Annotated in this window: 55 protein-coding genes and 2 pseudogenes; 26 read left to right on the top strand and 31 right to left on the bottom strand. The window is 64.6% G+C overall.

From position 1 onward, the window contains the following. Positions 1–566: 566 nt before the first annotated feature. From G9Q80_RS01345 to G9Q80_RS01330, 4 genes are all read left to right on the top strand, one after another. The gene (locus G9Q80_RS01345; protein ID WP_088716315.1) at positions 567–1550 is read left to right on the top strand and encodes an ABC transporter substrate-binding protein; all 984 of its coding nucleotides are present in this window, start codon (positions 567–569) and stop codon (positions 1548–1550) included. A gap of 2 nt (positions 1551–1552) precedes the next feature. Then, on the top strand, positions 1553–2344 hold the full coding sequence (locus G9Q80_RS01340) for an ABC transporter ATP-binding protein (protein ID WP_043144674.1): 792 nt from the start codon (positions 1553–1555) through the stop codon (positions 2342–2344). Between the two features lies 1 nt (position 2345). Further along, entirely contained in the window at positions 2346–3128 is a 783-nt protein-coding gene (locus G9Q80_RS01335) for an ABC transporter permease (RefSeq protein WP_069208065.1), read from the top strand. Positions 3129–3247: 119 nt separating this feature from the next. Then, entirely contained in the window at positions 3248–4159 is a 912-nt protein-coding gene (locus tag G9Q80_RS01330; RefSeq protein WP_088716314.1) for a DMT family transporter, read from the top strand. Here the strand turns inward: G9Q80_RS01330 and G9Q80_RS01325 are convergent. The 14 genes from G9Q80_RS01325 to G9Q80_RS01260 form a co-directional block, all read right to left on the bottom strand. Further along, entirely contained in the window at positions 4156–4740 is a 585-nt protein-coding gene (locus G9Q80_RS01325; protein ID WP_043144677.1) for a UbiX family flavin prenyltransferase, read from the bottom strand. The two genes, G9Q80_RS01330 and G9Q80_RS01325, sit on opposite strands and share 4 nt — an antisense overlap. Before the next feature lie 28 nt (positions 4741–4768). Next, a complete protein-coding gene (locus tag G9Q80_RS01320; protein ID WP_052244692.1) occupies positions 4769–6154 on the bottom strand; it encodes a UbiD family decarboxylase in 1386 nt (461 codons plus the stop codon). Between the two features lie 93 nt (positions 6155–6247). Next, positions 6248–7192: an amidohydrolase family protein gene (locus tag G9Q80_RS01315; RefSeq protein ID WP_043144679.1), complete on the bottom strand. Its 945-nt coding sequence runs from the start codon at positions 7190–7192 to the stop codon at positions 6248–6250. 31 nt (positions 7193–7223) lie between these two features. Further along, complete coding sequence (locus tag G9Q80_RS01310) at positions 7224–8153, bottom strand: amidohydrolase family protein (protein WP_069208062.1); 930 nt, start codon at positions 8151–8153, stop codon at positions 7224–7226. A gap of 326 nt (positions 8154–8479) precedes the next feature. Then, a complete protein-coding gene (locus G9Q80_RS01305) occupies positions 8480–9526 on the bottom strand; it encodes a CobW family GTP-binding protein (protein WP_223306262.1) in 1047 nt (348 codons plus the stop codon). After that, on the bottom strand, positions 9523–11835 hold the full coding sequence (locus G9Q80_RS01300; protein WP_088716313.1) for a xanthine dehydrogenase family protein molybdopterin-binding subunit: 2313 nt from the start codon (positions 11833–11835) through the stop codon (positions 9523–9525). The genes G9Q80_RS01305 and G9Q80_RS01300 overlap by 4 nt, the downstream gene beginning before the upstream one ends. Beyond that, complete coding sequence (locus G9Q80_RS01295; protein ID WP_088716312.1) at positions 11832–12329, bottom strand: (2Fe-2S)-binding protein; 498 nt, start codon at positions 12327–12329, stop codon at positions 11832–11834. The genes G9Q80_RS01300 and G9Q80_RS01295 overlap by 4 nt, the downstream gene beginning before the upstream one ends. After that, positions 12326–13189: an FAD binding domain-containing protein gene (locus tag G9Q80_RS01290; RefSeq protein WP_088716311.1), complete on the bottom strand. Its 864-nt coding sequence runs from the start codon at positions 13187–13189 to the stop codon at positions 12326–12328. Before G9Q80_RS01290 ends, G9Q80_RS01295 begins: the two co-directional genes overlap by 4 nt. A gap of 94 nt (positions 13190–13283) precedes the next feature. Beyond that, positions 13284–14000 (bottom strand): GntR family transcriptional regulator, encoded by a 717-nt coding sequence (locus G9Q80_RS01285; RefSeq protein WP_074622417.1) that lies wholly within the window; start codon positions 13998–14000, stop codon positions 13284–13286. Between the two features lie 50 nt (positions 14001–14050). After that, a complete protein-coding gene (locus G9Q80_RS01280) occupies positions 14051–14509 on the bottom strand; it encodes an ABC transporter permease (protein ID WP_088716310.1) in 459 nt (152 codons plus the stop codon). Then, positions 14506–14700 (bottom strand): hypothetical protein, encoded by a 195-nt coding sequence (locus G9Q80_RS01275; RefSeq protein ID WP_133066444.1) that lies wholly within the window; start codon positions 14698–14700, stop codon positions 14506–14508. The genes G9Q80_RS01280 and G9Q80_RS01275 overlap by 4 nt, the downstream gene beginning before the upstream one ends. Continuing rightward, complete coding sequence (locus tag G9Q80_RS01270) at positions 14673–15014, bottom strand: ABC transporter substrate-binding protein (RefSeq protein ID WP_198550019.1); 342 nt, start codon at positions 15012–15014, stop codon at positions 14673–14675. The genes G9Q80_RS01275 and G9Q80_RS01270 overlap by 28 nt, the downstream gene beginning before the upstream one ends. A 137-nt stretch (positions 15015–15151) precedes the next feature. Beyond that, positions 15152–16075, bottom strand: coding sequence for a LysR family transcriptional regulator (locus G9Q80_RS01265; protein WP_088716309.1), 924 nt, complete (start codon positions 16073–16075; stop codon positions 15152–15154). Positions 16076–16098: 23 nt separating this feature from the next. Then, on the bottom strand, positions 16099–17397 hold the full coding sequence (locus G9Q80_RS01260; protein ID WP_088716308.1) for an amidohydrolase family protein: 1299 nt from the start codon (positions 17395–17397) through the stop codon (positions 16099–16101). A gap of 202 nt (positions 17398–17599) precedes the next feature. On the opposite strand from G9Q80_RS01260, the gene G9Q80_RS01255 reads away from it, so the two are divergent. Further along, positions 17600–18214 carry a LysR family transcriptional regulator gene (locus G9Q80_RS01255; RefSeq protein ID WP_088716307.1) on the top strand — a complete coding sequence of 205 codons (615 nt, stop codon included), beginning with the start codon at positions 17600–17602 and terminating at the stop codon, positions 18212–18214. On the opposite strand, the gene G9Q80_RS28645 is transcribed toward G9Q80_RS01255, so the two are convergent. Then, positions 18122–18433, bottom strand: coding sequence for an amidohydrolase family protein (locus G9Q80_RS28645; RefSeq protein WP_416045629.1), 312 nt, complete (start codon positions 18431–18433; stop codon positions 18122–18124). The two genes, G9Q80_RS01255 and G9Q80_RS28645, sit on opposite strands and share 93 nt — an antisense overlap. Positions 18434–18499: 66 nt before the next feature. Beyond that, the gene (locus tag G9Q80_RS28640) at positions 18500–18928 is read right to left on the bottom strand and encodes a hypothetical protein (RefSeq protein ID WP_210426124.1); all 429 of its coding nucleotides are present in this window, start codon (positions 18926–18928) and stop codon (positions 18500–18502) included. A 386-nt stretch (positions 18929–19314) separates the two neighbouring features. On the opposite strand from G9Q80_RS28640, the gene G9Q80_RS01245 reads away from it, so the two are divergent. Next, positions 19315–20034: an IclR family transcriptional regulator gene (locus tag G9Q80_RS01245; RefSeq protein WP_232788283.1), complete on the top strand. Its 720-nt coding sequence runs from the start codon at positions 19315–19317 to the stop codon at positions 20032–20034. 131 nt (positions 20035–20165) lie between these two features. On the opposite strand, the pseudogene G9Q80_RS27955 reads toward G9Q80_RS01245, so the two are convergent. Continuing rightward, positions 20166–20853 (bottom strand): annotated as a pseudogene (locus G9Q80_RS27955) (SDR family oxidoreductase). Between the two features lie 338 nt (positions 20854–21191). Between G9Q80_RS27955 and G9Q80_RS01235 the strand changes: the two are divergent. Next, complete coding sequence (locus tag G9Q80_RS01235) at positions 21192–21623, top strand: DUF1489 family protein (RefSeq protein WP_088716380.1); 432 nt, start codon at positions 21192–21194, stop codon at positions 21621–21623. An 83-nt stretch (positions 21624–21706) separates the two neighbouring features. Continuing rightward, on the top strand, positions 21707–22096 hold the full coding sequence (locus tag G9Q80_RS01230; RefSeq protein ID WP_043144694.1) for a hypothetical protein: 390 nt from the start codon (positions 21707–21709) through the stop codon (positions 22094–22096). 15 nt (positions 22097–22111) lie between these two features. Here the strand turns inward: G9Q80_RS01230 and G9Q80_RS01225 are convergent, their stop codons facing one another. Next, on the bottom strand, positions 22112–22582 hold the full coding sequence (locus tag G9Q80_RS01225) for a YdcF family protein (RefSeq protein ID WP_088716305.1): 471 nt from the start codon (positions 22580–22582) through the stop codon (positions 22112–22114). A 100-nt stretch (positions 22583–22682) separates the two neighbouring features. Here G9Q80_RS01225 and yghU point away from each other — a divergent pair, with 100 nt between their 5' ends. Then, entirely contained in the window at positions 22683–23528 is an 846-nt protein-coding gene (gene yghU, locus G9Q80_RS01220) for a glutathione-dependent disulfide-bond oxidoreductase (protein ID WP_088716304.1), read from the top strand. A gap of 53 nt (positions 23529–23581) precedes the next feature. Here yghU and hisG read toward each other — a convergent pair whose 3' ends face one another. The 3 genes from hisG to hisS are packed head-to-tail and all read right to left on the bottom strand — an operon-like array spanning position 23582 to position 26822. Next, the gene (hisG, locus tag G9Q80_RS01215) at positions 23582–24274 is read right to left on the bottom strand and encodes an ATP phosphoribosyltransferase (RefSeq protein WP_088716303.1); all 693 of its coding nucleotides are present in this window, start codon (positions 24272–24274) and stop codon (positions 23582–23584) included. After that, positions 24271–25353: an ATP phosphoribosyltransferase regulatory subunit gene (locus G9Q80_RS01210; protein WP_043144700.1), complete on the bottom strand. Its 1083-nt coding sequence runs from the start codon at positions 25351–25353 to the stop codon at positions 24271–24273. Before G9Q80_RS01210 ends, hisG begins: the two co-directional genes overlap by 4 nt. After that, positions 25350–26822, bottom strand: a complete 1473-nt coding sequence (hisS, locus tag G9Q80_RS01205; protein ID WP_069208046.1) for a histidine--tRNA ligase — start codon at positions 26820–26822, stop codon at positions 25350–25352. The genes G9Q80_RS01210 and hisS overlap by 4 nt, the downstream gene beginning before the upstream one ends. A gap of 128 nt (positions 26823–26950) precedes the next feature. On the opposite strand from hisS, the gene G9Q80_RS01200 reads away from it, so the two are divergent. Then, a complete protein-coding gene (locus G9Q80_RS01200) occupies positions 26951–27157 on the top strand; it encodes a SlyX family protein (protein WP_043144703.1) in 207 nt (68 codons plus the stop codon). 77 nt (positions 27158–27234) lie between these two features. Here the strand turns inward: G9Q80_RS01200 and G9Q80_RS01195 are convergent, their stop codons facing one another. Together G9Q80_RS01195 and dnaE are read right to left on the bottom strand one after the other, a co-directional pair. Beyond that, entirely contained in the window at positions 27235–28014 is a 780-nt protein-coding gene (locus G9Q80_RS01195) for a hypothetical protein (protein ID WP_133066443.1), read from the bottom strand. 136 nt (positions 28015–28150) lie between these two features. Continuing rightward, positions 28151–31687: a DNA polymerase III subunit alpha gene (gene dnaE, locus G9Q80_RS01190; RefSeq protein ID WP_088716301.1), complete on the bottom strand. Its 3537-nt coding sequence runs from the start codon at positions 31685–31687 to the stop codon at positions 28151–28153. A 189-nt stretch (positions 31688–31876) separates the two neighbouring features. On the opposite strand from dnaE, the gene G9Q80_RS01185 reads away from it, so the two are divergent. After that, the gene (locus G9Q80_RS01185; RefSeq protein ID WP_088716300.1) at positions 31877–32806 is read left to right on the top strand and encodes an alpha/beta hydrolase; all 930 of its coding nucleotides are present in this window, start codon (positions 31877–31879) and stop codon (positions 32804–32806) included. A gap of 4 nt (positions 32807–32810) precedes the next feature. Here G9Q80_RS01185 and G9Q80_RS01180 read toward each other — a convergent pair whose 3' ends face one another. After that, positions 32811–34319 carry an MDR family MFS transporter gene (locus tag G9Q80_RS01180; protein ID WP_088716299.1) on the bottom strand — a complete coding sequence of 503 codons (1509 nt, stop codon included), beginning with the start codon at positions 34317–34319 and terminating at the stop codon, positions 32811–32813. A 164-nt stretch (positions 34320–34483) separates the two neighbouring features. Between G9Q80_RS01180 and G9Q80_RS01175 the strand changes: the two genes are divergently transcribed. The 10 genes from G9Q80_RS01175 (at position 34484) to G9Q80_RS01130 (ending at position 45448) form a co-directional block, all read left to right on the top strand. Further along, entirely contained in the window at positions 34484–35083 is a 600-nt protein-coding gene (locus tag G9Q80_RS01175; RefSeq protein WP_069208158.1) for a MarR family winged helix-turn-helix transcriptional regulator, read from the top strand. A gap of 54 nt (positions 35084–35137) precedes the next feature. Continuing rightward, the gene (locus G9Q80_RS01170) at positions 35138–35473 is read left to right on the top strand and encodes an ArsR/SmtB family transcription factor (protein WP_043144709.1); all 336 of its coding nucleotides are present in this window, start codon (positions 35138–35140) and stop codon (positions 35471–35473) included. A 3-nt stretch (positions 35474–35476) separates the two neighbouring features. Next, entirely contained in the window at positions 35477–35956 is a 480-nt protein-coding gene (locus tag G9Q80_RS01165; protein WP_043144710.1) for an SRPBCC family protein, read from the top strand. A gap of 203 nt (positions 35957–36159) precedes the next feature. Further along, positions 36160–37542: a xanthine dehydrogenase small subunit gene (gene xdhA / locus G9Q80_RS01160; protein ID WP_088716298.1), complete on the top strand. Its 1383-nt coding sequence runs from the start codon at positions 36160–36162 to the stop codon at positions 37540–37542. Beyond that, positions 37539–39881 (top strand): xanthine dehydrogenase molybdopterin binding subunit, encoded by a 2343-nt coding sequence (gene xdhB, locus G9Q80_RS01155; RefSeq protein WP_088716297.1) that lies wholly within the window; start codon positions 37539–37541, stop codon positions 39879–39881. Before xdhA ends, xdhB begins: the two co-directional genes overlap by 4 nt. Further along, on the top strand, positions 39878–40816 hold the full coding sequence (xdhC, locus tag G9Q80_RS01150; RefSeq protein WP_088716296.1) for a xanthine dehydrogenase accessory protein XdhC: 939 nt from the start codon (positions 39878–39880) through the stop codon (positions 40814–40816). Before xdhB ends, xdhC begins: the two co-directional genes overlap by 4 nt. Beyond that, the gene (locus G9Q80_RS01145) at positions 40783–42306 is read left to right on the top strand and encodes an ABC transporter ATP-binding protein (RefSeq protein WP_088716295.1); all 1524 of its coding nucleotides are present in this window, start codon (positions 40783–40785) and stop codon (positions 42304–42306) included. The genes xdhC and G9Q80_RS01145 overlap by 34 nt, the downstream gene beginning before the upstream one ends. Before the next feature lie 27 nt (positions 42307–42333). Next, positions 42334–43419 (top strand): ABC transporter permease, encoded by a 1086-nt coding sequence (locus tag G9Q80_RS01140; protein WP_069208037.1) that lies wholly within the window; start codon positions 42334–42336, stop codon positions 43417–43419. Further along, positions 43419–44342, top strand: a complete 924-nt coding sequence (locus G9Q80_RS01135; RefSeq protein WP_172431375.1) for an ABC transporter permease — start codon at positions 43419–43421, stop codon at positions 44340–44342. Before G9Q80_RS01140 ends, G9Q80_RS01135 begins: the two co-directional genes overlap by 1 nt. 29 nt (positions 44343–44371) lie before the next feature. Continuing rightward, entirely contained in the window at positions 44372–45448 is a 1077-nt protein-coding gene (locus G9Q80_RS01130; protein WP_043144719.1) for a BMP family ABC transporter substrate-binding protein, read from the top strand. Positions 45449–45513: 65 nt separating this feature from the next. Here the strand turns inward: G9Q80_RS01130 and G9Q80_RS01125 are convergent, their stop codons facing one another. Both G9Q80_RS01125 and G9Q80_RS01120 read right to left on the bottom strand, forming a co-directional pair. After that, positions 45514–46020 (bottom strand): pilus assembly protein N-terminal domain-containing protein, encoded by a 507-nt coding sequence (locus G9Q80_RS01125; protein WP_069208036.1) that lies wholly within the window; start codon positions 46018–46020, stop codon positions 45514–45516. Positions 46021–46132: 112 nt separating this feature from the next. Then, positions 46133–46858 carry a vWA domain-containing protein gene (locus G9Q80_RS01120; protein ID WP_223306264.1) on the bottom strand — a complete coding sequence of 242 codons (726 nt, stop codon included), beginning with the start codon at positions 46856–46858 and terminating at the stop codon, positions 46133–46135. A gap of 157 nt (positions 46859–47015) precedes the next feature. Here G9Q80_RS01120 and G9Q80_RS01115 point away from each other — a divergent pair, with 157 nt between their 5' ends. Beyond that, on the top strand, positions 47016–47948 hold the full coding sequence (locus tag G9Q80_RS01115; RefSeq protein WP_088716293.1) for an aldo/keto reductase: 933 nt from the start codon (positions 47016–47018) through the stop codon (positions 47946–47948). Here the strand turns inward: G9Q80_RS01115 and G9Q80_RS01110 are convergent. Genes G9Q80_RS01110 through G9Q80_RS01100 form a run of 3 tightly spaced genes read right to left on the bottom strand, consistent with a single transcriptional unit; the run spans position 47945 to position 50737 of the window. Then, complete coding sequence (locus G9Q80_RS01110; protein WP_088716292.1) at positions 47945–48973, bottom strand: trans-3-hydroxy-L-proline dehydratase; 1029 nt, start codon at positions 48971–48973, stop codon at positions 47945–47947. The genes G9Q80_RS01115 and G9Q80_RS01110 overlap by 4 nt on opposite strands. 22 nt (positions 48974–48995) lie before the next feature. Then, positions 48996–49664 carry a nitroreductase gene (locus G9Q80_RS01105; protein ID WP_074622395.1) on the bottom strand — a complete coding sequence of 223 codons (669 nt, stop codon included), beginning with the start codon at positions 49662–49664 and terminating at the stop codon, positions 48996–48998. Then, entirely contained in the window at positions 49661–50737 is a 1077-nt protein-coding gene (locus G9Q80_RS01100; protein WP_088716291.1) for a CaiB/BaiF CoA transferase family protein, read from the bottom strand. The genes G9Q80_RS01105 and G9Q80_RS01100 overlap by 4 nt, the downstream gene beginning before the upstream one ends. A gap of 111 nt (positions 50738–50848) precedes the next feature. Here G9Q80_RS01100 and G9Q80_RS01095 point away from each other — a divergent pair, with 111 nt between their 5' ends. The 4 genes from G9Q80_RS01095 to G9Q80_RS01080 all read left to right on the top strand — a co-directional run bounded on the left by G9Q80_RS01095 (position 50849) and on the right by G9Q80_RS01080 (position 55046). Continuing rightward, on the top strand, positions 50849–53287 hold the full coding sequence (locus G9Q80_RS01095; RefSeq protein ID WP_088716379.1) for a ligase-associated DNA damage response DEXH box helicase: 2439 nt from the start codon (positions 50849–50851) through the stop codon (positions 53285–53287). Positions 53288–53460: 173 nt separating this feature from the next. After that, complete coding sequence (locus G9Q80_RS01090) at positions 53461–53856, top strand: hypothetical protein (RefSeq protein WP_088716290.1); 396 nt, start codon at positions 53461–53463, stop codon at positions 53854–53856. Positions 53857–53904: 48 nt separating this feature from the next. Beyond that, positions 53905–54582 carry a ligase-associated DNA damage response endonuclease PdeM gene (pdeM, locus tag G9Q80_RS01085; protein ID WP_088716289.1) on the top strand — a complete coding sequence of 226 codons (678 nt, stop codon included), beginning with the start codon at positions 53905–53907 and terminating at the stop codon, positions 54580–54582. A 41-nt stretch (positions 54583–54623) separates the two neighbouring features. Beyond that, a complete protein-coding gene (locus G9Q80_RS01080) occupies positions 54624–55046 on the top strand; it encodes a PaaI family thioesterase (RefSeq protein ID WP_088716288.1) in 423 nt (140 codons plus the stop codon). A 3-nt stretch (positions 55047–55049) separates the two neighbouring features. Here the strand turns inward: G9Q80_RS01080 and G9Q80_RS01075 are convergent, their stop codons facing one another. Both G9Q80_RS01075 and G9Q80_RS01070 read right to left on the bottom strand, forming a co-directional pair. Next, positions 55050–55937: an NAD-dependent epimerase/dehydratase family protein gene (locus tag G9Q80_RS01075; RefSeq protein ID WP_088716287.1), complete on the bottom strand. Its 888-nt coding sequence runs from the start codon at positions 55935–55937 to the stop codon at positions 55050–55052. 146 nt (positions 55938–56083) lie between these two features. Further along, positions 56084–56358, bottom strand: a pseudogene (locus G9Q80_RS01070) (bifunctional methylenetetrahydrofolate dehydrogenase/methenyltetrahydrofolate cyclohydrolase); the annotation flags it as partial.

The raw sequence follows: 56358 nt of genomic DNA, 5'->3' as shown, positions 1-56358 counted from the left end.
GGTTCCGGTGTGGTCGGAGGCTGGACCGTCGGCAGGCCTCGCGGCTGACCAAGGAACGAAACATCTTCCCCAAGGATCTCGGGAAAGAGTCGCAAGGTACCGGGTGGCGGCGGAGTGATTCCTCTGCGGGTCGCGATCCCTGCGCGGCGGCGACGAGGACATTGCCTCTTGCCCCCCTCCCCCGCTGTTCTTGCGGGATTTGGACCATCTTTGGCCGGATTTCGCGATGGTCAAAGGCCACCGTGAATTTCTCAACATTTGCGTCGACTTATGCGCAGCGCGCTGGAAGCATCCCCTGCCCCTCAGTGGAACTATTGTTGACAATGCTAAAACTTTCCTTCCTGAATTGAACATTACGTGCTAGTCTCCGTCCCAGAGTAGAAGCGAACTTGGCCCCCTGGGACTTTGGTAATTGCTCAGTATTCGTGCAGTTCACCCGGGGCAGACGTGTTGAATAGGGTAACCATCGCTACTGCTCGGCAATCCCTCTGGGCGAACTGTTTCAAATCGGCTCAAGGAGATCGCCGGTTCGTACTCGCTGCGGACCGCGACAGGGAGGAAGACTCATGAAGGTAATAACAACAGCCACCGCGTTCATTTTGGGAAGTGCGGCGTTTGCCCAAGCCGCCGACAAGGTCACGTTTCAGATGGACTGGTTGCCCGGCGGCGACAAGGCAGCCATCTTCGTCTGCCTTGAACGTGGTTTTTGCGAAAAGGCCGGGTTGGAACTGTCACTGGAAACTGGGCGCGGTTCGTCGGAGTCGCTGACCAAGCTTGCCACCGGCAGTTCGGACATCGGCAATGCGGACATCGGTGCCCTGATGGCGGCCCGCGTTACCGAAAAACTGCCGGTGACCGCAGTCATGTCCTACTACAACGAAGGACCGCATGCCTTCTTCACCTTGAAAGGCAATGGCATCGAAAGCTTCGCGGACGTGAAGGGCAAGGATGTCGTGACCTCGCCCTTTACCTCGTCGAACGTCTACCTGCCGCTGGTGCTGCACGACAACGATCTGACGATGGATGACATCACGCTGACCAAATCGGATCCCGGCGCGCTGAACCCGATGCTTGTCACCGGCAGGACAGATGCGGTGATTTCCTGGATCACCGATGTGACCCGGTATTCGCAACAGGCCCAGGATGCCGGCCGCGAGATGATCGTCCTGCCCTGGGCCGATGCCGGCCTGGTGATGTATTCGGGCGCGATCGTCGCATCGGACAAGTTCCTGGAAGAACGCCCTGACGTGGCCCGGCGTTTTGTCGGCGCCCTGCTGGAATCCGTGGAATACATGCGGGCCAATCCCGATGACGCCGCGAAGGCCGTGACCGATGCAGTTCCGGAACTGGACCACGCAACTGCGCTTGGCTCGCTGCAAGACGCGCTTGGGCTGATCTTCAACGATGTGACCGAACGGGACGGTCTGGGTGCCTTTGACCCCGTCCGCCTGAAAGCCACCTGGGAGCGCGTCGCCGCAGCCCAGGGAATGGATCTGGACGCGCTTGATCCCGAAGACATCGTCGACCGCAGCTTCATGCCGGGGAACTGATCATGGCCGTGAATACAAATGTCACTCCGGCCATCCAGTTTACCGATGTCGAAATGACCTTCGACACCCGGGCTGGTGAGCTGATTGCTCTGCAACACGTCAACCTGGCCATCAACGATCACGAGTTCATCGCCGTGCTCGGACCGTCTGGCTGTGGCAAGTCAACGCTGATGCGCATCGTGGCGGGCCTTCTCAAACCAAGCGCCGGCACAGTCTCTGTCCACGGGGAAAACGTGGTCGAGCCGCGCGACGACATCGGCATCGTGTTCCAGAAGCCGACCCTGCTGCCCTGGGCGACGCTCGAGGACAACGTGGTTTTCCCGATGAAGCACAAGTTCGGCCGCGTTACGCAGGAACAGCGAGAGCGAGCACATGAACTGCTGAAGCTGGTCGGCCTGGCCTCCTTGGAAAACCGCCGTCCGGGACGATTGTCGGGCGGCATGCAGCAGCGGGTCGGGATTGCGCGGGCCCTGCTGCACAACCCCGATATCCTGCTGATGGACGAACCGTTCTCGGCCCTCGATGCCCTGACCCGCGAGGAAATGGGCTACGAGTTGCAGAACATCTGGCAGGAACATCGCAAGACCGTGATGTTCATCACCCATTCCATCGTCGAAGCCGTCCTGCTGGCCGACCGGATCATCGTGATGAGCCACGGCCCCGGCGCCCATGTCGCAGAGGACCTGAGGGTCCCTGCGCCACGACCACGCACCGGAGACTCGATGCGACTGAGCGAGATGCAGGACCTTGTATCCCACCTGCGCGACATCCTGATGACCAAAAAGGTGGCCTGACATGACTGCAACACTGACACGCGTAAACCGTGTTCCCGGGCTGCTGCCCGGGCTGACTTTCCTGATCATCCTCGTGCTGTGGGAAACCTCGACCCGGGTCTTTACCATCCCGACCTTCCTGCTGCCGGCGCCCAGCCGTATCCTTGAAGGGTTCGATGCGGTGACCGTTTCGCGCTGGCTCGCCCATGCCTGGGCGACCCTGCGGGTCGCCATGCTGGGCTTCCTGACGGCCATCGTCGTGTCATTGCCGCTGGCAATAGCGCTGACGCGGTTCAAGCTGGTCTCCAGCGGTATCTATCCGCTGCTGGTTGTGATCCAGTCGACGCCGATCGTCGCGGTGGCGCCCATCATCATCGTCACGATGGGGTCGGGCGACGTGTCGCGGGTGCTGATCACCTTCATGATCTCGTTCTTTCCGCTGGTCGTGTCGATGACCACCGGGATGAAGGCGACACCGGATGAACTGATCGAACTCAGCCATTCGCTGAAGGCCCCGGCCATCCGCGAGTTCACCCAGATCCGCATTCCCTATGCGATCCCCTACATCTTCTCGGGGCTGAAGATCTCGGTGACGCTCTCGGTGATCGGCGCGGTGGTGGCAGAGTTCGTGGCCGCGGAGAAGGGAATTGGCTATTTCATCCAGTTCTCGACCTCGCTGTTCAAGATCCCGCAGGCCTGGGCCGGGCTGGGCATCCTGGTGCTGATGTCTCTGACACTGTTCCAGATCATCGCCCAGACGCAACGCTACTTCTTCCCGTGGAGCTTGCCGCGCGAATCCAAGTAACGCGCAATCCAGCCAACCCAGAGTCCCGGCCGGATCACCGGCCGGGACTTTCGTTTCCCCCGCCAGCACCTGCGAAACCGAGAAGCCCCACCCTGGGCCCAGCAAACGAACGACGACCCATGCCACGACTGACACGCCTCATTCCCTTCATTTTCGTGCTGATCTGGAGCACGGGTTTCATCGGCGCGAAATTCGGCCTGCCCTATATGGAGCCTTTCTTCCTGCTGGTCGTTCGCTACGCGCTCGTGCTTGTGCTCTTCTCGTTCGGATTGCTGCTTTGGCGCAAACGTCTGCTGGCAGTCCATGACATCCCGTCCCAACTGCTGATCGGTGTGCTGATCCACGGCGCCTACCTCGCCGGCGTGTTCTACGCCATCTCCCAGGGGATACCCGCCGGTCTGGTCGCGATCATCGTCGGGATGCAACCGATCCTCACCGCGCTGCTGGGGTGGTTCTGGCTGGGCGAAGGCTTGGAACGCTCAGCACTCACCGGACTTGTCCTGGGGTTCGCGGGGATCCTGCTGGTCATCTCCGGCGCCGGGGCCTTGCCAGGGCACGGCGGACTGGACAGCATCGGGCTGGCCGCAACCGTCCTGGCCCTGCTTGGCATCTCGCTGGGGACCGTGCTGCAAAAGCGTCTGGGCGGCGATGTGCCGGTCCTGGCTGGAACGACGGTGCAGTACATCGGTGCGCTGCTGGCCACGCTGCCGCTCATGCTGTTGTTCGAGACCCGGCACGTCACACTGACATGGCCACTGGTATTGACGATGACCTGGCTGGTCCTTGGGATATCGGTCCTCGCGATCAGCCTGTTGATGGTGATGATCCGCCGGGACCAGGTTGCACGCGTCACCAGCTATTTCTACCTGGTGCCGCCGCTGGCGATGTTGCAGGCGTGGCTGTTCTTTGGCGAGACGATTTCCGCCCTCTCCGGGCTGGGTTCGATCCTGGTCATTGCCGGCGTTTACCTCGTGATCCGGCGGAACCAGGCAAACGCAGGGCTCGGACGGCCCCAGCCCGCGCGCGGTTAGGCGCTGGCCGGCTTGGTGCCCGTCCAGCGCTTGACCGTACCGGCATCCAGATCAAACAGGTCCAGAACCCGCCCGACCGTGTGATCGACCATCTCCTCCAGGCTCTGCGGCCGGGTGTAGAAGGCCGGCACCGGCGGATAGATGATCGCCCCCATCTCTGTCACCGCCGACATGTTGCGGAGGTGACCCAGGTGCAAAGGCGTCTCGCGCAGCATCAGGACCAGCCGGCGCCGTTCCTTCAGCACCACGTCCGCCGCACGCGACAAGAGGTTCGATGTTGTGCCATTGGCGATTTCGGCCATCGTCTTGACCGAACAGGGCGCGACGATCATTCCCATCGTTCGAAAGGACCCCGAGGAGCACCCGGCGCCGATGTCCTTGTTGGAATGGGTGTGATCGGCCAGCGCCTCTAGATCCGCGGCAGTGAAATCGCATTCCTGCGCCATCGTGATGCGCGCGGCGTTGGACATGACCAGGTGCGTTTCGATTTCCAGCGCGCGCAGCACCTCGAGCATCCGCTTGCCGTAGATCACCCCGGAGGCCCCGGAGATTCCGACGATCATCCGCCTTGGCTGTGTCATGTCCGGTTCCCTTTCCTGCCCTGGCGGATTACGCGCCCAGTTCCTGCAAAAGTGCAGCGGCGCGCGCTTGCGCCTCGGCGCTGATCCGGGCGCGGGTGCCGTGGAAATCGGGGCCGCGCGTCGCGTCCAGCCCCATGCGCGAGGTGGTTCCGATGCCGCTTGCCGACGGGTCCAGCGCGTTGCCCGGCAGGCCCTCCACGATCACCACGTCCCGGTGCGGCTGGAAATGGCTGGACACCGCCCACAACACTTCCTCGTCGCGGGTGATGTCCACGTCCGCATCCACCACGATCACGTTCTTCAGGTACTGGTCCCAGCCCAAGAGCCCCAGCATGACCTGCCGGGCCTCGCCTTCGCGGCTCTGGTTCATTGCCACGTAAGCGTGAAAATGCGTCCCCGAAGCGGGGTAATGCACCGCCGTCACCGAGGGGAAACGGGCCTTCAGCTTTTCGACCATCTCCGCCTCGCGCGGGATGCGGCCCAGATTCAGGTGCTCGGCGGAATTGCCGCCCGCCACGCTGACCAGGATCGGCGACTCGCGGCGCAGGATTGTTTCGACGGTGAAGAGGTTATTGGTCGACCGGTCCGAGGAATAGCCGGTGAATTCACCGAACGGCCCTTCCTCGACCGTGGCCTCGTGGTCGATCACACCTTCCAGAACGATTTCGGCATGGGCCGGAACCCGGATACCGTATTTCGGTGTTTCCACCACCTCGAGGGGGGCGCCCATTAGACCGCCGGCGATGTCGCGCTCATCCTCTTCGAAAGCCAGGCGGGCAGAAGCCGCCAGCATGAACAGGGGATGGCCGCCGATGATCATCGCCACCGGCATGGGTTTGCCAAGTTCCTTCGACATGTTCAGCAGCCGCCACAGGTGGCCACGCGAATGCAGCGAGGTCGCGAGCTGATTTTTCGAATGGATCATCGCGCGGTGATAGGACAGATTGCCGATCCCGCTATCCGGGTCCTCGCCCAGGATGATGCCCGACGTGATGTATTTGGTCCGGTCGGTCTCGAAGTGCTTCAGCATCGGCAGCAGGTTCAGGTCCACGTCCGCGCCAGAGATGACCCGCTCCAGCACCGGCCCGTCATCGACCGTTTTCGACGGCATAGCGGCGCGGGAGCGTTTCTGGTAGGCCGCGTGCAACCCGGGTTCGTCCGTGTCGAACAGACGGGCAATCCGCTGCCGCGACCCGAAGACATTGCACAGCACCGGCGCATCCAGATGTGCCACCTTGTTGAGCCGCAAGAGCGGCTGCCGCCCCTGCCCCGCCAGCGCCCAGATCAGCGCCGTGGCGTCCTGGTCGTCCGAGACCGGGCTGTCGATCTCTATCACGTCCCCGGGATGTTCGGCGCAGTAGCCGGCCAGGAAATGACGCACATCCTGCGGGTGATGGCTTTCGGTTTTGGTCATGAGCATGGCGAACGTCCCCCGGGTCGGCAAGATCGTGAAATAGGGTGAAAGTGTCCAAGACGGCGCCGGACACCCGGCGCCGTCAGGTCAGGATCAGACCGGTTCCAGCAATTTGCCGGTCGCGCGGTCGACGCCCGCATAGGTATCCGTCAGGCGGGCCTGTGCGTCCTTCGCATCGCGCGGCGGCGGCGTGGTGTCGATCCCCACCAGCTTGGCGATATTGTTGCCAAGGTAGCCTTCGAGATCGTCCTCGGACAGGTTCATCCCGTGCGGCGGCTCGTGGCACAGCACCTCAAGCTCACGCAGCCACATGCCCGGATCGTTGGGCGGGCTGTCAGTGCCGAAGACGATCTTGTCCTTGGGCAACTGCTGGGCGAACTCGACGATCCGCGACTGGAAACACCACCCGCTTTCGCAATAGACATTGGGCGTGTCCATCGCCATCCAGAACGCCTCGAAGCTGTAGTTGCCGCCGGTCTGGATGCCGAAATGGCCGATGATGAAGTTGACCATCGGGAATTCACGGATGATCGGGTAGAACATCGTCGGGATCGTGTAGGGTCCGTCGCCGGTATGGATCAGCACCACGATGTTGTACTTGGCGCACATCTCCATCGCCGGACGCAGCCATTCCAGCGCCCGGTCAGGCCGGTAACCGTGCATGTTGGCGTGCAGCTTGATCATCTTGAAACCGTATTCCTTGTGGTGGAATTCGATCTCCTTGGCGCCGTTCTCCGGGCCCCAGCGCGGGTTGTAGTTGAAATTCCCGATAAAGCGGTCCGGGTATTTCTGGCACAGCTCCGCGCAATAGGCCATGTAGTCGCGAATGCCTTCGCGGCCCATGCGGTTGCCATCGCGATAGCCGGTATTGCCCGGCGGCGGCTGGATGAACCCCATGTCGATCCGGCGCGGCTTGCCGTTGATCATGTAGGGGCCGTCCATCATTTTCAGCATCCGCTCGCCGGTGAAGGGTTCGCCCGTATGGCGCCACGCCTCGTCCACCAGGTTGGTCGGATGAAGATGGGTGTCGATAATCATCTTGGTCTCCTTCGGAAAGTCTTTGGGCGGCTTATTCTGCCGGTTCCAGCACGACGCCGTTGTCCCGCAGATAGGCCTCTGCCTCGGCCACGGTTTTCGGCGGCGCGGTCGGCTCCAGCCCGATCATCCGAGCGGTGTTGTTGCCCAGGTAATCCTCGAGCGTGTCCTCATCGAGGTTCAGGCCCTGCGGCGGCTCGTGGCACAGCACCTCCAGCAGGTTGATCCACATGCCCGGTTCGTTGGGCGGCGTGTCGGTGCCGAACAGGATCTTGTGCTTGGGCAGTTCCTTGGCGAATTCGACGATCCGCGACTGCAGACACCAGCCGCTTTCGGCGTAGACATTGGGTTCGTCCATCGCCATCTGGAACGGCTCGAACGTGTAGACACCACCGGTCTGCACACCGAAATGCGCCAGGATAAAGTTCACCTCCGGGAATTCCCGGATAATCGGGATGAATTCCGTCGGGATCGAATAGGGCCCGTCGCCGGTGTGCACCTTGACCATGATGCCGAGGTCCGCGCAGACGCGCATCGCCGGGCGCAGCCAGTCCAGCGCCCGGTCAGGGCGATAGGCATGCATGTTGGCCTGCAGCTGCACCATCTTGAAATCGAACTCCTTGACGTAGCGTTCGATTTCCTCGGCGCCGTTCTGGGTGCCGTAGCGCGGGTTGTACACGAAGCAGCCGATGAAACGGTCCGGATGTTCACAGACCATCTTTTCGGTATAGCCCATGTATTCCCGGATCGCGGCCTTGCCTTCCTTTTCGTGGATGCCGTGCGTGTAGATCGTGTTGCCCTGCGGCGGCTGGATGAATGCCTTGTCGACGCGACGGGGTTTGCCGTTCACATAGAACGGGCCGTCCATCATCTTCAGCAGCCGCTCTCCGGTGAAGGGCTCGCCGTCGTGGCGCCAGGCCAGATCGACGAGATCCGTCGGATAGCAACTCAGGTCGATAATCATGAGGAACCTCCTGGAACGAGGTGCCTGGATGCAATGCCAGTCCCGCCCGCGAACGGCCCGAAGGACGCTGTGCGGGGGATGGTCCCCTTGGGGCCAATCCGGATCGGGAAAGTGGGGAGTTTCGACATCGCAGCCTCACCTCTCAATGGGTTGGTGAGCAATTGGCTGCGCTTCTACTCTTGTCCCAGACTACGCCCGCGACCATCCAAGGTCAACAGGAAAATTTAGATAAGTAATTGTTTTTATTATCTATAATGAAATGCCAAAGCGGCCCGCGCGCGGATCGCGCGGGCCGCTTCCCTACCCGGGACCAAGAGGAGGAGGGGTTAGTCTACCAGGCAGGAAGAGAGTTTTCGTTCGATCTCGTCACGGTCCAGATCGCGCCCGATGAACACGATCTTGGAGCGGCGCTGGTCATCTTGCCAGGGGTGATCCGGGCGCAGGTCAAAGAGCTGGTGCACCGCCTGCAAGACATAGAAACGGTCGTCACCAGCCATCGACAGGATACCCTTGGTGCGAAAGATAGCCGGCCCTTTTTCATCGAGGTAGGCGGTCAGCACCGCATGCAGCTTGTCCAGGACAAAAGGTTGCTCGAAGGTCAGGCTGATAGAGGACACCGTTTCATCGTGGAGGTGGCCGTGATGATGGTGATGGTGGTGTTCATGGTCACTCTCGGCCGTCATGTCGATCTGCAGGATCTCCGCCCGTTCCTTGACGTAGGACGGCTGGAACCCGTTGACGTTCAGGATGTTGTCCAGGTCCACCACCCCGAACTCCGAGCGCAGGATCTCGGCTGTCTGGTTCAGCCCGCGCAGGTCGCCTTCCAGCTTGGCCAGTCCGGTCTCGTTGGCCAGGTCCACCTTGTTGACGATGATCCGGTCCGCCGCCACGATCTGATCCACCGCCTGGTTGTCGCGCCCGTCCAGCACCGGATCGTACAGGTGCTGGTCGATGTGCTTGGCATCCACCAGAGTCACAATTGCATCGAGATTGACCTCGTCCGCGACGCTGCGATCGGCGAAAAAGGCGGTCGCCACCGGCGTCGGGTCGGCCAGGCCAGAGGTTTCGACGATGATGTGATCGAACTTGTCCTTCTGGGCCAGCAGCTTTTTCATCACGTCGATCAGGTCGTTTCGGACGTCGACAAAACAGCAGATGCAGCCGTTCTGCATCTGGTAGATCTCTTCGTCCGAGGCCAGCACCAGGTCGCTGTCCACATCGACCTCGCCGAATTCGTTCTCGATCACGGCGATGCGATAGCCATGTTTCTCGGTCAGGATGTAGTTGAGCAGCGTCGTCTTGCCCGATCCCAGAAAGCCGGTGAGAATGGTGATCGGCAGCTTGTCCTTGGGGATTTCGTGAACGTTCATCATGATTGGCGCTCCTTCTCGTTGAGGGCATTCAGAATGTCTTCGGGGGTGATCGGGTAGTGATGGAACCGCACCCCGATCGCGTCGTGAATCGCGTTGGCGATGGCCGGTCCGATGGCGATGATCGGGTCTTCGCCGACCCCCTTGGCGCCCCAGGGGCCGCCGGGATCGGGGGCCGCCTCCAGGATCACGGTGTCGATATCGGGCATGTCCATCGACAGCGGCATCTTGTAATCCACCAGCCCCGCATTCAGGGATCGACCGGTTTGCGTGTCGATGATGTAATCCTCGGTCAGGGTGTGACCGATGCCCTGCTGGATGCCGCCCTCGATCTGGCCGGCAGCAGCGATCGGGTGGATCACCTTGCCGACGTCGTGAACCGGGACCACCCTGTCCACCGTCACCAGGCCGGTTTCCGTGTCCACCGTCACCTCGACGAAATGCGCTGCAAAGGAATAGGACTTGGTCGGTTCATACGTCCCCCGCCCCAGGATATTGGCGGATGGGATCCCTGGGGTCGGCCCCATAGCCTCGGCCACGGTGAGGCCGCTGTCAGGACTGGCACGCAGGAAGATCCGGCCGTCGACCATGTCCAGCGCATCGGCCGTGGTCTGAAGCTTTTCAGCGGCACGTCTCAGGATACCGGCGCGCGCCTCGGCGGCGGCCATCCGAGTGGCGCTGCCCACCAGGTAAGTGGTGTGGCTGGCAAAGGCACCGATGTCCCAGGGCACGGCGTCGGTATCGCCATGCACGACCGAGACGCTTTCAAAGGGCATGTTCAGCTCTTCCGCCGCGATCTGCGCAAGCGCGGTATGGGCGCCCGTGCCCAGGCCCGCCGCGCCGGTCATCAACGTCACCGAGCCGTCTTCGTTCACCTTGATGAGGGCATTGCCCTGTTCCTTGATGCCGGGATAGGCAGAGGAGCCGTGCATTTCACAGCCCAGACCCCAGCCCTTGCGGACATGCGACGCCGCCGGGTCGGGGCAGCGCGCCCCTTGCCGCAACCCCTTCCAGTCAAAGACCCGCGTGCCATGCTCGATGCAGGCCTCCAACCCATGCCCGACGATCGCGTGGCCAGAAGGCGCTATATCGCCCTCGCGCACAGCGTTTTTCAGTTTCAGGTCCGCCGGGTCCATCCCCAGCCGCTCTGCCGCCTCGTCCATCTGGATGTCGAGGGCGTAGTAGGTCTGCACCACGCCATAACCGCGAAATGCGCCCGCTATCGGGGTGTTGGTATAGACCGCGCGCCCATCCAGCCGCACGTTTTCGCAACGATAGAGCGAGGTGGCCGAATTGGTGCCCACCGTCGTGACCCCCGGGCTGTGAGACCCATAGGCCCCGGAGTCGAACACGATCCGCATGTCGCGCGCGGTGATCGTGCCGTCCTTGCGAAACCCCTGTTTCAGCCACAGCTTGAACGGGTGGCGCGACCGTCCGGCGAGGAAGGTCTCACGCCGCGTGAATTCCATCCGCACCGGCTTGCGCGTCTCCCGCGCCAGCAAGGCGCAGAGGAACTCATGCTGGAAGCAATCCTGCTTGGCGCCAAAGCCGCCCCCCATGTGATCAACCAGCACCCGCACTTTGGTTCTGGGCAGCCCCAGAACCTCGGCCAGGATGCCACGCACCATGAAAGAGCTTTGGGTCGAGGTCCAGAAAGTCAGCTTGCCCGACCCGTCCCAATCGGCCAGGCAAACATTGGGCTCCATGTAGCCGGGCATGGGCCGACCACCGGAGAATTCGCCCTCAAGCACAAAATCCGCCTCGGCGAACCCCTTGTCGACATCGCCGCGTTCCACGTGCACCGGGTCCAGCACAAGGTTGCCGCCCGGCCCCACCTCGTGGATCTGCGGCGCGCCCGGTTTCATCGCCTCTTCGGGGGTGAAAACACCGGGCAGTTCCTCGTATTCGACCTCGATCAGGTCCAGCGCCTCGTCGGCGATCTCTTCGCTGATCGCGGCCACCGCGGCCACGCCCTCGCCCCAGTACCGAACCTTGTCGTCCAGGATATACTGATCCTTGGTGCAAGAGACGGAACGCGGATGCGGTGAGCCGTAGTGCAGCACACGCGGCACGTCCTCATGGGTCAGAACCGCCTTCACGCCCGGGTAGGCCAGCGCCTTGCTCACGTCGATGCGTTTGATCCGGGCATGGGCCACGTCCGAGCGTTTCATCTTGCCATAGAGCATCCCGACCGGCTTCAGGTCGGCGACATAGGCCCCTTCGCCCGTGACCTTCTCGATCACATCCTCGCGCTTGACGCTCTTGCCGATCGTGCTGAATGCATTTCTCAGGTTGTTCGCGGGTTTGTTCATACCGTTTCCTCCTGCGCGCGCACCGCGCGGATCTCGGCGGCCGCGCTGCGGACCGCGTCGAAAATCTTGGTGTAGCCGGTGCAGCGGCAGATATTGCCGCTGAGACCAAAGCGGATCTCGTCATCGCTGGGATCGGGGTTTTCCTCGATCAGCTTGCGCGCCATCATCAGGATGCCCGGCGTGCAGAACCCGCATTGCGATGCGCCGTGGCGCATGAAGGCATCCTGAAGCGGATGCAGGATGTCGATGCTCTGCTGCATTCCCTCGACGGTCTCGACATTGCGGCCCTGCGCCTCGACCGCCAGCATCAGGCAGGCATTGACCGGTTCGCCGTCGACGATCACCGTACAGGCGCCGCAATCGCCCACGTCGCAGCCCTTTTTCGTTCCGGTCAGTCCCGCCTCTTCGCGCAGCGTGTCCAGCAGCGAACGGTGCCCTTCCACGGCCAGGCTTTGGGGATCCCCGTTGATGGTCAGTTCCACGATCTGTTTCATTGGGTCGCCTCCATTGCAGTCTTCACGGCACGGCGCGTCAGGACACCCACCATGCTGCGCCGGTACTCGGCGCTGGCGCGCACGTTGCTGATAGGGGTGCATTCGGCCATCGCCTGCGCGCCCACCTGCGCGATGAGCTCATCCGTTATCTTCCGGCCTTTCAGCAGCGCCTCGGCCGCCGATGCGCGCAGGACCGTCGGCCCCACCGCGCCAAGCGCGATCCGCGCATCGGTGCAGGTGTCGCCATCGCGGTCCAGGCTGACCGCCACACCCACCGTGGCCAGTTCCATCGCCTTGCGGCGGCCATGCTTGAGATAGATGCGCCCGCTGTCGGGAGCCGGGGCCGGAATCACGATCCCGGTGGCGATATCGCCGCGTTCCAGCCGGGTGCGCCCGGGACCGGTAAAGAACTCGGCCAGCGGCATCCGGCGCATCCCCTTCGGCGTGTAGATATGGATGATCGCGCCATCGGCGATCAGCGGCGGGATGGTATCGGCCGAGGGCGACGCGCGGCAGAGATTGCCGACCACGGTCGCCCGGTTGCGCACCTGGATCGAGGCCAGCAGGCGCAGCGCCTCGGCGAAATTCGGATAGGTGCGCTGAACACCCGGCAGGGTTTCCAGCTGCCGCGCCGTGACCAGCGCACCAAAGGTGAGCCCGACATTGGGATCCCAGGTGATGTCATTCATGCCGGGGATATTCTTGATGTTCACCACATCGGAAACATCTCGCAGCCTTTCGCGGATCTCGACGAAAAGATCGGTTCCACCGGCCAGCACATGGGCATTTTCGCCCAGGTCGACCAAGAGGCGCGAGGCCTCTTCAAGGGTCTTGGGTTCATGATAGGCAAAGCGTCGCATCTGGCCTCCTTCAGATCGCAGCGGACGGAACGTGCCGCTGGCGTTTCATGGGTGGCCGCTAATCCTGGTGAGGGGCTTCGCCGGGTATTTGGTGTCAGGCCGAGGGTGGCCCGTCGTCATCTTCGCTCGCCTTGATATCGAGCAGCATTTCCGATTTGACCGCACTCAGAAGCTGGTTGTTGTAGTGAACCGCCCCTTCGCTGTCGCCACGGGCCAAGGCTGCCAGCGTCTTGATATGCAGGTTGTGACCCGAAAACTCCGAGGGCCGTCCGCGTCGATGCGACATCAGCAACGGCTGGCAATTGATCAGGTCGTTCAGCAACCGCGACAGGTGCCTGTTTCCGGCCAGGCGCCCCATCTCCATGTGGAACAGCCGCGAATGATGCCGCGCCTCGACGACATTGCCCTCGTCATAGGCGGCCCCTTCGGCGCGTAGGATCTCCTGCAACCGAACACCTGCCTCGTCGGTATAGGTCCGGGCCAGTCGTTGCAGCAGCCCGGTTTCGACCACCAGGCGGGCTTCGAAAACCTGTTCGGCCTCTGCCGCGCTGAGCCGGACGATGCGGGCCCCCTTGTTGCGGCTGGTCTCGACCAGCCCGGCATTGACCAGTCGCAGCAGCCCGTTGCGGATCGCCTGCCGGTTGGCACCGGCCGCCTCTGCGAGTTCGCGTTCGACCAGCCTGTCACCCGCCTTGAGTCTCTGGTCCTGCACCGCCTCGACCACAAGGGAGAACACGCGCTCTTCTGCGTCCTGGCCGCTTTTCAGTTCGGCTTTTGCAGCCGCCTTTCTGCGGAATTGGGGCTTTGTCACGGCAACCTCGTCATTGGTGCAAGAACGCTAGACCGGACCACTATTCATTGTCAACAATAAGATTTTTTCTGTTTAAAATCATTACTTTGAAATATCCCCCTCATCTCAGACAGACCGTTCAAAGGACGTCTCCGAAGGGGCCACGCATCGAATCGACCCGCGGTCCGGCGCACTCCGACAGGTGCACCCGGCCCCGGAATGTTCGCGTAGGGAAACAGGCAGGCCTCGAACAGCCGGCTCTCGTTGAACACGAAGGCGATCAGCGTGCCCGTCACCACGGCCAGCACGAAAGCTCGCAGCGTGATCGACAGCGTGACCCACATCGCCCCCAGAAGGTCGGCGCCGTTGGCCAGGATGCTGTGCCAGACATCGCTGGGCTTGGGGAACAGGTAGACCGGCACGTCGAACGCACTGCACAGCACCTCCCAAAGGATCAGCACGGCCAGGCCGACAAGGATCGGGCCAAAGACCTCGATCGAGGCAGCCGCGTTTGCAAAAGATCGTTTCATCGCGGTTCTCCCATCTCGCCAGATTGCCCGGATGCGTCGCGCAGCGCCTCGGACAACTCGCTGCACAGCGCCGCGAAACGAGGGCTGCCACGGAAGGTTTCGTCCCGGAGTCCGGCATGGTCGATATCGATGATGCGCGAGATCCGCCCGGGCCGTGCCGCCATCACCGCGACGCGGGTCGACAGGAACACCGCCTCCTAGATCGAATGGGGCACGAAGACCAATCGTCCAGCCCGGCGACATCCTCATGGGTCAGGATACCGTTCAAGTCATGCTGGAAGGTCGCTGCCACGGCACGCACCGGCAGCCCCTTTTCGACTCCGCTCAGCACCTGGAAGTCGTAGCCGGTATAAACATCGGCTTCACCCGCCAGCAAAAGCTGCATGCCGTTCACCTGCGGCCCGCGCATGCGCAGCGCGACGTCCAGCCCGCGGCCTCGTACAGACCCGGCGTCTTGGCCTGGTAGAAGCCGCCGTGCTGCGCCTCGGCATAAAAAAAACGTCATTGATGCGCTCTCTAGAAAAACAATATTTGACGCGGAACGATTTTTTTTCGCACGCACTTTCGCTGGTGCACGAAACCCGAAACGCGCCCCGCCAGGATGGGGGAACGCAGGATTGCGGCTGGCTCTAAGGGGGCTGGCTAAGGATCGGACGCGGGTCGGGACGCGGCAGCGGCCTCGGGAAATGCCGCGAGGATGATCTCTTTCAACCGTTCGGCGGGCGGCGACAGGCTTCGCCATTTGTGTTGCATGACGCAGATATCTCGGGTGATGACCGGATCGCTCAGCGCCACGCTGCACACCCCAGCGGCCGAGGTCAGTTCCATCGAGTTCTCCGGCAGCACCGACACCCCCAGGCCCGCCGCGACCATGCCGATGGCAGTGGTGGAAAAGCGCACATCGTAGGCCGGAAGGAAGTCCGGCGCGACGCCGATCATGGTCCGTTCGACGATCTGGCGCAGCGGGTTGTCCCGCGCCAGCACGATCAGCTTCTGATCCGACAGGTCGGTCCAGCCGATGGCCTGCCGCGCGGCCAGCGGGTGATCGGCGCGACAGATCAGCATCAACCGGTCCTGGCTGACAGGCTGCGACCTGATCTCGGGGTCGTCGTCCAGCAGGGTCCCCAAAGCGATATCCGCCTCGTTGCGGAGCAAGGCAGGGCGGATTTCCTCCTCGGGCATGTCGCGCAACCCGACCGAAATGCCCGGGTACTGGTCCAGAAAACGGGCGATCAGCGCAGGAATCGTGGTTGAGGAAAAGATGATCGAACTGGCGACAACCACCTTGCCCTTCTTGAGCTGCGCGCGTTCGCGGACACTGCGCGTGGCAAGGTCCAGGTCCTCCATCGCCTTGCGCGCCTGGGGCAGGAACTCGATGCCGATATCGGTCAGGTTCACCTTGCGGGTGTGGCGGTCGAACAGCCGGACGCCCAGCTCCTGTTCCAGATCCTTGATCAGCAGGCTGACCGCCGCCTGGGTCAGCCCCAGCGCGCCGGCCGCAAGGTTGAAACGCCCAAGCTCGGCCACCGCAAGGAAGGCGCGGATCTGGCGCAGCGTGACATTCATGACCCGCCCCTCTCCCGGCCCGGTCAGGCCGTTTCGGCCATCGCCTGCGGCAGCACCGTCGCGGTTTCCGACACCAGCCGCCCGCGCGCCAGCACCCGCGACTGGACCGGCCCGCCGGCCACCAGCGTATCGGTGTCCTCGCAATCGGTCAGCACCAGATCGGCCCAGGCGCCCGGGCGGATGCCGTAATCCGCCCCCAGCCCCATAAGTCGGGCGGGGATGTCGGTGATCATCCGGTGCACGTCGCGCAGCTCGTCCGCCATCAGGTTCCCCGCCAGCAGCGTCCAGCGCGCGATTTCCAGCATGTCGCCCGACCCCGTCGGCACAAACGGATCTTGGATATTGTCCGAGGCGGTGGCGATCTTGGCGCCGCCGCGCAGCAGTTCGGCCACCCGGGTCAGCCCGCGTGGCGGCAGCTTTGTGCGGTCGCGGGCCTGAAGATAGAGATTGGCCGCCGGAAGCGTCACCGCCCCCACGTCGAGGTCGATCATCCGCTCCATGATCGCCCTTGCGGCGTCAGGCTCCAGCGCGCTGAGCACCGAAATATGGCTGAACACCGTGCGCCCCTGCATCCCGAAACGCTCTACCCGGTCAAGCGCCGCATGCATATGCAGGTTGTCCGGGTCGAGATGTTCGTCCAGATGCAGATCCACAGGCTTGCCAGCGCGGGCCGCGGCCTCGAACAGGATGTCCATATAGCGTTCCGGGTGCTCGCTGACCGCCGGAGTGCCGCCCACCGCATCGGCGAAACGTACCGCCGGGTCGATGTTCCCGGCCAGCCATTCCAGGTCCTGCCCGGGATGCGGGGTCATGAAGGCCACCAGTTGCAGTGTCATCCGATCGGACCAAGCCTCCCGCTGCCGGGCCAGTGCCTCAATCCCGTTGAAACCCGCATCCTTGTCGACATTGATGTGACTGCGGATCGCGGTGGTGCCGCGCGACAGGCACCGTGCCATTGTCCGCGAGGCGCGTCGGGTGATGTCCTCGGGGCCGGCGGTCCGGGCATAGGCCGCGAAAGCCTCGCGCGCGCCCTGCAACGTACCCGAGGGATTTGGCGTGAAGCGCAGCACACCGGTCTTGTCCAGATGCTGATGCATGTCGACAAAACCGGGCGAAATCAGGTTCCCGGAGACATCGACGCGCACCGTATCGGGCTGCGACGCAAGGCCTGGCCCCACAGCCGCGATGCGGCCATCGGTGCCGATCAGAATATCGGCCTGTTCGGCCTGTGCGCTCGCGCCGGTGATGCGGCCTCCGGCCAGCAGGATCGGCCGCTCGCGGTTGGCTGCAAAGAAAGAAAGCTGATCGCCGACGGTGCCCATGACCTTGCCCTTTTGTTGGAAACTCCCGGGGACACTAAGCAAGCCACACTCTTTTCACAAATTAAATAATCTTTTTTACTGATAAGTAATCCGTAATAATTGATCCGACCTCTGCCGTAGCCCGAAATCGTTTCTGGACGCCCCCCCCCGTCCCGCTCGGGCATACCGGCTCCGCCAGAACGGCGATGAACCGAGACGCCTCATGCTGCATTCCCGTGTCTTGCGCTATCTCGACGAGGTGGCACGCTCCGGCTCGATCCGCGCGGCGGGGGAGCGGCTTAACGTTGCCTCTTCCTCGATCAACAAGCACGTGCTGCAGGCGGTGCTGGATGGCGAGGCCGATCTGGGCTTTGCCTACAACCTGCCGCCCACGCCGACTATCGAAGTCATGTCCCGGATGAACGCGCAACTCGGCACGGTGGTGTCGACGGCACATCCGATCGCACATATGAACATGGTGCCGCTAAGCGAATGCCTCACCTATCCGCTGATTTTCGCGGAAAAATCCATGCCGATACGACAGATCGTGGCCGAGGCGTTCGACGCCTCCGGGCAGGACGCAAACCCCGCCTTCGAGACCAATTCCATTGAGGCGATGAAGAGTATCGCCACAGGCGGCGGCGGGATCGCCTTTCTCAGCCGGTTCGACATCCTCGAGGAACGCCGCGAGGGCAAGCTGACCTATATCCCGATCCGCGACGGCGCCTTTGGCAGGAATACCCTGTCACTGGTCCGGCGACAGAAACGCGCACATGGGCTGGCCTCGTCGATGTTCACCGAAGAGATGCGCCGCACACTTGGCGCGTCGTTCGACTGAAACGGCGACGCACGGCGGGTCGCCCCCCTTGAAAACGAAGCGTGGGTTGATGCTCGACAGGCTGTCGGTCAGCACGATATCGGCGTAACGCCCGGGCATCAGTGAACCAAGCCTGTCGTCCATGTGGAAGGACCGTGCGGAGTTCAGCGTCGCCATCTTGATCGCATGGATCAGGTTGATGCCCCCCCTTTTCGCGGACCCAGGTGGCCTTGCGGAAATCGTCTTCGCTGCCGGAGCTGTAGGTGAAATGCTCGAACTCGCCCAGCCCGATCACCGGTTCCATGTTCAGCACCGCCTCGGTGACCGTGGCTGCGGTCTTCTTTCCCGGGGCAAAGGCGAACAGGCGATAAGGAAGCTTGCCATGGTCCGAAACAGGTTCTGCGCCGCCTCGATGCCCTCATCCGCGGCCGCGCTCAGCAAGTCGAGGCATTCCGAATAGATCGGCGACGTGCCGCAGGGCACCATTGCCTCGGCCAACGCGGTCGGATGGGTCAGTTGCGCCTCGAAATGGATTGCGTAAGAAAAGCGTTTAATAACGCCCGCAACGAACGCTTTTAGAGATCTCTTCAGTTGATCGAGGGGCTCTGTTGACCGAAATCCCTTCGATGCAGTGCCGGACGCCGCATGGCAGGTTTTCAGCTTGGACGCGTCGATCATGACGGTCTTTTCTTCGCTGCGTTCGGACGCCATGCCCGCAATGATCCGAGCGAACACGCCCCCGTCACTCCAGCGCTTTCAACGGTTGTAAAGCGTCTTGGAGTACCCGCAGTCTTTTCGCGTATCTCCTCATGAACAAGGCACAGCAAGAACCGCCTTCACCACAAAACTGACGCACGTGAGAATGGGCGCGCGGGGGGGCAGTTCGTCCCAGAACGCTCGGATACCTTTGCACGGCCGACCCGCCGGGTAGCAGTGTGGCCGACCTCCCTGCACGGTCCACTGGCCTTCGTTTTCGCACATCCGTGATTTTCCCGTTAAAGGGGGACTCCGCGACAGAGTTTTGGCCGTTCGCGTGGTGGCTTCACGACCAAGATCCACCTCCTCGTCAATGGCGAGGTATTGATCCGCCATTGACGAGGACAATGCCGAGCGGACTGCCCATGGCAGAAGAAATCGAACCGATGATGCTCAAGTATCTTGCACAGGTCGCTGGCTTCGCCCCCGCTCAGGCACATGCCCACCTCGTCAGCTATCGCAAGATCGGCCTGATCGAACAGGACGAGGAAACGGGCCACTATCGCCGTGGACGCTTCGCGCTTGATCTAGGCGTGACCAGCATGCGCACCATTGACCCGATGAGCCTGGCCAACGACGCGGTTGCGGAACTTGCCGACCGCACGGCCCTGCACGTTGCCCTGGTGGTCTGGGGATCCTTCGGGCCAACCGTGGTCTCGGTCAAGGAAAGCGGCAGCCAGCTGAACATGAACACGCGCCCCGGCACGGTCTATTCGATGTCCGGCACTGCCAGTGGCCGGGTCTTTTCCGCCTTCCTACCCAAAGCGACGGTCAAGGCCGCGATCAACCTTGAGAAACGGGAAAAGACCGACAACGGGCGGGTTGGCGTCCACCGCGTCATGTCCCGCAAGGAACTCGACCATATCCGAGAGGTCGGTTACACAACGGTCGTTGTCCCACCAGTGCCCGGCATTTCGGCCTATGCGGCGCCGGTCTTTGATCATGCAGGGCAGATGGTCATGGCCATCACCATTTTCGGACAGGACCACTACCTCAAGGGCCGGGCAGAGGAAGGGTTCATTCCCGCCCTGATCGAAGCCGCCGGCGACCTGTCATCAGAACTGGAGTACGTGCCGGCCCATTGAGGCAGAACACGCCAAGCGCGACGGCCGATCCGGCTGGCGGACAGTTCATGCATTACAATTATCCATAGATTATCGAATTCGCGGAATACGTTTGAAATAGGGCGACGCTGTGAGGCGCTACCCGTATGGCATCAGAACAAAGTGGGCATACCGCTGGTCTCGCCGCCATCCGCCACGAACTCGGCCCCGGTCGAGAACGAGCTGTCGTCACCGGCCAGAAACATCACCAGCTTGCTGATCTCCTCAGGTTCGCCCAGGCGGTTCATCGGGACGTGGTTGAAATTGGGATAGAGGTCGTCGACTTTATCCGTATTGATATTCCCCGGATGAACAGAGTTGACCCGGATGTTCAACGGCGCAAGCTCGACAGCAGCGGCCTTTGTCAGCCCCCGGATTCCGAACTTGGAGGAAATATAGACCAGCACACCGGCGAAGCCCTTCAATCCCGACGTCGACGAGATATTGACGATCGAGCCTCCACCCGCATCTTTCATCGCAGGGGTGACGGCGCAAATCCCTTTGAAAACGCCCCAAGATTGATCCCGATCACCTGCTCCCATTGCTCGTCCGTACAGGTCTCGATGCCCGAGAACCGCAGGATACCGGCATTGTTGACCACCACGTCGATCCAGCCGAAACGCGCTACCGCCACGGCGACGGCAGCCTCCCAATCTTCGCCCTAGTCACATCCAGATGCACCGCGAGGGCCGCCTCATCGTCAAGCTCCGCAGCAAGCGCCTGCACCTCGTCGTCGAGAACATCGCCCAGCACCAGCTTTGCACCCGCGGCGGCAAAGCTCCGCGCCCCGTTTGCGCCCATCCCCCTGGCTGCACCGCTGATCAAAACGACCTCATCCGACACACACATCGCCGCTCCTCCACAAGATTACCACTGCGCCCCAAGACTGGAGCGACCTACAGAAATCGGCACTCTCACCGACAGGACCGCCAGCCCGAGCACATAGGCACAAGCCTATCATTAATTATAACCGACTATTTTTGTGGTTGAATAAATCCAAAGACAGCAAGCCGACCACCCGCAACCACAAGGCCACGATCACGATCCGGATCAACTTTGAGGCAAGAATCAACACGCGCCTCGCCCAGCTTGAACCCGAGACAGGCACCGCTATGATCCTTGGCAGCCAAGGGGATGACATGGCCAAGACAACTCACCTGATAAAACTCAGCGCGGGCACGGAGAACGTCGACAGCCTGATGGACTGGCAAGGCATGCGACGCGCCCAGACCGAAGATGGTCTGCCGCGACACATCACCCGCATGTGGCCCCGGCGCGAGGAAGAGGTGTTGAACGGCGGCTCGATCTACTGGGTGATCAAGGGGCTGATCCAGTGCCGCCAACGTATCCTGCGGCTTGACCCGGTCACGGGCGCGGACGGGATCAACCGCTGCGCCCTTGTGCTGGACCCGGAGATTACCCGCACCGCTGCCGCGCCCAAGCGCGCGTTCCAGGGCTGGCGCTACCTCGCCGTCGCCGACGCCCCGCCCGACCTGCCGGGAAGCCGGGCGGAGGAAGAGCCGCTGCCCCCCGAACTGGCCGGAGCCTTGGCCGAAATCGGCGTGCTCTGATCCCGGGCTTGGCCTGCATCAAGGTGCGATTGTCAAACCGGTGCTAGACTCTTGCTATCGCCAACAGATGACGGGAGGCCATCATGAAGCGCCGTTTCCTTCTTTCCGCTCTTGCCTGCGTGTTGCTGGCGCCCGCCGCGGTGCAGGCGCAGCAGTTGATTGGGTCCTACAACGCCTTCATCGGGCAGCAGGATCTCTACAATTCCAATGGCGTCCGGCTAAGCACCCCGGCACAGGTTCTGCGTCAGGACCGGGCCAACTACCACCGCTTTGGGATCTCGCAATACGGGGACCAGTGGGATCCCTACTTTGGAGACATCAATGCACGCGCTCGGCTGGAGCAGATGGTCAACAACGGCTACATGCCGCCACATGTGGCCAATGCGATCATGCGCGGCAACATGCATGTGATCGTCAACGTCTACGGCCAGAACGGCTACATGCAATACATCGAGGTCATCCTGCCCGGATGACGTGGCGGGGTCGGATCAGCGTCCGGCCCCGCGCAGCCAGTACCAGCCAAGCGCCACCGCCTCGCGCGCCCAGGCACGCAGCACGCGCGACAATGGGGCGCCCGTCAAACGCGGGCAACTGGCCGTTGCCCGCAACCCAACCCGCTGCGCCACCAGCCGCGCCCGCGCGGCGTGGTACCTGTCGGTCACGATCACCACGTCCTGGCAACCCAGCCCGGCCAGCAAAGGTTGCGCAAGACGCATGTTCTCCTCGGTGGTCAGCGCGCGGGTTTCCAGCAGCAGGGCTGCGTCCGGCACGCCCGCCTCGCGGCAGAGCCGCGCCATGACCTCGGCCTCTGTTGGCGGATGCGTGCGGACACCCCCGGACAGCACCAACAGGCCCACCTGACCTGACTGCCAAAGCGCGACGGCATGCCCGACCCGGCGCACCACAGCAGGCGAGGGCGTCCCGTCCGGGCGCACTGCCGCCCCAAGCACCAGCGCCACGCCTTGCGTCTTTGCACATGCTTTGTGCACCCCTGCCCCCTCTGGCATTTCGCTTCAGGACCTATAGGTTCTGCGACGAGATATGAGAAGGACACGCGCCATGACCGAACAGTATACGCCCCCCAAAGTCTGGACCTGGGACAAGGAAAACGGCGGCACCTGGAGGTCGCTGAACCGCCCCATCGCCGGGGCCACCCATGACAAGGAACTGCCCGTCGGGGAGCATCCGTTCCAGCTCTACTCGCAGGGCACACCGAACGGGGTCAAGGTCACCATCCTGCTGGAAGAGTTGCTGGCCGCCGGGCACGATGCCGAATACGATGCATGGCTGATCCGCATCGGCAAGGGCGACCAGTTCGGCTCGGGCTTTGTCGAGATCAACCCGAACTCGAAAATCCCCGCGCTGATGGATCGGTCGGGGCCGGAGCCGGTTCGGGTCTTCGAATCCGGCGCCATCCTGATGCATCTGGCCGAGAAGTTCGATGCTTTCCAAGGGCCGCGCGAAAAGCGCGCCGAGATGCTCAGCTGGCTGTTCTGGCAGATGGGCAGCGCTCCCTACCTGGGCGGTGGTTTCGGTCATTTCTATGCCTATGCGCCCTACCCGATGGAATATCCGATCAACCGTTTCGCGATGGAGACAAAGCGCCAGCTGGATGTCCTCGACCGGCATCTTGCGGAAAACCGCTACATGGTCGGGGATGATTACACGATTGCCGACATGGCCATCTGGCCCTGGTACGGTCGCACCGTCCACGGGGAATCCTACAACGCGGGCGAGTTCCTGGACGTGAAAAGCTATACCAACGTGCTGCGTTGGGCGGATGAAATCCTGGAGCGTCCGGCGGTCCAACGCGGCCGCCTCGTGAACCGGACCGATGAGGGCATGCTGCCGGAACGCCACGCCGCCAGCGATTTCGAAACCGGACTTGTAACCAAGGGCGAGTAACCCTTCGCCCCAGGCCCGCAGTGCGAGGCCCGGGGCATCCCATTGCGCGTGGCCTAGAGACCCAGCTGGTCCTGCAAAAGCCGCATGGTCTCGCGCTCCCCTTCTTCCAGCGGCGCAACGCGCGACTTGAACAGGGTCGCCTGGCTGCGCAAAACGGGTTCTTCGGCCAGGATCTTGAGATGGTTGGCGCGCAGGGTTTCCCCCGACGAAGTAATGTCTGCGATAGCCTCGGCGGTCAGGTTCTTGACCGTGCCTTCGGTCGCCCCCTGGCTGTCGACCAGCTGGTAATCCGAAACACCACCCTCGTGCAGGTAGGCACGTACCAGCCGGTGGTACTTGGTCGCGATCCGCATGCGGAACCCGTGCCGCGCGCGAAAGGCCGCCGCCGCCGCGTCCAGATCGTCCAGCGTGTTCACATCCACCCAGCAAGAGGGCACCGCCACGATCAGGTCGGCATGACCAAAGCCCAGTTCGGCAAGCGGCGCCACCTTCTGATCCCATTGCACCAGCTTTTCCTGCACCAGGTCGGTCCCCGTGACGCCCAGGTGAATGCGCCCCGCCGCCAGTTCGCGCGGGATTTCCCCGGCGCTCAGCAGCACCAGTTCGACACCCTCGACGCCGGTCACCTCTCCGGAATACTCGCGCTCTGACCCACTGCGCGCCAAGCCGATGCCACGCGCACCGAACCAGTCAAAGGTCTTCTCCATCAAGCGCCCCTTGGAGGGCACCCCAAGCTTGATGCTCATGCCGCCTCCTCCAGGTCGACCAGCAGGCCGGGACGGATCACACCGCCCACCGCGGGGATTTCTCTTCCCTGCCCCAACTGTCGGGTCAGCGCGTCATAGCGTCCGCCCGACGCCACCAGCGGCCAGTCCGGTCGGCCGCGCGCCGAGAACCCGAAAACGAACCCGTCGTAATATTCCATCGAGGTCCGGCCGAAATTCGCGTCGAACATCAACGAGGTCACGTCGATCCCCCGCGCAGCCAGCGCCTCGCACCGCGCAGCCATGCGGTCGACCGCCCCGGCGATGGCAGGCATGTCCACCGCGATGTCCCGCAGCTGCTCCAGCGCGTTGCCGCAGGTTTCCGAAACCTTCACCAGCGCTTCCAGCAGGTCCACCTGGTCGCCCGGCAACACCGGGTCCTGCGCATCCGCGCGCAGGGCATCGACGCGCGCCGCGATTTCTGCGGTACCGCGCAGCCCGATCATCGGCCCGGCCAGCGACAGCGGATCCGGCGAAGCCAGCAGCGCGGTCCGGCTGGACGGCACCGGCGCCCTGCCCGCGTACCGATCCAGCAGCGCCCGGAACCGGCGCGGCCGCCAGATATGCCGCATAAGCGCCGCCTTGCGCGCCTCGGACGTCTCCAGCCCTTCCACAGCGGCGATCAGGATACCGATATCGCCCACCACGGCCCGCAATCCGTAAGGCGCCAGAGCCTCCGAAAACCTGGCAAAGACCTCTGCATCGGCACCCGCCGGGTCGGCCCGGTCAAAGACCTCGTAGCCTACCTGGTGATACTCCGAGGGGCGTTCCGGGTGCTCTTCCTGCCGGCGAAAGATCTCTCCGGCATAGGTATAGCGCGCCGGTTCCGCGCCCTCGGCCATGTGTTTCTGGACCACCGGGACGGTGAAATCCGGGCGCAGGATGACTTCGCCCCGCACCGGGTCATGGGTCAGGAAGGCGCGCGTGCGGATGTCCTCGCCATAGAGATCCAGCAACGTGTCCGCCGGGAGCAGCACGGGACAATCCACCGGCTCCGCACCGCTTTCGACGAACCCCGCCTTGAGCGTGGCCGCCTTTTCCTTGATCGCGGCAAGGCTCATTTGTGCAGGTCCAGGATCTCTTGGACCTTGGCCACCATCTGGTCGCGCGGCACCTCGTACTGGCTGGGATGGTCTTTCCATTCCTCGAGGCTGGCATCCTCGGCCAGCTTGGCGCCAAGGATCAGGTCCTTGATCTGCACCACGCCCTTGTCCTTCTCGTCACCGCCTTCGATCACGGCGACAGGGCTTTCCCGCTTGTCCGCGTATTTCAGCTGGTTGCCAAAGTTCTTGGGATTGCCAAGATAAACCTCGGCCCGCAGCCCGGCCTGGCGCAATTCTGCCACCATCGCCTGGTAGTCCCCCATGCGGTCACGATCCATCACCGTCACGACCACCGGCCCCTGCACGCTGCCACCGATGCGGCCCTTTTCGCGCAACGCCGCCAGCAGCCGGTCAACCCCGATGCTGACGCCGGTTGCAGGTACCGCCTGCCCGGTGAACCGCTTGACGAGATCATCATAGCGCCCGCCCCCGGCAACAGAGCCGAACTGCCGCTTGCGGCCCTTCTCATCAAGGATCTCGAAAGTCAGCTCGGCCTCGAAGACCGGCCCCGTGTAATAGCCCAGGCCACGCACGACCGACGGGTCGATGATGATCCGGTCAGGGCCGTAGCCCTGCGCGGCCAGCAACTCGGCGATCTGCTCCAGCTCGGCCACGCCCTCTTCGCCCACGGTCGACGCGCCAATCGCGGCGCGCAAGTTGGCCAGCGTCTCCGCCGCCTCCAGCCTGCCCGAGGTCAGGAAGGCGACGACCGGCTCGGCCTGTGCGTCGCTTAGGCCAACGCCGTCGATATAGGCGCCCGAGGCATCCAGCCGGCCCTTGCCCAAAAGCTCGCGCACCCCGGCCTCGCCGACCTTGTCGAACTTGTCGATGGTCCGCAGCACCGCATCGCGCTGGGCATCATCGTCCAGCCCCATGCATTCCAGCACACCGTTCAGAACCTTCCGGTTGTTGACCCGGATCAGGTAATCCCCGCGCGGAATGCCGACCTTCTCCAAGGTATCCGCCAGCATCGCGCAGATCTCGGCATCCGCCGCCACGCTGCCCGCACCCACGGTATCCGCATCGCACTGGTAGAACTGCCGATAGCGCCCCGGCCCCGGCTTTTCGTTACGCCAGACCGGCCCCATCGCGTAGCGCCGGTAGGGCAGCGGCAGATCGTTCCGATGCTGGGCATAGACCCGCGCCAGGGGCGCCGTCAGGTCATAACGCAGCGCCATCCAGCTGTCGTCCTCGTCCTGCCAGGCAAAGACGCCCTCGTTCGGGCGATCCACGTCGGGCAGGAACTTGCCCAGCGCCTCGACCGTCTCCACGCCCGAGCTTTCCAGCGCATCGAAACCGTATTGATGGTAAACCCCGGCGATGGTGTTGAGCATCTCTGCGCGCTCGGTCACTTCGGGACCGAAATAATCGCGGAACCCCTTGGGTGTCTGCGCCTTGGGGCGCGGGGCTTTCTTCTGCTTGGCCATGAGTCATCCCGGTTGTCGGATATGTCGCGCTTCCTCTATCCCTTCGACCGGTGCGGGGCAAGCAGAGCGCCTTGCAGCTTCTTCCTGGTAGACATACCCACCCCTGACCCAACCACGGAGCGCAGCCCATGACCGACAGAACCGATCAACTGGAAGAAGGTCTCGCCCACGCCCTGCGCGCACTCGACGACCTCTCCGAAACCGTCGCCCGCCAGGACCGCGAGATCACCCGCCTCACCGCGCGGGTCGAGATGCTCTTGCAACGAGAGGCCGCGCGCGAGGCGGAAGGCTCCGGCGGAGTCATCTTCGGAGACGAGAAACCACCGCATTATTAGGGCGTCATCGTCGCGGCACAATTCGCCCGCGCGTAGGGTGGGTTGTTCCAACCCACCGCCCACCTCCGGCGCCCCTGTCAGTCCTTCATGTCCATCGCGACGACTTCACCGTCGTGCAACAGGATGTTCTTCCAGCGGGGATTGCTGCCGAACCGCTCGTAGACGCTGACAAAGACAGTGTCGCGCTCCAGCCGCCGCATCTTGGACCCGCAGGGTTTGCCCTTGCGGACACCGCAGACGCGTCGCTTGACCTTCTCATAGGCCTTGTCCGTCTCCGAGATCGGCTGCGCCTCTCCCGAGGGGCCATAGTGGATCTGTTCGTAGCTTTCGGGCGAGCCAAAGATCACCAGCGCCGCGGTGAACTGCCGGGCACAGCCATCGTCGAAGCCGGTCAGATAGAAGTTGCGCGCGCTGCTTGTGTCCGGTGCGCTGTCATAAAGATCATAGGTGCTGCGGCGCTCGGGATACCCTTCGATCTTCTTGCCCAGCTTGCGGCGCGGCGCATCGCAGACACGGGCGATCTGCCCATAGGGCAGCCGGGTGCCAAAGGGAATCTCGCGCGCATCCGGCGCACCGGGGCGCGGCGCGCGGGCACGTTTCCGTGGCCTGTCGGCGTCCTCGTCGAGGGTTGCGCCCCCCGCAGCGGCCAGTTCCGTGGCGTCGTCGCGCTTGGCGGCCGCGGCCCTCGCGCCGAACAGGCCCAGGAGCCCGCGCCGGGGCGGCGCATCCGTCACCGGCGCGCGCGGGGTTTCCGGCGTCACCACATCGGCCTGACCGGCATCATCGGCCAGCGGCACGTCCTGATACTTGGGAACGCCGGACAGCGGATCGCCACAGCCAGCCAGAAAAAGTCCCACGCAGAGGACAAATCCCCCCCTGATCACGCGAGCGCCCATGTCGTTCTCCCCGAAATCTCCGGGGGTTCTAGCGCGGTCAAGGGGGCCGCGTCCACCTTGGCCGTCGACAGATTGCGCCAACGGCCGCCGATACGGTTCAGATTTCCTCGACCGCCAGCACCCCGTCGAGCGATTTCACCGCGCCCTTGATCTCGGGGCTGACCGGGAATTCCAGGCCGGCGTCCAGTTCGACCTCGCCCGGCAGACTGGGATCGCTGAGGCACAGCTGGATCGGCCCGCGCGCCGCCTTGGGCATCTGTTCCGCCGCACGCCCAAGGACAGAGGCGACCTGCGGCAGGGCGCCTGCGGATTCGACATAGATGCGCAAACCGCTGCCCCCGGCCCCGGCCACCACCACCTCGACCGGCGCGACGGAACGGCCCAACAGCTTGAGCTGGTCCGATTCCATCGTCGCCTCGACCGTGACCAGCACCTTGGAGCCGCTTTCCAGGTATTCGCGCGATTTCTCCAGCGCCTCCGAGAACAGCGTGACCTCGTAGGCGCCGGTCGGATCCGACAGCTGGGCAAAGGCAAAACGGTTGCCGCGCGCCGATTTGCGTTCCTGCCGACCGGCCACCACGCCCGCCAGCTTGGCCAGCATCGGCCCGTTGGACTGCACCTTGTGGGTCAGCTCGTCCAGGGTCACGAAATTGCCATTGCGTTCGACCCGGCGCAGTTGCGGCATGTAGTCGTCCAGCGGGTGGCCCGAGAGGTAGAAACCGACCGCCTTGAATTCCTCGGCCAGCCGTTCTGCGGGCAGCCAGTCGGACACCGGCGACAGGCGCGGTTCCGGCAGGTCCTCGCCCGCCTCGCCAAACAGCGACACCTGCGCACTGGCCTTCTGTTCGTGGATCGCCGCCGAATAGGCAACCAGCGCATCAAGCGAGTCGAAGATCCGCCGCCGGTTCGAATCCAGCACATCGAAACACCCCGCACGCGCCATCATCTCCAGCGGGCGCTTGCCGATCTTCTTGAGATCCACCCGGCGCGCGAAGTCATAGATGTTGACGAAGGGCCGATCCTGGCCCTGCGGCGCCCCTTCGGCCCGTCCCGCGACCACCAGCCGCATGACTTCGAGCCCGACGTTCTTGAGCGCACCCAGAGCATAGACCAGCTCGCCGTCGACAACGTCGAAAGTCGCTTGAGACCGGTTCACGCAGGGCGGCACCCAGGACAGTTTCAGGCCCTTGCGAACCTCTTCAAAATAGACCGCCAGCTTGTCGGTCAGGTGAATATCGCAGTTCATGACACCAGCCATGAACTCGACCGCGTGGTTGGCCTTCAGCCAGGCGGTCTGGTAGCTGACCACCGCGTAGGCGGCCGCGTGCGATTTGTTGAAGCCGTAGTTGGCGAATTTTTCCAGAAGGTCGAAAACCTCCGAGGCCTTCTTGGCGTCGACACCGTTTTCCGCCGCCCCCTTGGTGAACTTGGGGCGTTCGGCGTCCATTGCCTCCTTGATCTTCTTGCCCATCGCCCGGCGCAGCAGGTCGGCGCCGCCCAGCGTGTATTTCGCCATGACCTGGGCGATCTGCATCACCTGTTCCTGGTAGACGATGATGCCCTGCGTCTCTTCCAGGATGTGGTCGATCAGCGGATGGACAGAGGTGATCTCGCGCAGGCCGTTCTTGACCTCGCAGTAGACCGGGATGTTTTCCATCGGGCCTGGACGATACAGCGCCACCAGCGCGACGATGTCCTCGATACAGGTCGGCTTCATGCGCTTGAGCGCATCCATCATGCCCGAGCTTTCAACCTGAAACACCGCCACCGTTTTCGCGCTGGCATAGAGCTTGTAGGTCACCTCGTCGTCCAGCGGGATGGCGTTGATGTGGTTTTCCGCCCCTTCCGCCGGTTCGTACAGTTCCGTGCCATCCGCCGCCACGTGCAACGGGCGCCCGGACTTGAAGATCAGATCCATCGCGTTCTGGATCACGGTCAGGGTCTTGAGGCCGAGAAAGTCGAATTTCACGAGGCCGGCCTGTTCGACCCATTTCATGTTGAACTGCGTCGCCGGCATGTCCGAGCGCGGATCGCGATAGAGCGGCACCAGCTCATCCGTGGGACGGTCGGCGATGACGACCCCCGCCGCGTGGGTGCCCGCCGAGCGCAGCAGCCCCTCGACCTGCATGCCATATTTCAGCAGGCGGTCGACGACCTCCTCGTTGCGGGCCTCTTCGGCCAGGCGCGGTTCGTCCTGCAACGCCTTTTCGATCGAGACGGGTTTCACCCCCTCGACCGGGATCATCTTGGACAGGCGGTCCACCTGACCGTAGGGCATCTGCAACACCCGGCCCATGTCGCGCACCGCCGCCTTGGACAGCAGCGCGCCAAAGGTGATGATCTGCGCCACCTTGTCGTGGCCGTACTTGTCCTGCACGTAGCGGATCACCTCTTCGCGGCGATCCATGCAAAAGTCGATGTCGAAGTCCGGCATCGACACCCGTTCCGGGTTCAGGAAGCGTTCGAACAGCAGCGAGTAGCGCAGCGGGTCAAGGTCGGTGATGGTCAGCGCATAGGCCACCAGGCTGCCCGCCCCCGACCCCCGCCCCGGCCCAACCGGGATGGTGTTGTCCTTGGCCCACTGGATAAAATCGGCAACGATCAGGAAGTAGCCGGGAAAGCCCATGCCCTCGATGATGCCCAGCTCGAAATCGAGCCGCTCCTGGTATTCCTCGACACTGACCGCGTGCGGGATCACCGCAAGACGGGCTTGCAGCCCCTCATTGGCCATGCGGCGCAGTTCCGCGACCTCGTCATCGGCGAATTTCGGGAGGATCGGTGGGCGTTTGTAGGCCATGAAGGCGCAGCGCCTGGCGATCTCGACGGTGTTGTCCAGCGCCTCGGGCAGGTCGGCAAACAGAACGGCCATTTCCTGCGGACTCTTGAAGTAATGCTGTGGCGTCAGGCGCCGGCGGGGTTCCTGCTGGTCGACATAGGCGCCGTCGGCGATACAGATCATCGCGTCATGCGCCTCGTACATGTTTTCCTTGGGGAAATAGACGTCGTTGGTGGCGACCAGCGGCAGGTTCATCTCGTAGGCCATCTCGACGAAACCGCGTTCCGTCAGGCGCTCGGCCTCGGGCGGAGTGCCGTCCTCGCCCGGGTGGCGCTGGAGTTCGACATAAAGCCTGTCGCCAAAGATCTCGGCCAGCCGCGTCATCAGGGCCTGCGCCGCGCCGCGATGCCCCTGCCGCAGGTGCCGGCCCACCGGCCCGTCCGGCCCGCCGCTGAGGCAGATCACGTCCTCGGAATGCGCCGCCAGTTCGTCCAGCGTCACATGGGCCAGTTCCGTATCCTTGCGCAGGTACAGGCACGAATTGAGCTTCATCAGGTGCTCGTACCCGGTCTCTGTCTGGGCCAGCAGGACCAGCGGCGCGGGCGGTTTCGGGCGCTCCCCCGGCTGCGGATCGATATAGCGCAGATCGACCTGACAGCCGATGATCGGCTGCACGCCGACGCCGCTGGCACCGACGGAAAACTCCAGCGCGGCAAAGAGGTTATTGGTGTCGGTCACGGCCACCGCGGGCATTCCCATGTCGGTGCAGAGCCCGGGCAGCTTTTTCAGCCGCACGGCGCCTTCGAGCAGGGAATATTCGGTGTGGACACGCAGGTGAATGAATCGGGGATCGGCCATTTGCATACCCTATGCTGTGGTCTTTTCTGGCAAAAGCCCCAATCCGTGCCCCGATCCCGGGAATGGCGGCATACTTCCGAACGGCCCCGCCGGGGGCACAATCCCGACAAAGTCGTGCCCTGATTGTATTTTAGTGTCATTCTGAGCCCAGGAAAGTCACATGCCGCCGATGGGATTTCAGTACCAGTCATGCAGATCCATGCAGATAGTATTGCGCGTGTCGAAACGGCGCCCGGGTCCACCTCCCCCGACAGTTCCGCCCCGAACCTGACACCCGGCCGCGGCCTGCGGGCCCGACTGCGCCGTACGGTGCTGCTGTCGGCAACGATCCTTGCACCCCGCCTGGCCGCCGACAAACTGGCACGCCGTTACCTGACCTCCGACCAGGCCGTGCTGGATAGGCTTGCGGGCCGGTCACATCGGTTCGAAATCGTCGACCTGGGACAGGACTGCTTTGTCTTGCGCTCGCGCTTTCGCAGGAACGCGGCCGATGCGCCCCGCGTTTTGATCGCACCCGGACATGACGGACACATCCGCCAGTTCACCCGTGTCGTCCGCGCCCTGCAGAAACGGGGGGCTACGGTCGATATGCTGATCTATCCCGGCCACGGCCACGCCAAGCGCAGGGTCTGCAGTCTCGGTGACATCGTGGACGCAATCTGCCGGGCCACGCAGTCCGAAGGGCCCTACGCGGGGATCGTCGCCCATTGCGTCGCCGCGAACGCGATGTTCCACGCGCTTGAACGGGGTATTTCGGCACCGCGCATGACGCTGATCTCGGTACCACTGGACCTGCCCGGGCTGATCCGCCTCGGCGGCCGGCAATACGGGCTGTCGGGCCGCTGCCTCGACCAGTTCGTCGATCGGGTGAGCGCGCTCGGCGCTCCCTGCCCCATAGATCGCCCCTGGCTGAAGGTGGCGGAAACCCGGGACGAGGACCTTTTGATCGTTCAGTCCCGCAACGATTACGCCGCCCCGGTCGAAAAGGCGCGCCCCCTTGCCGCTGCCTGGCCCGGCGCGCAGATGGAAGAATACGACCACGGCGGGCATAACGGCATCCTGAACGTCACCTCGGCGATCAACCGCATCGCCGAGTTCATGGTGCCGGACCGGCCCTGACCGATCAGGTCTCGCCCAGCGGTTCCTCGCGTAGCAGCATCGAGGCAAGACATGCCAGCAAAGCCGCTGCCGCCGCCGCCCAGAAAATCGGGTGCAAAGCGTCCGAGAACCCGTCGAGCACCCGCGCCTGGGCCTCTTCCGGCAGTGCTTGCACCATGTTGGCGCCCAGCGCACCGATGCCGCCCGAAACGCCGCCCGGGATCTCTCCGGCGAGGTTGCGCATCAACCCGGCGCTGAACATCGCGCCAAAAACAGCCGTGCCGACGGAGCCGCCGATCAGCCGGAACATGTTGGTCGAGGCCGTGCCCACGCCCATCATCGACCGCGGCACCGCGTTCTGGACCGCCGCGACCCCCACGGCAAAGACCGGCCCCAGCCCCAAGCCCACCAGCACCATGACCCCGCCGATGAACCAAAGCGCGCTGGCCGCATCCAGCCGCGACATGCCCAGCAGCGCCAGGGTCAGAAGGCCCGTCGACAGCACTGGCATCAGCTTGTAGTGGCCGGTCGCAGACATGATCTTGCCTGCCGCCGTGGACGACAGGATCAACCCGCCCATCATCGGCACCAGGAACAGGCCGGAGGCGGTCGGGCTGATGTCCTTCACCATCTGCAGGAACAGCGGCAGAAAGGTGATGGTTCCGAACATCCCCATGCCCACCAGGAAGCCGACCGCGTTGGTCACCAGGAAAGTGTTGTTGAAAAACAGCGGCAGCGGCAGGATCGGCTCTTCGGCGCGCCGCTCTGTCCGGATGAAGCCGGCCAGTGCAAGGGCGAGGCCGATGAACAACCACGTCACCGGCAGGCTGGACCAGCCATAGCTGCCCGCGATGCTGGGCAACAGAACGATGCACCCGAGGATCGCTGCCAGCAGCGCCGCCCCTAGGTAATCGACCGGCTTGCCCGACCGCTCCAGCGGCGAGGGCAGCGCGCGGTTCAGAACGACAAAGGCCACCACGCCCACCGGGAGGTTGACGAAAAAGATCCAGTGCCAGCCGATGCTCTGCACGATGGCCCCGCCCAGAAGAGGGCCGATCACCGTCGATACGCCAAAGGCCGCCCCTAGGAACCCCTGCGCTTTGCCCCGCTCACGCGGCGGCATCAGGTCGCCAACGGCGGTCATGCAGGTGACGATCAGCCCGCCGCCGCCCAGCCCCTGCACCACGCGCCCGGCGATCACCATCTCCATCGAGACAGCCGTCCCGCAGATCACCGCGCCCAGCACGAAAACCAGGATGCCGGCCTGCAGGACAATCTTGCGGCCGTAGAGATCAGAGAGCTTTCCCGCCACAGGCGCGCCGATGGTCGATGCCATGAGGTAGGCAGTGATCACCCATGTGATATGATCCATACCACCAAGGTCCGCGACCATGATCGGCATTGCGGTGGACACGATGGTCTGACCAAGAGAGGCAAAGAGCAAGGTCGCCGCGATCGCGATCAGCGCCAGGCGCAGCGTGGCCGGGTCTGGTTGGTCGGCGGCAAGGGTAACAGGGGTTTCGGCCAGGGACATGGAAACTTCCTTGAAACGGGGACAGCGCACCGGCACCGGGCGGATTCGGCGCAGGCGACTGGATTGCATCGCCTGGGATCTGGGCCTAAATATGTGCCAAACGCAAAAGCATGTCAACGTCATGCATTTGTCGAAAGCACGCAATATTGCACATCGGGGGCTGCATGACCGCGCGGGATGACAGATTGAAGGCGCAACTGGACCGCGCCGGGATCGGCGGAGAAGTGGCAGAAGCCGCCTTCGACATCGACGCCGTGCTGCAGATCTGGCGCCGCAAGGTGGTCAAGCGGGAACTGGGCCTGCGCGCGCTCGAAGACCTTGGCCTGCGGATGGAACTTGCCGAGCTCGACGTGCTGATGGCGGTCTCGGCGCCGGTCAATGAATTCGGCGAAGCCTCCGGAGAGGAAACGATGGTCTCGACCGTGGCGACACGGCTGGCCATCGACCCGTCACGCGCCAGCCGCCTGACCAGCCAGCTGATCAAACGCGGCCTTCTGCGCCGCGCGGTCAGCCAGCAGGACGCGCGCCGCGCCGTTCTGGAACTGACCGAGACCGGCAAACAGGCGGTCGAGGCGGTGCGCAGCTACAAGTTCCTCGTGCTTGGTTCTTACCTTAAGGACTGGACGATGGAAGAGATCCAGACCTTCCTGCCCTTGCTGGAACGCTTTTCGGCCTGGTCGGAACGGGCCGCCTGCCCCTCTGGCCCCGTGGCAGAGGAAATCGCCAAGTTGCGTGACGACCTCTCGCAGCAAGACAACACTTAGCCATTCAGCTAGGTTTCTCTTGACGCAAGACATGCTGCGAGAATAGGTAGTCTCATGGCTAACCATCTCGACAGCTTCTTCGGCGCGATGGCCGACCCCACCCGCCGCGCCGTGATCGAACGGCTGGTCGGCGGCCCTGCCCCGGTGTCAGAACTGCACGCCCCGCACGACATGGCCCTGCCCTCCTTCCTGAAACACCTGCGCAAACTCGAGTCTGCCGGTCTCATCCGGTCCGAGAAACAGGGCCGGGTGCGCATGGTCCATATCGAGGCCGCGCCACTGGCAGAGGCAGAACACTGGCTCGCCCGCCAAAGGCGCCTCTGGGAGGAACAGACCGACCGGCTGGAGAGTTTCGCCAAATCCCTTGACGTTGCATCCAAAAAGGACTGACCCATGCCCGACCTCGATCCCGATCTTGACCTGCGCCTTGAACGCATGATGGACGTGCCGCCCGCGACGCTCTGGCGCTGCTGGACCGAACCGGAGCTGTTGATGCAGTGGTTCTGCCCCAGACCCTGGCATGTGACCGAGGCCGTGATCGACCTGCGCCCGGGCGGGCGATTCTTTACCCGCATGGCAGGCCCGCTGCCCGACGGCAGCCAGGCCGACATGCCGAACGAAGGCTGTTTCCTTGCCGTCGATCCGGAACGGCGGCTGGTTTTCACCGATGCCTTGCAAGCTGGCTGGCGGCCCGCGGCCCAGCCCTTCATGACCGCGATCGTGACCTTTGAACCGCGCGACGGGGGCACCTTCTACACGGCGACCGCACTGCACAACGACACGGCTGCGCGCGACAAGCACGAGGAAATGGGTTTCAGCAAGGGTTGGAACACCGCCGCCGACCAGATGCTGGACATCGCACGCAGCCTGTGATGTCAGCAGCCACCGCCCGATTTGGCGCCGAAACGGGCGGTGACGATCAATCTGCAGGCGTTTTTCCCTTGCCTTGCCGCATCCTGCCCGCCTAGCCTGACCGCCGATAACAGGGACAAGGGCGCGTTTTCTACGCCGCATCGAGGGCGCGCACCCTGCGAAAAAATCGCGGGGGATTCGGTAAGGCGGCGGGTCACAACCTGATGAACATCGCCTTTCTTCTCAATGGAGAGAGCGTTGAGCTGGCTGAGGTGTCACCCACCGAAACGCTGCTCGACTGGCTGCGCGAGAGGCGCGGTCTCACCGGCACCAAGGAGGGTTGCAACGAGGGCGACTGCGGCGCCTGCACCGTCATGGTGACGGATGAGCGCGGCGCGCGCGCCCTGAATGCCTGCATCCTCTTCCTGCCGCAATTGCACGGCAAGGCGGTGCGCACGGTCGAGGGCCTCTCCGGCCCGGACGGCACGCTTCACCCTGTGCAACAGGCGCTGGTGGATTATCACGGCAGCCAGTGTGGCTTTTGCACGCCAGGCTTTGCGGTCTCGATGGCCACGGCGCATCTGAACGGTGACACCGGCCACAAGGACGCCCTGGCGGGCAACCTCTGCCGATGCACGGGCTATGCGCCGATCCTGCGCGCCGCCCGGGTGGCAGAGGATCAGCCGGTGCCCGACTGGATCAGCGGCGATCAGGCGTACCGAGGCGCTGAAATGGCGCAAAGCCCTTCGCCGACCTGCCACGCCCCGACGACCGCCGATGACCTCGCGCGGCTCTACGCGGAACATCCGCAGGCCACGCTGGTTGCCGGGGCCACGGACGTGGGCCTTTGGGTGACGAAACAGTTGCGCGACCTCGATACGGTGATCTTCCTGAACCGCTGCGCTGACCTGCAGGGGATCGAGGAGACGGATAGCGGCTTTCGCATCGGCGCAGGCGTCACGATGGACCGCGTGCATGCGCTGATGAAACCGCTGTGCCCCAGCTATGCCGAGATGATCCGCCGCTATGGCTCGACCCAGGTGAGAAACGCCGCCACCATCGGCGGCAACATCGCCAACGGCTCGCCCATCGGGGACAACCCGCCCGCGCTGATCGCCGCGAACGCGACGTTGCACCTGCGCCAGGGCGACACCCGGCGCGAGATACCTCTGGAGGACTTCTTTATCGACTACGGCAAGCAGGACCGTGCCCCGGGCGAGTTCGTCGAGGCGGTGACCATTCCCAAAGCCCTGGCCGCCTTGCGCGTTTACAAGCTGTCGAAACGCTTCGACCAGGACATTTCGGCCGTCTGCGGCGCCTTCAACCTGACTGTCACGGACGGCATCGTGACCAGCGCCCGCATCGCCTTTGGCGGCATGGCAGGCATCCCCAAGCGGGCATCGCATGTGGAGGCCGCCCTCACCGGCCAGCCCTGGACAGAGGACACGCTGGACGCCACCGGCCCCGCCTGGGCGCAGGACTTTGCCCCCATGAGCGACATGCGTGCCAGCGCCGACTATCGCCTGACCGCCGCGCGGAACATGCTGCGCCGCTACCGGGCCGAGGACATGGGACAGGCCACGAATGTGCTGGAGGTGCGGCCATGAGCGTCGCGAAACCCCTCCCCCATGACGCGGCGCCGCTGCATGTGACCGGAAAGGCACGTTACGTCGACGACATCCCGACGCCCGCCAATTGCCTGCACCTCGCCTTTGGCCTTTCGCCCATCGCCGCCGGTCGGCTGACCGCGCTCGACCTCGACGCGGTGCGCGCCGCGCCCGGTGTCGTGGGGGTCTGGACCTTCGATGACCTGCCGTCGGAGTGCGACTGCTCACCCTCGCTGCATGACGAGCCGCTGCTGTCGGACGGCACGCTACATTACCAGGGCCAGCCCGTATTCCTCGTCGCTGCCGAAAGCCACCTCACGGCGCGGCGCGCCGTCGCCAAGGCGCGGATCGAGACCGAAGCCGCGCCCCCGATCATGACCATCGAGGAAGCGCTGACCGCCGACAGCCGGTTCGAAGAAGGCCCGCGCATCTGGGCGCGCGGCGATGTGGAGGCCGCCTTCGACGGCGCGCCGCATGTCATCGAAGGCCGGATCGAAATGGGCGGGCAGGAGCACTTCTACCTGGAAGGCCAGGCCGCCCTTGTCTTTCCGCAGGAAGACGGCGACATGCTGGTCCATTCCTCGACCCAGCACCCGACCGAGATCCAGCACAAGGTGGCCGATGCTCTGGGCCTTCAGATGCATAACGTGCGGGTCGAGACGCGGCGTATGGGCGGCGGTTTCGGCGGCAAGGAAAGCCAGGGCAACGCGCTGGCCGTGGCCTGCGCGGTGGTGGCCGCCGCCACTGGTCGGCCTGCCAAAATGCGCTATGACCGCGACGACGACATGGTGATCACCGGCAAGCGGCATGATTTCCGCATCGACTATCGCGTGGGGGTCGATGCGGAGGGCGTGGTTCAGGGGATCGCGTTCCAGCAATACACCCGCTGCGGCTGGTCCCAGGACCTGTCCTTGCCGGTGGCCGATCGTGCCATGCTGCACGCGGACAACGCCTATTTCCTGCCCGCCGTCCGGATCGAAAGCCACCGGCTGCGCACCAACATGTGCAGTGCCACCGCCTATCGCGGCTTTGGCGGCCCGCAGGGCATGGTGGGGATCGAGCGCGTCATGGATCACGTCGCCCATGTGCTGGGCCGCGATCCGCTGGCGGTGCGAAAGGCGAATTACTACGACCCGATGGAGGGGGGCGCTGCCCCCCGCTCGGCAGAGCCGAGCCCCCCCGGGGGTATTTCCGCCAAGAAGAAGCCCAGGACCGTCACGCCCTATGGCCAGACGGTCGAGGATTTCATCCTGAACGAGATGACAGAGGCGCTGGAGATGTCCTGCGACTACGCAGGCAGGCGGGCGGCGGTGGCAGAGTGGAACGCGGCCAACCCGATTCTCAAGAAGGGTATCGCGCTGACGCCGGTGAAATTCGGCATTTCCTTCACGCTCACGCATCTTAACCAGGCGGGCGCGCTGGTGCATGTCTACCAGGACGGTTCCATCGCCATGAACCACGGCGGCACCGAGATGGGACAGGGGCTGTTCCAGAAGGTGGCACAGGTGGCGGCTTCGGCCTTCGGCGTGCCACAAGAGGTCGTCCGCATCACCGCCACCGATACCGCCAAGGTGCCCAATACCTCGGCCACAGCCGCCTCTTCGGGGTCGGACCTGAACGGCGCGGCGGTCAAGATTGCCTGCGAGACGATCCGTACCCGCATGGCCAGGCACCTGGCGCAATTGCACCAGTGCCGCCCGGACGAGGTCCAGTTCCGTGACGGACGGGTACTGGCCGGAGCCCAGGAGATGAGCTTTGCCGAGGCGGCGGCCTTTTGTTACGCGGGAAGGGTCAGTCTTTCGGCCACCGGCTTCTACAAAACACCGAAACTGTCCTGGGACCGGATGAAGGGCGAAGGGCGACCGTTCTTCTACTTTGCCCATGGCGCCGCCTGCACCGAGGTCGTGATCGACACGCTGACCGGCGAATACCGGATGCTGCGCACCGACATCCTGCATGACGCGGGCGCCTCGCTGAACCCCGCCATCGACATCGGCCAGGTCGAGGGCGGCTTTGTCCAGGGCGCGGGCTGGCTGACGACCGAAGAGCTGGTCTGGGACGACCACGGGCGGCTGCGCACCCATGCGCCCTCGACCTACAAGATCCCGGCCTGTTCGGATGCGCCAGAGGTTTTCAACGTGGCGCTCTGGGAGGGTGAGAACCGCGAGGAGACGGTCTATCGCTCCAAGGCGGTGGGCGAGCCGCCTTTCATGCTGGGGATTTCGGCACTGATGGCGCTTTCGGATGCCGTGGCGGCCTGCGGGCCGGGCTATCCGGCTCTGGACGCGCCTGCAACACCGGAACGGGTGCTGGCCGCTATTGCACGGGTGCAGGGATGAGTTTCGACTTCGCCCTTCTCTGCCGCGCGGTCGAACGGCACGGGCGTGTCGCCCGGGTCGTGGTGGCCGAGGTTGCGGGCTCGGCCCCGCGCGAGGTCGGGGCCGCCATGCTGGTCTGGGACGGTGGCCAATTCGGTACCATCGGCGGCGGCGCGCTTGAACTCATGGCTGCACAGTCCGCGCTGAGCCATGAAGGGCTGACGCGTCATCCCCTGGGGCCGGAGCTGGGCCAGTGCTGCGGCGGGGCGGTGACGCTGCTGACCGAGCATTACGATGCGCTGGCGGTGGCCGGTCTCGAAGGGCGCGAGGTGATCGCGCGCGGGGCCGGAGAGATGCCGCTGGCGGTGCGTCGGATGATCGACCGGGCCCGGGCAAAGGGCGAAGCGCCCGAACCACAGCTCCTGCAAGGCTGGATGGTGGAAGCGGTCCGCCGCCCGGCCCTGCCGGTCTGGATCTGGGGCGCGGGCCATGTCGGCCGGGCACTGGTCTCGGTTCTGGCGCCCTTGCCGGACGTGGCGCTGACATGGGTCGATACCGGGCCGGAGCGGTTCCCCGATGAGATCCCCGATGACGTCACCGCCCTGCCCGTCCCCGCGCCGGAGCGCGCCATGCCACGCGCCCCCGGGAACGCCGCCCACCTGATCCTGACCTACAGCCACGAGATCGACCTGGCGCTGTGTCACGCAGCCCTGTCACACGGATTCGCCTTTTGCGGATTGATCGGGTCGGACACGAAATGGGCACGGTTCCGCAAGCGATTGCAGGTGCTTGGCCATGCGCCCGCCCAAATCGACGCCATCTGCTGTCCGATCGGGCACAAAGCGCTTGGCAAACATCCGCAGGCCATTGCCATCGGCACGGTGGCGCAGCTACTCAACTGGCAGCAAGAGAAGGACCACGCGTGGCCGACACACTCCTCAGCCTCCAGGGCCTGACCAAGATCTACCCGGGCGTGATTGCCAACGATGACGTCACCTTTGACATCGGGCGGGGCGAGATCCACGCGCTGTTGGGCGAGAACGGCGCCGGAAAATCGACGCTGGTCAAGATGATCTATGGGCTGAATGCACCGGACAAGGGGCAGATGCTGCTGGACGGGGCGCCGTACAAGCCGTCGAAACCCTCGGAGGCGCGGCAGGCCGGGATCGCGATGGTGTTCCAGCATTTCTCGCTCTTCGACGCACTGGACGTGGCGGAAAACGTGGCGCTGGGGATGGAAACGCCGCCCCCCATGTCCGACCTTGCCCGCCAGATCCGTGAGGTCTCGGAGACCTATGGGCTGCCGCTGGACCCCACGCGTACCGTCGGCACGCTGTCGGCGGGCGAACGGCAACGAGTGGAGATCATCCGCTGCCTTTTGCAGAACCCGCGCCTGCTGATCATGGACGAACCGACCAGCGTCCTGACCCCGCAGGAGGTCGAGATCCTGTTCGAGACCCTGCGCAAGCTGAAGGCCGAAGGCACCTCGATCCTCTATATCTCGCACAAGCTGGAGGAAATCCGCGCGCTTTGCGACACCGCCACGATCCTGCGACTGGGCAAGAAGGTGGCAACCTGCACCCCCGCGGAGACTTCGGCCCGGCAACTGGCCGAGATGATGGTGGGCGCCAGTTTCGCGACCCCAGAGGCCAAGGGCGGCAAGACCGGCGAGGTGCTGCTGGCGGTGAACGAGTTGAGCCTGCCCGCGCCCGGCGCCTTTGGCACCCCCCTGCGCGAGGTCAGCTTCGAGGTCCGCGCGGGCGAGGTACTGGGCATCGGCGGGGTCGCCGGCAACGGGCAGGACGAATTGCTGGCCGCGCTGTCGGGCGAACGCATGGCGCCCGCCGGGTCCATCATCCTGGAAGGCAAGGACATCAGCCGGGCCGGCCCCGTCGCACGCCGCGATCTTGGCGTGCTGTCGGGACCCGAGGAACGGCTGGGCCACGCCGCTGCGCCCGACATGAGCCTGGTCGAGAACGGCGTTCTGACGGCGGCGCGGCGCGAGGGAATGCTGACGAACGGTTTCATCTCCTGGGGCAAGGCGCGGCAGTTCGCCGAAGAGGTGATCGGCCATTTCGACGTGCGCACGCCGGGGCCAGGCACGGCGGCACGGGCGCTGTCAGGGGGAAACCTACAGAAATTCGTCGTCGGTCGCGAGATCCTGCAAGGCCCGCGCGTACTGGTGCTGAACCAGCCCACATGGGGCGTGGACGCGGCGGCGGCGGCCTTTATCCGCCAGTCGATCCTGGACCTGGCCGCCAAGGGCGGCGCCGTGGTGGTCATCAGCCAGGACCTGGATGAGCTGATGGAGGTCTCGGACCGGTTTGGCGCCCTGAACGAGGGGCGGCTGTCGCCCACACGTCCGGTCGCCAGCCTGGATATCGAGCAGATTGGCCTGATGATGGGCGGCGCCCATGACATGGAGGTGGCCCATGTGGACGAATGAGGCCGCTGGCCAAGGGGGGACACGCCCATGATCCGGCTTGAGAAACGCCCCCAGCCTTCGCAACTCTGGACCTACCTGACGCCGGTGCTGGCCGTGCTGCTGACCATGCTCGTCGGCGGCGTGCTTTTTGCCTTCCTCGGCGCCAACCCGGTCGAGGCGATCCGCACGATCTTCTGGGATCCGCTGTTCAACGCGCAATTCGCCGGGTTCACGCGACCGCAGTTGCTGGTCAAGGCGGGGCCGCTGATCCTGATCGCCATCGGGCTTTCCATCGGCTTTCGCGCCGGGATCTGGAACATCGGCGCCGAAGGGCAGTACATCATGGGCGCCATCTGTGGCGCTGCCGCCGGTCTTGCCTTCTACCCCTCCGAAAGTTTCCTGATCTTCCCGATCATGATCGTCGCCGGCGCGCTTGGCGGCTGGGCCTGGGCGATGATCCCGGCCATCCTGAAGACGAAATTCGGCACCAACGAGATCCTCGTCTCGCTGATGCTGGTCTATGTGGCGGAAACCATCCTCGGCTCTGTCTCAACCGGCCTTTTGCGCAATCCCGAGGGGCGTGGCTTCCCCGGGTCGCGCAATTTCAAGCAATGGGACGCGGCGCATAACAGCGACCTGATCGCCAACACCGGGATGCACTGGGGCGTGGTCTTTGCCTTCATCGCGGTGATCGGCGCCTATGTCCTGCTGACCCGGCACATGCTGGGCTTCAACATCCGGCTGACCGGCGAAGCGCCGCGCGCGGCCCGCTTTTCCGGCGTGAACCCGGCGCGCATCATCCTGATCTGCCTTGGCCTCTCGGGCGCGCTGGCCGGCATGGCAGGGTTGTTCGAGGTCACCGGCCCCGCGGGCCAGGTCTCGATCGACTTTGGGTCCGGCTACGGGTTCACGGCGATCATCGTGGCCTTCCTGGGGCGGCTCAATCCCATCGGCATCCTGCTGGCCGGTCTGCTCATGGCGCTGACCTATATCGGTGGCGAGCTGGCGCAGCTGATGCTGGGCCTGCCCGGCGCCTCGATCCAGCTGTTCCAGGGGATGTTGCTGTTCTTCCTGCTCGCAATGGATGTCTTCACCAATTTCCGCCTGCGCATCGGCAAGAGGGAGGTGGCATGATGGACCTGAGCAGCATCAATCCCATCCTTCTCGTCGCCTCCATCATGGTCTCGGCCACACCGATCCTGCTGGCCGCCATCGGCGAGATGGTTGTCGAGAAATCCGGCGTGCTGAACCTGGGCGTCGAGGGGATGATGATCACCGGCGCCGTGGTGGGCTTTGCCGTGGCGGTCAATTCCACCTCTCCCGCGCTGGGGTTCGTCGCCGCGGCTCTGGCCTCGGCGCTGCTTGCGCTCTCATTTGGCCTGCTGACGCAGTTCCTGCTTTCGAACCAGGTTGCCACCGGGCTGGGCCTGACGCTGGTGGGCCTTGGCCTTTCCAGCCTGATCGGGAAACCCTACGAGGGTATGAAAAGCCCGACCCTGCCCAAGCTGGACATCCCTCTGCTGTCGGACCTGCCGGTGGTGGGGCGGATGCTCTTCAGCCATGACCTGATGGTCTATTTCAGCCTCGCGCTGGTTGTCGCGGTCTGGGCCTTCCTGAAACACACCCGCGCCGGGCTGATCCTGCGTGCGGTCGGCGAAAGCCACGACAGCGCCCATGCGCTTGGCTACAAGGTCGTCATTATCCGCCTCATGGCGATCCTATTCGGCGGCGCCTGTGCGGGCCTCGGCGGCGCATACCTCAGCCTGGTGCGCGTCCCGCAATGGACCGAGGGCATGACCGCCGGCGCCGGTTGGATCGCCCTGGCCATCGTCGTCTTCGCCTCGTGGCGACCAGGCCGCGTGGCCATCGGGGCCTATCTGTTCGGCGGGGTCACGGTGCTGCAACTGAACCTGCAGGCGGCGGGCGCCGCCGTGCCGGTCGCGCTCTTGTCGGCCTCGCCCTATCTTGTCACGATCCTCGTGCTCGTGATCATCTCGGCCCGCGGCGCGCATGCCGCGCCCGCCTCGCTGGGCCGGCCTTTCCACGCCTCGAGCTGAGGCACAGAACCAACCAACAGGGGACCACAATGCACAGAAGAACCCTTCTCTCCACCGCAGCCCTCGCGCTGACGCTTGGCTTCGGCTCTGCCGCCGCGGCCCAGGACGTCACCGCGGGCTTCATCTACGTCGGCCCGGTGGGCGATGGCGGCTGGACCTACGAACACAACAAGGGGCGCCTTGCGGTCGAGGAGCACTTTGGCGACAAGGTGAAGACCATCTACCAGGAAAGCGTGCCCGAAGGCGCCGATGCCGAACGCGCCATCACGCAGATGGCCCTGTCGGGTGCAGACATCATCTTTACCACGTCCTTCGGCTACATGGACCCGACCATCGCCGTGGCGGAGAAATTCCCGAACGTGAAGTTCGAACACGCCACCGGATACAAGCGCGCAGACAACGTCAGCGTCTACTCGGCCCGTTTCTACGAAGGCCGCGCCATCCAGGGCCATATCGCCGGGTCGATGACCAAGACCAACAAGATCGGCTACATCGCCTCCTACCCGATCCCCGAGGTCATCCGCGGCATCAACGCGGCCTATATCCACGCCAAAAAGGTGAACCCGGACGTCGAATTCTCGATCATCTGGGCCTACACCTGGTTCGATCCGGCGAAAGAGGCGGATGCCGCCCGCGCCCTGATCGAGAACGGCGCCGACGTGATCCTGCAGCATACCGACTCGACCGCGCCGCAGGCGGCGGCGGCAGAGGCCGGCAATGTCATCACCTTCGGCCAGGCCTCGGACATGATCGAATACGCGCCCACCCCGCGCGTCTCCTCGATCATCGACAACTGGGCGCCTTACTACATCGACCGCGTGCAGGCGGTCATGGACGGCAGCTGGACCAGCGAAGACACCTGGGACGGTATCGGCCCGGGCATGGTCGGCATCGGCGAGATCACCGACGCGGTCCCCGCAGAGGTCAAAGCCGAGGCGCTGGACCTCAAGGCCGCCATCGCGGCGGGCGACTACCACCCGTTCACCGGACCGATCAACAAGGCCGACGGCTCTGTCTGGCTGGCAGAGGGCGAAGTGGCCGATGACGGCACCCTGCTGGGGATGGATTTCTACGTCGAAGGCATCAACGCCGACATCCCGCAGTAAACCGATGACGGAACGAAGGCCCCCTTTGGGGCCTTCGTTTCATCCGGAATGCGCCGGCCGAGGGGTCAGCAGCCCCCCACGTCGGCCAGCGCGACATAGCCCCAGGACTTGAGCTGGGTCATAACGCCTTCCAGGGCCTGCCGCTGGCGGTCGCCTGCAACGCAACCAGAGGCGGTCACCACAACGCCCGCACGTTCCAGTGTCACGTCGCCCCCGGCCTTTTCCAGAAAGCCCTGCATCGGCGCGATGTCGCGGTAGACCACCACTGCCATATGCGTCAGGTCCAGGCTGTCGCGGTCACGGATCACCGTCAGTGTGGTCTCTCCAACCTCCTTGCCCAGAAGATAGACCAGGGTCCCGCTGAGAGAGCTGATATCCGCGATCTCGGGGTCGCCGATCGACAATTCGGCATAGGCATCGTCAAAGGCAAGCGTCACCGCCTGCTTGGCCTTCACCTCGATCGTATCGGCGGCGCCGATGATTTCGAACCCGGCGTCCTGCGCCGAAATTGGCGCCGCACCGCAAAACGCGAAACTGGCGGCAAGCGCCATGATGGAAAATTTCCTGAACACGATTTGTCCTCCAATATATCGGCAGCGGCCAAGTGCCGCTCCGGCATAATGAGGACAGACTGCGCGGTGTCCTGATTCCTGTCAAAGGCGGTTAACCCGACCGCAGGCCGGACTAACGCAGGCGCCGCCGCTCGGTCGGAAGCGCGCCCATCACGTTGCAGCCCAACGTCACCCGCAGCGCCCCGATCAATTCGTCAACCGTTTCGGCACGGACATAGCGCCCGCCGGTTCGGTCGGCCAGGCAGCGGGCCACGGTGGTGGCCATCTGATCGTTCGGATTGGACCAGTCGAAATGATCGCCGCGCACCTTGAAGCCGATCACATGCACCGTCAGTTCCGGCGCCATCGCGGCGATCTCGGCGGCAAGACTGCAGGGCGCACCGCCGCAGGTTTCCTTGCCATCCGTCACCAGAACCACGGTCCCGGGGCGATTGAGGTAGTCCAGCGTCTCTGCCGCGCGCCGGACGCTTTCGGTCAGCGAGGTGCCCCCAGCGGGCCGCAACGCATCGACATCCGCCAGGATCCGCGGCCCGGCCTGCCATTGCGGCGGAAAGCGCAGGTCGGTGTTGGCGCAGGTCCGGTCTCCGGCGGGGCCGTAGATCACCAGGCCCAGCCGTCGCGCCGCCGCGACAGAGGGGATCACCCGGCGCATCGCCATGCGGGCCTCGGAGATGCGGGGCACGCCGATCGCGTTGTAGCCGATCTCTGCCATGCTGCCGGACCCGTCGAAGACGATCATCGCATCCTCGGTGCAGCTTTCCCCGGCGCCCGTCGCCAGTGGCGCGGAGGTGGCGGCGGCCAGACAGGCCGCGCCGGCCAGTCGGGGCAGCAGGCGCATGGGCGGCTCCTTTTCCTGACAGCATGGCAGGCCCCCGAGAGTCTGTCGAGCCAGCGTAGGTTGCGACCTGTGCCCCAGGTCACATGCGAAGCGGTGGGCACATCATGATCTGCCAAAGCTGCTTTGACTTTGGCGCACCGCGTGGCAGGTTGATGCCATGACACTGACCACACTTTCGGGTGACACACCCGCCCGCTTTGCCTTTGGCTGCATGCAGTTCGGGGGCCGCGCCACCGAGGCTGACAGCCGCGCCATGTTCGACGCCTGCCGCGCCGCGGGCATCGCCCATTTCGACACCGCCCACGTCTATACCGATGGCGCCTCAGAGCGCCTTCTGGGCCAGTTCGCCGCCGCGGCGCGCAAGGATCTGTTCATCGCGACCAAGGCGAATTTCCCCGGCGGCGCCAGCCGTGACAACATCCGGACCTCTCTGGACGAAAGCCGCAAGCGCCTGAACATGGAGGTGATCGACCTCTACTACCTGCATCGCTGGGACGGCGATACGCCGCTGGAAGAGAGTTTCGAGACGCTCGCCGAATTGCAGCAGGCTGGGACAATTCGGTACATCGGCGTGTCCAACTATGCCGCCTGGCAGGTGATGAAGGCGCAGGGAGTGGCGGCCCGTTTCGGCACCCGGATCGACGTGCTGCAACCCATGTACAACCTGGTGAAACGCCAGGCCGAGGTGGAAATCCTGCCCATGTGCGCCTCGGAAGACATCCTGCCGGTGCCCTATTCGCCGCTGGGCGGTGGCTTGCTGACCGGCAAGTATGCACGCGGCGGCGAAGGTCGCCTGACAGAGGACGACCGATACGCGAACCGCTATGCCCGCCCCGAGATGCACCAGGCGGCCGAGGCGCTGGCCGAGATCGCCAGCGAACTGGGAACCGAAGCTGCCACGCTTGCCGTGGCCTGGGTGGCCGCCCATCCGTCCGGCCCGGCGCCGATCCTCTCCGCCCGCAACGCGGCGCAGTTGCAGCCTTCGCTGGCGGGCATGACCTACCAGATGGATGCAGAGCTTTATGCCCGTCTGTCTGCCCTCAGCCCGACGCCGCCCCCGGCGACGGACCGGCTGGAGGAAGCCTCCTAGCGCGCGCCCCAGGTATCGCTGAGACGATAGCCGCGCGGCCAGGGATCATCCGGGTCCAGCATGTGCTGATGAATGCCGGTGATCCAGCCGCGCCCGCTGATTTCCGGCAAAACGGCGGGCAGATCGCCCACCCTGGTCGTCCCGACAATGCGTCCCGAGAAAGCCGAGCCGATCAGCGAGGTCGCGGTCAATGTCTCGCCTTCGGCCATCTCTCCCCTCGCGTGCAGGACCGCCATGCGGGCGGACAGCGCCGTGCCCGTGGGCGACCGATCCACCTTGCCCGGCTGGATCGCCACCGCCGACCTTGCACGCAAACCTTCGGACCCGCGGTCCAGCGGCCCTGCAAAGAGACAGAACGAAATATGCCGCCAGTCAGGGTTGGTTGGATGGTGAAAGCCCAGCTGCGCGGTGGCCGCCCGGGCGATCCGCGCGCCGGTTCGGGCGATCTCATGCGCTTCGTCTGGCACGAGGTCCAGGCCCAGCGCACGCGCATCGACGATGACGAAACTGTCGCCGCCGAATGCCGTGTCCACGGTCAGCCTGCCCAGCCCTTCGACCTCCAGCGGCACACCCAGTTTCTGTGCGAAACTGGGAAGGTTGCGGACAAAGATACGCTGTGCCTTGCCGTCCCGGCATTCGGCGCGCACCCGAACCAGCCCGCCCGGTGCCTCCAGCGTGAATTCCGTCACCGGCTCCTCTATCGGCAGGATGCCCCCATCCAGCAGAACCGTCGCCACGCAGATCGAGTTCGACCCCGACATCGGTGGCGTGTCCTCCGGTTCCATGATGATGAAGGCCGCATCCGCGTCCGGATGTTTCGGCGGGACCAGCAGGTTGACATGCCGGAACACGCCGCCGCGCGGCTCGTTCAGGACAAAATCCCGCAAGCCACCGTCCCGCGCGATCCAGCGGCTTTGTTCCCAGAGCGTCTCTCCCGGCGGCGGCGCGACACCGCCAACGATCACGTCGCCCACCTCGCCCTCGGCATGGGCCGAGATCACGTGGATCGTCTTGCTGCTGCGCATGGCCTGCCCCCTGCTTTCGCGTTCAACGCCAGTCCACGACTTCGGACAGGTCTGCGCGGTCGGTGCGGTAGGAATTGGCGGGATGATCCGGATCGGCATGGCCAAAGGCGATGGCGCAAACAAGGTCACGATCCTCGGCGATGTCGTAGCGGTCGCGCACGAAGGGCGAGAAACTGGCCACCGCCGCCATCGCGATACTGGCCAGCCCGCGCGCCTGAAATGCCAGCATGACAGCCGTGACATAGGCCCCGCAATCCAGCACCCCATAGGTGCCAAGGTCCTTCGGCGCGGTGATCAACAGGCAGTGCGGCGCCCCGAAGAGGCGGAAATTCTCGCGCATTTGCCTGCCCGAGGCCGCGCGGTCACCTTTCTGGATGCCCAACGCGCCATACAGTTGCCAGCCACAGGTGCGCCGCCTTTCCTGGTAGATGCCCTCGTAACGCAACGGAAAGGGGATGTCGCTTTGCCGCTCCCCGGTTTCCACATGGGCATAGAAGGCCTTGGCGAATGCAGCGGTTTCCGGCGCCGTGAGGGCGATCACCTGCCAGGGCTGGACGTTGTTCCAGCTTGGCACCTGCTGCGCATCCCGCAGGGCGCTTTCGATCACCTCCTGCGGGACCGGGTCGGGCCGGTAGGCCCGGCAGGAATAGCGCGCCTTCAACAGGTCCGCGAATGTCTCGGCTTCGTTCACAACAGGCCCCTTTCCCTCAGCTCATCCAAGATCGCCACTCTGTCCTGCCCCGGGTCCGGCGCCGGTCTGGTCGCCCGCGCCCCGCCATCGAAACGCGGCGCCGGCAAGGCGCTGCCCGGCCCATGCCCGCGCGCCGTCATGTGCGGATCACAGGCCGCCTCGTCCGGGGTCAGGACCGGGGCAAGGCAGGCATCGCTGTCCTCGAACAAAGCCGCCCAATGATCGCGCGGCTGGGCGGCAAAGATCCGTTCCAGCCGCGCCCCCTGCACCGGCCAACGGTCGGGATCGAACTGGTCCGCGAAATCCGGATCCTCCGCCAGTCCCATCCGGTCCAGGAACAAGGCGTAGAATTTCGGCTCCAGGCATTGCAGAGCCACATGGCCACCACAGGAACAAGCATAGCAGCGCGACCAATGCGGCCCGTCCAGCAATGACCGTCCCCGCGCGCCCGTGTCGAACCCCGGCCCCATCGACCGCAAGAGCGCCATCATGTGCTGCGCCCCGTCCACGATGGCCGCGTCGACAACCGTCCCCTGCCCTGTCTCCCGCGCCTGCAACAGCCCCGCCAGCATCCCCACGGTCAGGTAAAGCGCGCCGGCGCCGATATCGCCCAGCATCGTCGGCGGCACGCCCGGCACCTGTCCCGGCAACCCGGCGTAGAACAGGGCGCCGGACAGGCCCAAATAGTTCAGGTCGTGCCCGGCAAGCGTCGCGCGCGGCCCATCCTGCCCCCAGCCCGTCATCCGTCCGTAGACCAGACGCGGATTGAGCGACTGCGCCGCCTCCGGGCCCAGCCCCAGCCGCTCCATCACCCCCGGGCGCATCCCCTCGATCAGCCCGTCGGCGGATCGGATCAGCGCGCGGGCAATGCCAAGATCTCCGTCATCCTTGAGGTCCAGCGCGATGGACCTCTTGCCCCTGTCCAACAGACGGCTGGCACCCTTGGCAGGATTGGTTTCGCCACCCTTGCGCTGCACCAGGATGACCTCGGCGCCAAGGTCCGCCAAGTGCATTGCGGAAAAGGGTCCCGGCCCCAGCGCCTCGAACTCGATGATGCGAATGCCGTTCAGCATGGTGATCCTCCCCGCGCGCAGTCAAGCCGAGCACGCCGCGAAAGGAAAGAGGAGTCGCAACCGCCGGTCGGCCCGCTGTTGCTTTCCGATGGAGCGGGTTATCTCTCGACCATGACAAGGCTTCCCGACAGTCTGCAAAGCTGGTTCGACTCGCGTGGTTGGCAGGTCCATCCACACCAGCGCGCCATGCTGGACCGTGCCGCCGGCCCTGCGCTACTATTGATCGCGCCCACCGGCGGCGGCAAGACGCTGGCCGGGTTCCTGCCGACGCTTTCAGAACTGGCCGAGAGCCCGCACGACGGCCTGCACACGCTCTACATCTCGCCGCTCAAGGCGCTGGCCGCCGACATCCGGCGCAACCTGCTGATCCCGATCGAGGAGGCGGGCCTGCCGATCCGGGTCGAGGACCGCACCGGCGACACGCCCGCCAGCCGCAAGAAACGCCAGCGCGCCGACCCGCCGCATATCCTGCTGACCACACCTGAAAGCCTCGCCCTGCTGACCTCTTACGAGGATGCGCCGCGCATGTTCGCGGGCCTCCAAAGGGTCATCGTCGACGAGATCCACGCGCTGAGCGAATCCAAGCGCGGCGATCAGCTCATGCTGGCGCTGGCGCGGTTGCAGGCGCTCTGCCCCGGCCTGCGCCGCGTGGGCCTGTCGGCCACGGTCGAGGACCCGCAGGCCATCGCGCGGCTCATGGCCCACGGCGATCAGCCCTGCGATATCCTGCAGGCCGATCCCGGCCCGGACCCGGACATCTCGATGCTGGTCACGGACCAAGCCCCGCCCTGGGCCGGGGGCGGCGCTGCCTACTCCATCCCGGCCGTGCTGGAAGAAGTCAAACGCCACAAGACCACGCTGATCTTTCACAACACCCGCGCACAGGCCGAGATCTATTTCCACAATCTCTGGTTGGCGAACGAGGATGCGCTGCCCATCGGCATCCACCACGGCTCGCTCGACCGCGGCCAGCGGGAAAAGGTCGAGGCGGCAATGGTCGCGGGCCAGTTGCGCGCCATCGTCTGCACCGGCTCGCTGGACCTGGGCATCGACTGGGGGGACGTGGACCTGGTGATCCAGGTCGGCGCGCCGAAGAACGTCAAGCGGCTGGTCCAGCGGATCGGCCGCGCCAATCACCGCTACAACGCGCCGTCCAAGGCGATCCTGGTGCCCGCCAACCGCTTTGAGGTGGTCGAATGCTTGGCCGCGCTGGAGGCGGTCAAGGCGCATGATCTGGACGGCGAGCCGCGCGGGCCGGGGCCGCGCGATGTGCTCTGCCAGCATATCCTGATCGCCGCCGCCTCTGGCCCGTTCGAGGCCGACGCCCTGTATCGGGAAATGCGCGGCGCGGGCGCCTACGCCGGGCTGACCCGGGCGCAATTCGATGCCTGTCTCGATTTCTGCGCCACCGGCGGCTACGCGCTGCGCGCCTATGACCAGTGGCAGCGCCTGCAACAGCGCGCGGACGGGCGTTGGCAGCTGCGCGACCCGCGCTCCGCCACCCGCATCCGCCAGAACATCGGCACGATCCAGGACACCGACACTCTCAAGGTCAAATGGCGCGGGCGCGGCGGCGCGCCGCTGGGCGAGGTCGAGGAAGGCTTTGCCGCCTCGCTGACCAAGGGCGACACCTTCCTGATCGGCGGCCAGATCGTGCGCTACGAGGGGCTGCGCGAACTGGTGGTCGAGGTGACGCGCGATCCGGGACGCAAGCCCAAGATCGCCACTTTCATGGGCACGAAATTCTCGACCTCAACGCAGCTTTCGGACCGTATCCTGCGGATGTTCCGGGCAGAGGACTGGCCCGACCTGCCACCCCACACCCGCGACTGGCTGCACCTGCAGCGCGAGGTTTCACGGCTGCCCGAACCGGGCCGCCTGCTGGTCGAGAGCTTCCCCCACGACGGGCGGCAGCAACTGGTGGTCTACGGCTTTGCCGGGCGCAATGCGCAGCAGACGCTGGGTCTCTTGCTGACGAAACGGATGGAGGAGATGGGGCTGGCACCGATGGGTTTCGTCAGCACGGATTACGCCACGCTGATCTGGGGGCTGGACGCGGTGACCGATCCGGTGCCGCTGTTCGATCTGCAGGCGCTGGAAAACGGCCTCGACACTTGGCTTGCGGGCAACGCAGTGATGAAACGCACCTTCCGCGCCTCTGCCACCATCGCCGGGCTGATCGAGCGGCAGGTCGGCGGTCAGCGCAAGACCGGGCGGCAGGCCACCATGTCCTCGGACATCCTGTACGACACCTTGCTGAAATACGACCCCGAGCACCTCTTGATGCAGATCACCCGCGAGGAGGCGATGCGCGGGCTGGTGGATTTCGCCCGCATCCGCGAGATGTGCGAACGCGTCGGCGACCACATCGATCACCTGCGCCTGTCCCGAGTCACCCCGTTGGCCGCGCCGCTCTTTCTTGAACCCGGGCGGGTGCCAGTCAACGGGTTGGCGGACGAACGGCTGATGGAAGAGGAAATCAGCCGCCTTCTGGACGAAAGCGGCTTGGCGCAGGTCGAAACCAAGCCGGCATGGCGGGTGCCCTGGTAGCCCTATCCCAACGGATAGGCCTCCTCTCCGATTTCGCACCGAACCACCCAAGCGTCCGCGTGATCCGGCCAGCGCGATCCCTTATACCGTTCGCAGGGCCAAAACGGCGGCTTGCCCCGGTGCAGGTCATGGCAGACAGAAAGCTGCCCCCCTTACAACGAAAGCCCCGAACAATGTCTGTCCATTTCGATCCCGACCAGCTTCACGATGACACTCCTGCCGTTCTCAACGTCTTCTCGATCCTCGTTCTGAACATCCTTTGCATCACGGGAATGGGCATCGCCGCACAGGTGGCCGGGCTGCACTGGGCGTGGGTTCTGGCGACAGCCTGGGTTGGCGGCGCGGTCGTGACGGTTGCCCTTATCCTTACCCTGGCCTTCATCCTGCCGACGCTCGCAGACCGGCGCCCGGCCCGCTTTGTCCGGACAGAAACGCCCACACTCGACGAATGGCAGGCGGACGCGCAGGACCTGCTGGACCTATGGGCCGCCGATGTACGTGCCGAAAAGGCCGCCCGCAAGGCACGCAACGCCGCGACAACAGCCGAGGAAGACCGCAAGGCCGCCTGAGCCTTGCACCCGCTTGCGGACACCGCCCCGGCGTGTCAAGAACAAGACATGAACACGCACGGGTTCTCTTTTCATGGCGTCACCCTGCAGGCCCTCCCGTCCGGGGCACTGCACTGGCCCGAGGCCGGGATACTGGTGGTCTCTGACCTGCATCTCGGCAAATCCGCGCGGCTTTCCGCCGTGGGGGGCGCGCAGCTTCCGCCCTACGAGACGCGGGAAACCCTGCAACGTCTGGACGATGATCTTGCCGCCACCAAGACCCAGCGGGTCATCTGCCTGGGCGACAGTTTCGACGCGCCGGGCATAGAGGCCGCGCTGCCGCAAGAGGACCTGCTGTGGATCACACGCCTGCAAGCCGGGCGAGAGTGGATCTGGATCGCGGGCAACCACGATCCTGCCCCCGTGACGCTGAACGGTGCGCATCGTGCCGAACACACTGAGGGTGGGCTGACATTTCGCCATATCGCCACCCCGGATGGCCGGGCAGAGGTTTCGGGCCACTATCATCCCAAGGCGCGATTGTCCCTCAGGGGGCGCAGCGTGACCCGCCCCTGTTTTCTGGTCGACGAAACGCGCCTGATCCTGCCCGCCTATGGGGCCTACACCGGCGGGCTGCACTGCGATGCTCCCGTCCTCTCCGACCTGATGGACCCGTCGGCCCAGGCCATCCTGACGGGTCCGCGTCCCGTGGCCATTCCGATGCCCCGTCGCGCAAGGGCAGGCTGATCCCTCTTGCCCTTGCCCGCGCGGCATGGCCAAGTCGCAACATGGACCTAGACACGCGCATCCGCACCAGTTTCAACCGCCAGGGCATGCTTGTCACACTTGGCGCGTCGTTGACCCGCGTCGCCCCCGGCGAAATCGAGATCGAAGTGCCGATCCGGCCCGAGGTGTCGCAGCAACAGGGCTATGCCCACGGCGCCCTGCCCTTTGCCATCGGCGACAGCGCCGCCGGCTACGCCGCCGTCACCCTGCTCGACGCGGAAAGCGACGTTGTCACGTCCGAAATGGCGATCCACTATCTTGCTCCCGGCGTCGGGGATCGCCTCGTTGCCCGCGGCAGCGTCATCAAGCCGGGCAAGCGGATGCTGGTCACGCAGGCCGATGTCTATGCCTTCACCGGAACCGGGGAACGCCATATCGCCCGGCTGACCGGGACGATGGTCCGTGTCCCGCTCAGGCAGGACTAAACCTTACCCCAGCACATCGCGCCAGCTGTGGCGCGGCTGGTAGCCCAGCATTTCCTTGGCCTTGCGGTTGCTGTACAGCGTCTCGGTCTCGCCCAACGTGCCCTTGACCGGCACGCCCTCGTAGAACCTCTCGATCAGTTCAGACGTGCTCAGCCCGACCGAATGGTCGTCGTTCGACACGTTGAAGACCTCGTAGCCCAACCCGTCGGTCGCCAGGCACCGGTCGACCATCTGCCCCAGATCGCGCGCGTCGATATAGGCAAAGATGTTGCGCCGCCGCAGGGCCGGGTCCTGCATGTAGGCCGGAAAGTCCTGTGCGTATTCATGCGGCTCGATCACGTTGTTGATCCGCAGCCCGTAGATGTCGCACCCGCTGCGCGCCTGAAAGCTGCGCGCGGTGACCTCGTTGACGACCTTGGACATGGCGTAGCTGTCCTCGGGCACGGTGGGATGGGTCTCGTCGACGGGCAGGTAGTCCGGCTTGCGCTCGCCATCGGCGAAACAGACGCCATAGGTGGTCTCGGACGAGGCAAAGACAATCTTGCGGATGCCGAATTTCACCGCCGCGTCGATGATATTGTAGGTGCCCAGCGTGTTGACCCGGTAACACTCGTTGTCCGAAGTCACGAGGATGCGCGGGATCGCCGCGAAATGCACGACGGCATCGAACCTCGGCACGCCGGTTCCCGGCTCCAGCTCGTCGAGGCCCGCGAGGCTGCTCATGACGTCATAGACCTGGCCGGCGTCTGTGATGTCGGCGATGCGGTTGTCGACGCCTTCCAGGTCCAGCGGGACACGGTCAACGTTCAGCACCCGGTGCCCCTGGTCCAGCAGGTAGGCAACGACGTGACGCCCGGCCTTGCCGGACCCTCCGGTAAACAGAATGCGCATGGTTCTTGTCCTCCCCTTCTTGGGGGGCACCATGCCGGTCCCCGGTCGGAATGGCCAGAGGAAGGCCCGCGCCCGTCCACGAGGGTATCAGCTGAAACAAAAACGCGCCCCGGTGGGGCGCGCCTATTTTGGTCTGGGGGTGACCCTCAAGCGGTCAGCCCCTCCGGCTCTGCCAGTCCGTTGGCGCGGCAGCAGGCGGTCAGCGTGTTGGCCAGCAGGCAGGCGATGGTCATCGGGCCGACGCCGCCGGGCACCGGTGTGATCGCACCCGCAACCGCGGCGCAGCTCTCGTAGTGCGCGTCGCCCACGAGGCGGGTTTTGCCTTCGCCCTTTTCCGGCGCGTCGATGCGGTTGATGCCCACGTCGATCACCGTGGCGCCCGGCTTGATCCAGTCGCCCGGCACCATCTCGGGGCGGCCCA

The sequence above is a fragment of the Mameliella sp. LZ-28 genome (genome assembly GCF_012274245.1).
GTDB classification, from domain to species: domain Bacteria; phylum Pseudomonadota; class Alphaproteobacteria; order Rhodobacterales; family Rhodobacteraceae; genus Antarctobacter; species Antarctobacter albus.
The sequence above is the reverse complement of the archived record's forward strand: the minus strand, read 5'-3'. Positions and strand labels throughout refer to the sequence as shown.

Excerpts from the sequence above, each read along its gene's own strand:
- G9Q80_RS01345 (WP_088716315.1), top strand. The coding sequence starts at position 567 with ATGAAGGTAATAACAACAGCCACCGCGTTCATTTTGGGAAGTGCGGCG.
- G9Q80_RS01340 (WP_043144674.1), top strand. The coding sequence starts at position 1,553 with ATGGCCGTGAATACAAATGTCACTCCGGCCATCCAGTTTACCGATGTC.
- G9Q80_RS01335 (WP_069208065.1), top strand. The coding sequence starts at position 2,346 with ATGACTGCAACACTGACACGCGTAAACCGTGTTCCCGGGCTGCTGCCC.
- G9Q80_RS01330 (WP_088716314.1), top strand. The coding sequence starts at position 3,248 with ATGCCACGACTGACACGCCTCATTCCCTTCATTTTCGTGCTGATCTGG.
- G9Q80_RS01325 (WP_043144677.1), bottom strand. The coding sequence starts at position 4,740 with ATGACACAGCCAAGGCGGATGATCGTCGGAATCTCCGGGGCCTCCGGG.
- G9Q80_RS01320 (WP_052244692.1), bottom strand. The coding sequence starts at position 6,154 with ATGACCAAAACCGAAAGCCATCACCCGCAGGATGTGCGTCATTTCCTG.
- G9Q80_RS01315 (WP_043144679.1), bottom strand. The coding sequence starts at position 7,192 with ATGATTATCGACACCCATCTTCATCCGACCAACCTGGTGGACGAGGCG.
- G9Q80_RS01310 (WP_069208062.1), bottom strand. The coding sequence starts at position 8,153 with ATGATTATCGACCTGAGTTGCTATCCGACGGATCTCGTCGATCTGGCC.
- G9Q80_RS01305 (WP_223306262.1), bottom strand. The coding sequence starts at position 9,526 with ATGATGAACGTTCACGAAATCCCCAAGGACAAGCTGCCGATCACCATT.
- G9Q80_RS01300 (WP_088716313.1), bottom strand. The coding sequence starts at position 11,835 with ATGAACAAACCCGCGAACAACCTGAGAAATGCATTCAGCACGATCGGC.
- G9Q80_RS01295 (WP_088716312.1), bottom strand. The coding sequence starts at position 12,329 with ATGAAACAGATCGTGGAACTGACCATCAACGGGGATCCCCAAAGCCTG.
- G9Q80_RS01290 (WP_088716311.1), bottom strand. The coding sequence starts at position 13,189 with ATGCGACGCTTTGCCTATCATGAACCCAAGACCCTTGAAGAGGCCTCG.
- G9Q80_RS01280 (WP_088716310.1), bottom strand. The coding sequence starts at position 14,509 with ATGAAACGATCTTTTGCAAACGCGGCTGCCTCGATCGAGGTCTTTGGC.
- G9Q80_RS01270 (WP_198550019.1), bottom strand. The coding sequence starts at position 15,014 with ATGACGTTTTTTTTATGCCGAGGCGCAGCACGGCGGCTTCTACCAGGC.
- G9Q80_RS01265 (WP_088716309.1), bottom strand. The coding sequence starts at position 16,075 with ATGAATGTCACGCTGCGCCAGATCCGCGCCTTCCTTGCGGTGGCCGAG.
- G9Q80_RS01260 (WP_088716308.1), bottom strand. The coding sequence starts at position 17,397 with ATGGGCACCGTCGGCGATCAGCTTTCTTTCTTTGCAGCCAACCGCGAG.
- G9Q80_RS01255 (WP_088716307.1), top strand. The coding sequence starts at position 17,600 with ATGCTGCATTCCCGTGTCTTGCGCTATCTCGACGAGGTGGCACGCTCC.
- G9Q80_RS01245 (WP_232788283.1), top strand. The coding sequence starts at position 19,315 with ATGGCAGAAGAAATCGAACCGATGATGCTCAAGTATCTTGCACAGGTC.
- G9Q80_RS01235 (WP_088716380.1), top strand. The coding sequence starts at position 21,192 with ATGGCCAAGACAACTCACCTGATAAAACTCAGCGCGGGCACGGAGAAC.
- G9Q80_RS01230 (WP_043144694.1), top strand. The coding sequence starts at position 21,707 with ATGAAGCGCCGTTTCCTTCTTTCCGCTCTTGCCTGCGTGTTGCTGGCG.
- yghU (WP_088716304.1), top strand. The coding sequence starts at position 22,683 with ATGACCGAACAGTATACGCCCCCCAAAGTCTGGACCTGGGACAAGGAA.
- hisG (WP_088716303.1), bottom strand. The coding sequence starts at position 24,274 with ATGAGCATCAAGCTTGGGGTGCCCTCCAAGGGGCGCTTGATGGAGAAG.
- G9Q80_RS01210 (WP_043144700.1), bottom strand. The coding sequence starts at position 25,353 with ATGAGCCTTGCCGCGATCAAGGAAAAGGCGGCCACGCTCAAGGCGGGG.
- hisS (WP_069208046.1), bottom strand. The coding sequence starts at position 26,822 with ATGGCCAAGCAGAAGAAAGCCCCGCGCCCCAAGGCGCAGACACCCAAG.
- G9Q80_RS01200 (WP_043144703.1), top strand. The coding sequence starts at position 26,951 with ATGACCGACAGAACCGATCAACTGGAAGAAGGTCTCGCCCACGCCCTG.
- dnaE (WP_088716301.1), bottom strand. The coding sequence starts at position 31,687 with ATGGCCGATCCCCGATTCATTCACCTGCGTGTCCACACCGAATATTCC.
- G9Q80_RS01185 (WP_088716300.1), top strand. The coding sequence starts at position 31,877 with ATGCAGATCCATGCAGATAGTATTGCGCGTGTCGAAACGGCGCCCGGG.
- G9Q80_RS01180 (WP_088716299.1), bottom strand. The coding sequence starts at position 34,319 with ATGTCCCTGGCCGAAACCCCTGTTACCCTTGCCGCCGACCAACCAGAC.
- G9Q80_RS01175 (WP_069208158.1), top strand. The coding sequence starts at position 34,484 with ATGACCGCGCGGGATGACAGATTGAAGGCGCAACTGGACCGCGCCGGG.
- G9Q80_RS01170 (WP_043144709.1), top strand. The coding sequence starts at position 35,138 with ATGGCTAACCATCTCGACAGCTTCTTCGGCGCGATGGCCGACCCCACC.
- G9Q80_RS01165 (WP_043144710.1), top strand. The coding sequence starts at position 35,477 with ATGCCCGACCTCGATCCCGATCTTGACCTGCGCCTTGAACGCATGATG.
- xdhA (WP_088716298.1), top strand. The coding sequence starts at position 36,160 with ATGAACATCGCCTTTCTTCTCAATGGAGAGAGCGTTGAGCTGGCTGAG.
- xdhB (WP_088716297.1), top strand. The coding sequence starts at position 37,539 with ATGAGCGTCGCGAAACCCCTCCCCCATGACGCGGCGCCGCTGCATGTG.
- xdhC (WP_088716296.1), top strand. The coding sequence starts at position 39,878 with ATGAGTTTCGACTTCGCCCTTCTCTGCCGCGCGGTCGAACGGCACGGG.
- G9Q80_RS01140 (WP_069208037.1), top strand. The coding sequence starts at position 42,334 with ATGATCCGGCTTGAGAAACGCCCCCAGCCTTCGCAACTCTGGACCTAC.
- G9Q80_RS01135 (WP_172431375.1), top strand. The coding sequence starts at position 43,419 with ATGGACCTGAGCAGCATCAATCCCATCCTTCTCGTCGCCTCCATCATG.
- G9Q80_RS01130 (WP_043144719.1), top strand. The coding sequence starts at position 44,372 with ATGCACAGAAGAACCCTTCTCTCCACCGCAGCCCTCGCGCTGACGCTT.
- G9Q80_RS01120 (WP_223306264.1), bottom strand. The coding sequence starts at position 46,858 with ATGCGCCTGCTGCCCCGACTGGCCGGCGCGGCCTGTCTGGCCGCCGCC.
- G9Q80_RS01115 (WP_088716293.1), top strand. The coding sequence starts at position 47,016 with ATGACACTGACCACACTTTCGGGTGACACACCCGCCCGCTTTGCCTTT.
- G9Q80_RS01110 (WP_088716292.1), bottom strand. The coding sequence starts at position 48,973 with ATGCGCAGCAGCAAGACGATCCACGTGATCTCGGCCCATGCCGAGGGC.
- G9Q80_RS01100 (WP_088716291.1), bottom strand. The coding sequence starts at position 50,737 with ATGCTGAACGGCATTCGCATCATCGAGTTCGAGGCGCTGGGGCCGGGA.
- G9Q80_RS01095 (WP_088716379.1), top strand. The coding sequence starts at position 50,849 with ATGACAAGGCTTCCCGACAGTCTGCAAAGCTGGTTCGACTCGCGTGGT.
- G9Q80_RS01090 (WP_088716290.1), top strand. The coding sequence starts at position 53,461 with ATGTCTGTCCATTTCGATCCCGACCAGCTTCACGATGACACTCCTGCC.
- pdeM (WP_088716289.1), top strand. The coding sequence starts at position 53,905 with ATGAACACGCACGGGTTCTCTTTTCATGGCGTCACCCTGCAGGCCCTC.
- G9Q80_RS01080 (WP_088716288.1), top strand. The coding sequence starts at position 54,624 with ATGGACCTAGACACGCGCATCCGCACCAGTTTCAACCGCCAGGGCATG.
- G9Q80_RS01075 (WP_088716287.1), bottom strand. The coding sequence starts at position 55,937 with ATGCGCATTCTGTTTACCGGAGGGTCCGGCAAGGCCGGGCGTCACGTC.